This is a genomic window from Serratia sp. CY56464 (assembly GCF_052168435.1).
GTDB lineage: Bacteria > Pseudomonadota > Gammaproteobacteria > Enterobacterales > Enterobacteriaceae > Serratia > Serratia marcescens.
Map to the genome: position 1 here is coordinate 1 of NZ_JBJNMV010000006.1, position 56,126 is coordinate 56,126.

A 56,126-nucleotide genomic window follows, 5' to 3' on the forward strand; every position below is an offset into this window, starting at 1 on the left:
TGGGCATGACCACCTTCGGTGAGTCGGCGCCGGCGGAGCAGCTGTTCGCCGAGTTCGGCTTCACCGTGGACAACGTGGTGGCGAAGGCGCAGGCGCTGCTGAAGTAAGCGGCCTGGCGCAAGCCGATAAAAAAGCCGGTCATCATGACCGGCTTTTTTTATGGGCGGAAATCGCGCTTACGACGCGGCATTGGCGCTTTCGACGCCGCGCAACCGGTCGTAAGCCGCCGCCAGCAACAGCACCAGCAGCGTAGGCTGCAGCCAGACCAGCCCCTGTTCGGCCAGCGGCAGCTTATCGAACCAGGCGGGCAGCAGGCCGCTGAAGCTGGAAGCCTTCAGGCCGTCGGCCAGGCCAAACACCAGGCTGGTGGCGATCACCGGCGCGAAGACGCGCCTGGCGCTGCGCCAGCGGTTCTGGCTGAAGCTGAGCAACACCAGCGCGATGCAGGGCGGGTAGATCGCCGTCAGCACCGGCAGCGAGACGCGGATCAGATTGGCCAGCCCCATGTTGGAGACCAGCATGGCGAAGAGGGCGAGGATGACCACCAGCGTGCGGTAAGAGAGCGGCAGGTAGCGGGAGAAGAAGTCCGCGCAGGCGCAGGTCATGCCGACCGCCGTCACCAGGCAGGCGATGAACATCAGCACCGCCATAAAGACGCTGCCCAGATCGCCGAAGGTGTGCTGTACATAGGCGTGCAGGATTGCCGCGCCATCCTGAGCGCCGTTCTCGATCAGGCTACCGCTGCCGGCGCCGAGTTTGAACATGCAGATATAGACCAGCGTCAGGCCGACGCCGGCGATCAGGCTGGCCCACAGCGTATAACGCAGCAGCAACCCGCTGTCGCTGACGCCGCGTGAGCGGGCGGCGGTAACGATAATCGAACCGAACATCAGCGCCGACAGCGTGTCCATGGTTTGATAACCCTGTACGAAGCCGGTGGAAAACGCCGAGGCTTGATAGCTGCCGACGGCGGAGAGCGGCGCGCCTGCGGGCCAGACCAGGGCGGCGATGCCGAGCGCGGCCAGCGCCAGAATTTTCAGCGGCGCCAGAATATGGCCGACGTTATCGAGCAACCGTCCGGGATAAAGCGACACAATCATCGCCAGGGTAAAGAACAGCAGGCTGTAGATGAACTGCGGCAGGGCGCCGTCGCCGGTGAAAGGTGCAATGCCGAGGGCGAAAGAGACATTGGCGGTTCGCGGCGTGGCGAACAGCGGGCCGAGCGCCAGATAGCAGACGGTCGCCAGCAGCAAGCCGGCGGTGCGGCCGATGGGGCCGGTCAGCAGGCTGATGCTGCCGCCGACGCGCGCCAACGCGATCACGGCGATCACCGGCAGGGCGACGGCGGTCACCATAAACCCGATAGCGGCCGGCCACAGATGTTCGCCGGACTGCAGTCCCACCAGCGGCGGGAAGATGATGTTGCCGGCGCCGACAAACAGGGCAAAGGTCATAAAGCCCAGGGCGATAATGTCTTTCGGGGATAAACTCTTGGTCATAACGGTATGGCACTGCCTGTATTCATGAAATAAACGGCCTGCCTGCAGAGGGCTGGCGCGTGGGGCAGCGAGCGCCCGCAAAAATTTTCGTCCGGCAGGATATAATAATTCGGCGACAAAAACCTGATTAATCCAGCGCTGTTTATCCTTGCGTGAACCGGCCGCACAGATGAATCCTGGCGGCCGGCCCGGCAGCGCGTTAGCTCGCGCGCGCCACCATGTCTATCGACAGCGGGATTTCGATATGCGGTTTAAAAGAGTCATACGCGAAGGAGACGTGGCCGTCTTCGACCGGTTTTCGGGTGAAAAAGATCAGCATATCGCGGGTTGAATTCTTACGTTTGTCCTGCGCTTCCACCGGTGAGAGGCTGTGTTTGCGTTCATGGTCGACAATCAGCAGGGTATCGAGGAAATGCCGATGCTGTATTGCGCCCAAAATCCATTCCGGCCGGGCCCGATCGAATTTGATCCCGCTGGTTTCGCGCATATCGTGAATAAAGGTCTTGGCGCTGTCGTCGGTCATGTTGTCGCAGCCGAGGAAGGTCGTCATGGTGTGGTCGACGCCGTCGCTGTGCACGCCTTCCAGCGCCGGTTCGCCCAGCATCTGCGGCGTGGTGACGGTGCGCAGGTTGAACACCGTGCAGACGAACTTGTTGATCTCCTGATTAAGCCGGGGGCGCGGCGTCACGCTCACGCCATCGATCACGTAGGCTTTGAATTTCATCAGCGCCTGAAATGCCGTATTCAACTGCAGATCGTCGTTGATGCCGCGGAAATGGCGCACCTTTCCCGAATCGTAGCGGATGAAGTCTTCCTCGACCGAGAGCACGAAAGGCTGGAACTCCAGCCGCTCAATCCGGGCGCGATCGAAGTCGAAACAGAAACGGCCGTTTCTGGACTTGCGGAAAGGCAGCGTGGGATCGTCCGCCAGATTGGCGCTGACCTGCTGCAGCCTGGCGAAATCTTCCGGCCGCGCGCCCAGCGCCAGCAGGATTGCCTGCATGGTAGCGCCGGGGATAAAGGCTGAACGGTGTTCCTGGTATGCTTTCTTAACTTCATCAAGCAGAGATAACTGTCGCATTTCTCGGAGGCCTCACGAATGATGGGGCGGTTATAAAATCTTGCTGCCGATCTCCACGTCGAAATCGGGTTTCAGCAAGACGGTGCCTTGATCCCTGGTGACCGCGGCAAGAACCAGCACTTCGGATTTAAATCCGGCAACCCGCCTGGCGGGGAAATTAACGACGGAGATGACTTTTCTGCCAAGCAGATCATCTTCCTGATAGTTTTCGCATAATTGCGCCGAACTGTTTTTAATGCCAATTTCCTCGCCGAAATCAATGCGCAGCTTATAGGCGGGTTTTAACGCCTTGTCGTTATATTCCACGGAAATAATTTCGCCAATACGCATATCCAGTTTCATAAAATCAGTGATTTCGGCCATGAGTCAGTCCCGTTAATTAAATGGCTTCAGAAAGGCTAGCAAAGGGGAATTATCCCGACAATGTCGCCGATAGGGGAATATTTATACCTGATGTAGCAATTAATTTACATTATCGTAACGTAGCGCAATTAATTATAAGCTCGATGAATTATATGAAATTGAAACTTCATTATTCACCGGTAATTATGTGCACCACCTGAACTTGGGCGTTCGCTCGGCACTGTTAAGCCCGTGTTAAATTGGTTAGTATGCCCTCATTCATCAACCGCATTCTTTCAGGTAGTGATATGGAAATAACCCCGCGTGAAAAACGCGATCGGCGAAAGGCATTTATCGCGCCGTTTTTCCTGATATTAATTTGGTCGACGGGTTTTATTGCCGCGCGTGCGGTGGCGGATCATGCCGATCCCAACCTTTTCCTGACCTTTCGCTTTTTGATCGCCGCCGCGGTATTCGCTTTGCTGGCATTGCATTGCGCCTGGCCCAAGGGGCGGCAGTTCGTGATGCACCTGCTGACCGGCATGTTGATGAATGGCGTTTATCTCGCTGCAAGTTGGTGGGCGGTGGCGAACGGCCTGGCGGCCGGGGTGATGTCGCTGATCGGCGGATTGCAGCCGTTGTTCACCGCGCTGATTTTCGCGTTGGTGCTGCGCAAATCGATAGGGTTACGCTCCTGGGCCGGACTGGCGGTCGGTTTTATCGGCGTTGCGCTGGTGCTCTCCCCTCGACTGACCGGTATCGACGTCGGCAATATGGCGCTGTTGCCGATCCTGATGGGGTTTGGCAGCATCGTCGCGCTGACGATCGGCATCATGGTGCAGAAGTCTTCGCTGGCGGCGGCCGATCTGCGGGCGGCGGGCGCCATTCAGCACCTCGGCGCCGCGATCGTGACCGGCGCGTTGGCGGCCGTGATGGGCTCCGGCGCCTGGGACAATTCGCCGACGCTGTGGTTCTCGCTGCTGTGGTCGGCCGGCGTGTTGTCGCTGGGCGGCACCGCGCTGTTTATCTGGATGGTGCGCCACGGCGATTTGACTCGCATTACCGCGCTGATGCTGCTGGTGCCGCCGGCGGCGGCGCTGCAGGCTTACGCGCTGTTTGGCGAGGCGCTGTCGCTGGTGCAGTTGGCGGGGTTTGCCCTGACCCTGCTGGGGGTCGCCATCGTACAGCGAATTCGCCTGCTGCGGCGTTCTCGCCTGGCCGAATAGTTTGCGACAGGAAGCGCCGTAAAGCCCGCGCTGCCGGGCTTTTTTATTGGCTGAAAAACGTCCAACCTCACAAAACCGAAAGATAACAAAGCAACGCCGTTGCCTCGTCACAGTTATTAACTATATGTTAATTTTTAGTTTATTAAATGTGATCAGGGGATGGATGATGATGATGAAAAAAATCAGCGCGACCGTAGCGGCAATCACTTTGCTAGGCTCCGTTTCCGCCTATGCGGCCTTCCCGGCGGGCTACCCCGCCGACTACCAGAAACTGGTCGACGGCGCGAAGAAAGAAGGCAAGGTGGTGATTTACTCGACCACCGATACCAAGGCGGCGGCGCCGCTGATCCAGGGGTTCGAGGCGTTGTATCCGGGCATCAAGGTCGAATACAACGACATGAACAGCACCGAACTGTATAACCGCTTTATCAGCGAGCAGGCGGCCGGCGGCACCAGCGGCGACGTGGTGTGGAGTTCGTCGATGGACACCATTTTGAAACTGGCGGGCGATTACGCGCAGGAATACGCCTCTCCCGAGCAGGCTCAACTGCCGAAATGGGCGGTATGGCAAGATAAGGTGTATGGCACCACCTATGAGCCGGTGGTGTTTATCTATAACAAACGCCTGATCCCGCAAGGCGATGTGCCGGATTCGCATGCGGCGCTGGCCAAGCTGATCGCCGGCCAGACGGACAAATTCAAGAAGAAAGTCACCACCTACGACATCGAAAAATCCGGCGTCGGCTTCATGCTGTCGGTGCAGGACTTCAAGGCCGATCCTAACTACTTCAAAACGTTGGCCGACGTGGCCAAGGGTGGCCTGGCGGTGCAATCCTCCACCGGCACCATGATGGAACGCGTTTCCTCCGGTGAAAATCTGATCGGCTTCAATATCCTCGGTTCATACGCCGAGGCCCGCGCCAAGAGCGACCCGTCGCTCGGCATCGTCTATCCGAAAGACTATACCCTGGTGCTGTCGCGCGTGAGCTTCATCAGCAAAGAAGCCGGTCACCCTAACGCCGCCAAGCTGTGGTTCGACTACGTGCTGTCGGAGAAAGGGCAAAATATTCTCGCCAATCAGGCTGATATCCCTTCGATCCGCAACGATGTCGAAGGCAAGAACGACATCGACGGCATGACCAAGCTGCTGGGCAACGCGCTCAAACCGATCCCGGTCGATGACAGCCTGCTGGAATATCTGCAGCCGGCCAAGCGTCTCGACTATATCAAACAATGGCGCGCCGCCGCGGCGAAATAACAGGGACTGCATTCGGACGCGCGCCTGTCGCACGGGCGCGCGCCCTTTGGTCGTCGTTTACAACCATAGGGAGCATTTATGCAAGCATGGCGCAGAAAGTGGCAGAGTCTGCCGCGCGGCCTGGTGGTGTTGATAACCGCGCTGGTTATCTATGTCCCCCTGTCGTTTATCATCATTCAAAGCTTCCTCTCGGCACCGTTTTTCTCTCCTTCCAAGGTTTTCAGCCTTGAGGCCTTCGAGTTCATCTTTACCGATCCGGATTTCTACAAGGCGCTGAAAAGCGGCTTTATTTTGGCATTCGGCCTGGTGATTATCGCCATCCCGCTCGGCGGTGTTTTGGCCTTCCTGATGGTGCGCACCGATCTGCCGGGGCGGCGGATCATCGAACCGCTGATTCTGGTGCCGATCTTCGTGTCGCCGATGGTGCTGGGTTTCGGTTACGTGGTGGCGGCGGGACCGGTAGGTTTCTTCTCGCTGTGGGCGGAGGCGCTGCTGGGCTTCGTGCCGTGGAACATCTACTCAATGGCCAGCATCGTGGCGATAGCCGGATTGACGCACGTGCCTCACGCGTATCTGTACATCTCCTCGGCGCTGCGCAGCGTGGGCTCCGACGTTGAAGAAGCGGCGCGCACCGCCGGCGCCACGCCGCTGCAGGTGATGACCGCCGTCAGTCTGCCGATGGTGCGGCCGTCTATCTTGTACGCCGGGGTGCTGTTGTTCTTCCTCGGGCTGGAAGTGTTCGGCCTGATGCTGGTGTTGGGCGATCCGGAAGGCAACCTGGTGCTGGCGACCTACCTGTACCAGTTGACCAACAAGCTGGGCACGCCGTCTTACCATCTGATGGCGGCGGTGGCGGTGGTGCTGATTTGCATCACTATTCCGTTGGTGATGCTGCAGCGCCGGCTGATGCGCACCGCCAATCGCTTTGTCACCGTCAAGGGCAAAGCCTCGCAGGCCCGCGCGCTGCCGCTCGGCAAATGGCGCTGGGTGGCCGGCGCGGTGGTGGTGTTCTGGCTGACCGTGACCATCGGCGTGCCGCTGATCGGCGTGGTGCTGCGCGCCTTTATCTCTAACTGGGGCGTGGGCGTGTCTGTCTGGGACGAGCTTTCGATCAACACCTTCCGCACTATCTGGGCGCAGCCCAACCTGCTGCGCGCCATCGTCAACTCGATGGCGATCGGGGTGATCGGCGGGGCGCTGGCGGTGGCGTGCTACCTGTTTATCGGCATCGCCATGCACCGCAAGCCGGATGGCGCCACGCGCTTCCTCGACTACAGCGTACTGGTGCCGCGCGCGGTGCCGGGGCTGTTGGCCGGTCTGGCATTCCTGTGGGTGTTCCTGTTCTTGCCGATGTGGCTGGACAAATCGCTCAAGGAGGGCTGGCTGTCGGCGTTGCCGATGGCCGAGTGGCTGCGTGCTAACTGGATTGTCTGGCTGCGTTCGCTGCGCAGCACTATCTTCAGCGTCTGGCTGGCTTACACCGTGGTATGGATGGCCTACGGCCTGAGGCTGATCTCTTCCACGTTGCTGCAGGTGGGGCCGGAGCTGGAAGAGGCGGCGCGCAGCGCCGGCGCCAGCCGCGGCCAGATCACCCGCCACGTCACCATTCCGCTGTCGCGCTATGGCCTGATCGGCTCTTGGCTGCTGATGTTCCTGATTTTTGAACGCGAATATTCCACCGGGGTGTATCTGCTGTCTCCGGGCACGGAAACCATCGGCTCGATGCTGGTTTCTCTGTGGGCCGCGGGCGCTATCGATATCGTCGCCGCGCTGTCGTTCATCAATATCCTGCTGGTGGTGCTGGGGTTGGGGATCGCCTTGCGCTTTGGAGTGAAATTACATGATTGAACTTTCGGTAGAGAATCTGCATTTGACCTATGGCGACAACCCGGTGCTGAAAGGGGTGTCGATGGATCTGAAACGGGGCGAGGTGGTCTCGCTGCTGGGCCCGTCGGGCAGCGGCAAAACCACGCTGCTGCGGGCGGTGGCCGGGCTGGAGAAACCGAGCCAGGGGCGGATCGTCATCGGCAATAACCCCGTGTACAACGGCAGCGCGCGCAGCGAAATTCCCGCCGAAGAGCGCAACCTGGGGCTGGTGTTTCAGTCCTATGCCCTGTGGCCGCATAAAACGGTGTTTGAGAACGTCGCTTACCCGCTGAAGCTGCGTAAGACCGCCTCGGCGGAAATCGCCCAGCGGGTGCAGGCGGTGCTGGATCAGCTCGGGTTGGGGCATCTGGCCAAGCGGCACCCGCACCAGCTTTCCGGCGGCCAGCAGCAGCGCGTGGCGATCGGGCGTGCGCTGGTCTACAACCCGCCGGTGATCCTGCTGGATGAGCCGCTGTCCAATCTCGACGCCAAGCTGCGCGAAGAGGCGCGGGTATTCCTGCGCGAGCTGATCATCAAGCTCGGTCTGTCGGCGCTGATGGTGACCCACGATCAGAACGAGGCGATGGCCATTTCCGATCGCATCCTGCTGCTCAATAACGGCAAAATCGAACAACAGGGCACGCCGCAGGAGATGTACGGTTCACCCACCACGCTGTTCACCGCCGAGTTCATGGGCAGCAACAACCGCTTGCCGGGCAAGGTTGTCGCGCGGGAAGGCGACCGGGCGCGCATCGAAGGCAAGGATTGGGCGCTGTGGGGCAAAGCGGGCGCCGGCGTGCAGGTCGGGCAGGAGGGCACGGCGGTGATCCGCGTGGAGCGCGTACGGTTGGGCGAAGATCCGCAGGGCAACCAGCTTGAGCTGCCGTTGCTGACCAGCATGTATCTCGGCGATCGCTGGGAATACCTGTTCCGCACCGTGGCCGAAGATTTCGTGGTGCGCGCCTATGGCCACGAGGCGCGCGATCGGGCGCTGTGCCGGCTCTCCCTGCCGGCCGATCATCTGTGGATATTCCCGAAAGCCTAATCAGGACGCCCGCTGATGCGGGCGTTCCGTTTACAGAGTTAAACCGTTAGCGGCGATCTTTTCCGAACTGTATACGTTTCCCGGCTGGCAACGTCGGCGAAAGTGCGGGTGACGGTCGAATTTTTGCGCGACTATTTCCGCGAGCACTACGGCGAAACGGGGCCGGCGAGCGAAAATCCACCGCGGCCTTAAGGCCAAAAATGTGCGCCAGATCATCTTATGCTCGTAAAACTCCCCTCCGTTACCTGAGGAACTGTTGCACCTGTTTCTTTTGCCAAAACTTTGGTTTATGCTCAGCTGAAGCGTTTCAGTTGAAGCACTCTTCGACAGAAATGCCGATGTGACGGCGGCGAAAAGCCGCTGAAGCGCGGGAATAATGCAAACTCGGCGATTCACAGCGGGCGGTGCGATCCACTACTCTATGCGGGTTAGTGAGACAACCAGTCAGCGCCGGGCGGCGCCGGTGAGTCACCCGGCGTGGACGGCCCTTTTTCAGGAGCAGCATGACCATCCGCATAGCGATAAACGGCTTTGGCCGCATCGGCCGCAGCGTATTGCGCGCACTGTACGAATCGGGACGACGGGCGGAAATCTCCGTGGTGGCGATCAACGAGCTGGCGAACGCCGAAGGCATGGCCCATCTGCTGAAGTACGATTCCAGCCACGGTCGCTTCGCCTGGGATGTGCGGCAGGAGTGCGACACGCTGAGCGTCGGAGACGACGCGATTCGCCTGTTGCACCAGCCGGCGGTGGAGCAGTTGCCCTGGGGCGAGCTGGGCGTCGACGTGGTGTTGGACTGCAGCGGCGTGTACGGCAGCCGGGCGGATGGCGAAGCCCATCTGGCGGCGGGGGCGAAGAAAGTGTTGTTCGCCCATCCGGGCGGCAACGATCTGGACGCCACCATCGTGTTCGGCGTCAACCATCAGACGCTGCTGGCGGAACACCGCATCGTGTCCAACGCCTCGTGCACCACCAACTGCATTATTCCGGTGATCAAGCTGCTGGATGACGCCTACAGCATTGAATCCGGCACCGTGACCACCATTCACTCGGCGATGAACGATCAGCCGGTGATCGACGCGTATCACGCGGATTTGCGGCGCACCCGCGCGGCGAGCCAGTCGATCATTCCGGTCGATACCAAGCTGGCTGCGGGCATCACCCGTATCTTCCCGCAGTTTTGCGATCGCTTCGAGGCGATCTCGGTGCGCGTGCCGACCATCAACGTGACGGCTATCGATCTCAGCGTCAGCGTGAGCGCCGCGGTGAAGGTGGCGGAGGTCAACCAGCTGTTGCAAAAGGCCGCACGGGAATCATTTCGTGGTATAGTTGACTACACGGAATTACCATTGGTCTCGATCGATTTTAACCATGACCCGCACAGCGCTATCGTCGACGGTACGCAGACTCGGGTCAGCGGGCAGCACCTGATAAAGACCTTGGTCTGGTGCGACAATGAATGGGGCTTTGCCAATCGGATGTTGGATACAACACGGGCAATGGCCGCCAGCGGTTTCTAGTACGGCGGCGCCGGCGTGATTGGCGCGCTGCTCAGGCAATTTTATAGAGATTCAATAAAGAGGGTTCACCATGTCTGTAATTAAGATGACCGATCTGGATCTGGCGGGTAAACGCGTACTGATCCGCTCCGATCTGAACGTGCCGGTAAAAGACGGTAAAGTGACTTCCGACGCGCGTATCCGCGCTTCCCTGCCGACTATCGAAGCTGCGCTGAAGCAAGGCGCCCGCGTGATGGTAACCTCCCACCTGGGTCGTCCTACCGAAGGCGAGTACAACGAAGAATTCTCCCTGCTGCCTGTGGTCAACTACCTGAAAGAACACCTGAAATCCCCAGTGCGTCTGGCGAAGGATTATCTGGATGGCGTCGACGTCGCCGAAGGCGAACTGGTGGTGCTGGAAAACGTCCGCTTCAACAAGGGCGAGAAGAAAGACGACGAAACCCTGTCCAAGAAATACGCGGCGCTGTGCGACGTGTACGTGATGGATGCATTCGGCACCGCGCACCGCGCGCAGGCTTCCACCCACGGCGTGGGCAAGTTCGCGCCTGTCGCCTGTGCCGGTCCGCTGTTGTCCGCCGAACTGGAAGCGCTGGGCAAAGCGCTGGGCAACCCGGCCCGTCCGATGGTCGCCATCGTGGGCGGTTCTAAAGTGTCCACCAAACTGACCGTGCTGGATTCCCTGTCCAAAATCGCCGATCAGCTGATCGTCGGCGGCGGCATCGCCAACACCTTCGTGGCGGCGCAGGGCAACAACGTGGGCCAGTCCCTGTACGAACCTGACCTGATCCCGAACGCGCAGAAACTGCTGGAAACCTGCGACATTCCGGTGCCGACCGACGTGCGCGTAGCGACCGAGTTCTCCGAAACCGCAACCGCGACCGTGAAGCAGGCCAACGAGATCCAGGACAACGAGCAAATTCTGGATATGGGCGACGTCTCTGCCGAGCGTCTGGCCGTTATCCTGAAGAACGCCAAGACCATTCTGTGGAATGGCCCGGTTGGCGTATTCGAGTTCCCTAACTTCCGTAAGGGCACCGAAATTGTCGCCCGCGCGATCGCCGATAGCGACGCTTTCTCTATCGCTGGCGGCGGCGACACTCTGGCAGCCATCGATCTGTTCGGTATCGCTGACAAAATTTCCTACATCTCCACCGGCGGTGGCGCATTCCTGGAATTCGTTGAAGGGAAACCGCTGCCTGCAGTCGTGATGCTGGAAGAGCGCGCTAAGCAGTAATTCAGACAACGGGAGGCGAAAGCCGCCCGTTTGTTTTATACCGCGCGGCTAACGCTGCGCGGCGTGAAAACATCGATTTACATCCATCTACGGCCGACGAAACAGGACAAAGTAACATGTCTAAAATTTTTGATTTCGTAAAACCGGGTGTCATCACGGGTGATGACGTTCAGAAAGTCTTCGCAGTTGCTAAAGAGAACAACTTTGCGCTGCCAGCGGTAAACTGCGTGGGTACCGACTCCATCAACGCAGTGCTGGAAGCCGCGGCTAAAGTGCGCGCGCCGGTCATCGTTCAGTTCTCCAACGGCGGCGCCGCGTTCATCGCCGGCAAAGGCGTGAAGACCGATGTGCCTCAGGGCGCAGCGATTCTGGGCGCCATTTCTGGCGCACACCACGTTCACCAGATGGCTGAACACTACGGCGTGCCGGTGATCCTGCACACCGACCACTGCGCGAAGAAACTGCTGCCATGGCTGGACGGCCTGCTGGACGCCGGCGAGAAGCACTTCGCCGCTACCGGCAAACCGCTGTTCTCTTCCCACATGATCGATCTGTCTGAAGAGTCTCTGGAAGAAAACATCGAAATCTGCAGCGCCTACCTGAAGCGCATGGCCAAAATCGGCATGACGCTGGAAATCGAACTGGGCTGCACCGGCGGTGAAGAAGACGGCGTGGACAACAGCCATATGGACGCTTCCGCACTGTACACCCAGCCGGAAGACGTGGCTTACGCGTACGAAAAACTGAACGCCATCAGCCCGCGCTTCACCATCGCTGCATCGTTCGGTAACGTGCACGGCGTGTACAAGCCAGGCAACGTTAAGCTGACTCCTACCATCCTGCGCGATTCTCAGAAATACGTTTCCGAGAAATTCAACCTGCCGCATAACAGCCTGAACTTCGTGTTCCACGGCGGCTCCGGTTCCAGCGATGCGGAAATCAAAGAGTCCGTCAGCTACGGCGTGATCAAGATGAACATCGATACCGATACCCAATGGGCGACCTGGGACGGCATCCTGCAGTACTACAAAGCAAACGAAGCTTACCTGCAGGGCCAGCTGGGCAACCCGAAAGGCGCCGATCAGCCGAACAAGAAATACTACGATCCACGCGTATGGCTGCGCGCAGCGCAGACCAGCATGGTGACGCGTCTGGAGCAGGCTTTCAAAGATCTGAACGCGGTAGACGTTCTGTAATCTTCGGCACCTGTTGCACGATGCAAAAGGCTCCCTGCGGGGAGCCTTTTTTGTTTTCAGCCCAGCAGGCCGGCGCCGACGTTGATCGACAGGCCCAGGATCAGCATGTTGAACACGAACGAAATAACCGACTGCACGAGCGCGATTTTACGCACCTCCGCGGCGCCGACCGCCACGTCGGCGGTTTGCGACGCGACCGCGATGGTGAAGGAGAAGTAGGCGAAGTCCAGATAGGTCGGCTCGGTGAGATTGCCGGGGAACAGCAGCGGCAAAGGATCCCGCTGTGCGCCCTGACGATAAAACTGATGGGCATAGTGCATGGTGAAGGCGGTCGGCAGCAGCAGCCAGGAGACTGCCAGCGTTGCGCCGGTTAACGCCAGATGTAGCGTTTTCAGCGAGTCGCTGGCCTGTTTGGCGCTGCTCAATTCGAACAGGATCGCCAGAATGCTCACCAGACAACCGAAACTGACCAGCGCCAACACCGTGCTGGCGCTTTCATCCTGTCGCCGGGCGATCTGGCGAATGTGCTGCGGCGTGCTGACCAGCATCAGCCGCCAGAGAAACAGCAGATAGAGCCAGGCCAGCGTATTCCAGCCGATCATCAGGCGCTGCAGCAACGAGAGTTGGGCGGGCAGCAACAGAAAGCACAACAGCCCGGCGCCGACGGAAAACAGCAGCCTGGGCCGCACTTGCCAATAGTGTTTGAGCGAAGAGCGAATGTGCATGAAGAACGGATCTCTTGTCGTGAAATGGCCAACGCGCTGTTTTCAGCATAGAAGAAGCGGCGGGCGGTTTAGGCTATTTTTAACGCTGACGGTTGGCATGAGCCTTTAATGTTGGTTACCCTTAGGCGGTGGTTTCCTACTGGCTGCCGAAGCCAGTGTATTTTTGCGAGTTTCTCCCGTTAGGGACTGAGTTAGGACGACACGAATGAAAGATTTGAATGTAGTAGACGGCATCAACGGTGCCGGCGACTGGTTGGTGAAGAACCAGGATCTGTTGATCCAGTACGCGGTGAATATCGTCGCCGCCATCGTTATCCTGATCATCGGTTCGATCGTGGCCCGCGTGGTCGGCAATGCGCTGAACCGCGTGATGAAACTGCGCGGCATCGACGCCACGGTAGCTGACTTCCTGTCGGCGATCGTACGTTACGGCGTGCTGGCGTTCACCTTCATCGCGGTGCTGGGGCGCGTCGGCGTGCAGACCACCTCGGTGATCGCCGTGCTGGGTGCCGCCGGTTTGGCCGTCGGTCTGGCGCTGCAAGGCTCGCTGTCCAACTTCGCCGCCGGCGTGCTGCTGGTGATCTTCCGCCCGCTGCGCGTGGGTGAGTATGTCGATCTGGGCGGCGTGGCCGGCACCGTCGATCAGGTGCAGATTTTCTCCACCACCCTGCGCACCGCAGACAACAAAACCATCGTGGTGCCGAACGGTAAAATCATCGCCGGCAACATCATCAACTACTCCCGCGAACCGAACCGCCGCGTGGATATCGTGGTAGGCGTGGCCTACAACGCCGATATCGACGTGGTGAAAAAGGTGTTGGGCGACGTGATCGCCGCCGACAAACGCATCATGCACGCTAAAGGCGTGACCGTGCGTCTGAACGAGATGGCGCCATCTTCCCTGAACTTCGTGACCCGTTCCTGGACCACTAACGCGGAATACTGGAACGTGTACTTCGATCTGATGGAAAACTTCAAGCGCGCGCTGGATGCCCACAACATCGGCATTCCGTTCCCGCAGATGGACGTGCACCTGTATCGCACCGAAGACGCTTCCGCCAAGGCGGAATAACACAGAAGGGGGCCTTGGCCCCCTTTTTTATTGCGGGCCGAGACGCTACCGATGGCGTCTCGGCCTTTTATTTCCGCGAGTTCAGATGCCGGCCGCCGGTTCGGTCAACGGCGCGCGGTGGCGCAGGCTGAGGCGATAAAGCAGGAAGATGGCGGCTGCGCCCAGCAGCGCCGGCAACGCCAGCCAGAGGAAGAACACTTCTGGCGATCCGGCGGCGGTCATCATCCAGGCGCCGAGCATCGAGCCGACGATCGAGCCGAAGCGGCCATTGGCCATGGCCCAACTGACGCCGGTGACGCGGGCTGCGGTCGGGTAAAGGGTGGCGGAAACCAGGTTCAGGCCGTTCTGCGCGCCGGCCACGCCGAAGCCGATAAGGAATACAATGGCGGCCAGCGTGTAGACGTCGCCCATCAGATACCCGGTCGCGCCGATCACCAGCGCGGCGCCCAGGTAGGAGACGGCCAATACGCGGTAGGGTCCGACCCGATCCATCAGCAGCGCCATGAGGATGGCACCCAGGGTGCCGCCGAGCGGCACCATGGCTCCGATGCGCGAGGCGTGGGCGATATCGTAACCGGCATCTTTGAGTATCGTCGGCAACCAGCTGGTGAGCAGGTAGAACACGAACAGCGAACAGAAGAACGCCGCCCACAGCAGCAGGGTGCGCACGGCGCGCCCTTCGATAAACAGATGCGAGATCGGCGATTTGACCTGCGCCGGACGCTCGTCATCGACAATCGTCACACCGGCCCAACGCTGGCCGGTGATGCGCTCGACCACCCGGCGCAGCCGATCGGCATGTTTGGCGCTGGCGGCCATAAAGCGTACTGATTCGGGCATCTGCCAGGCCAACAGCGGCAGCAGCGCCAATGGCGCAATGCCGCCGACCACCAGCAGGCCGCGCCAGCCAAATGCAGGAATGATCTGCCCGGCCAGCAGGCCGCCCAAGGCCAGCCCGGCGGTAAAGCCGCTCCAGCTCAGGGTGACCATCAGCATGCGCCGGCGCGCCGGTGAGTACTCAGAGCTGAGGGTGATGCAGGTCGGTATCGCGCCCCCGAGGCCAATGCCGGTGATGAAGCGCAACAGGGTCAGGGATTCGATCGAATGCGCATAGGCCGAAGCCAGGGTGCAGCCGCCAAACACCAGCACCGCGACGAGCAGCACGCGTTTGCGGCCGATGGCGTCGGCGAGCGGCCCGAACAGCAGGCTGCCGATCAGCAGGCCGAACAATCCCGCACCGAAGGCGGGGGAGAGCTGCGCTGGCTGCAGGCCCCACTCTTCGCGCAGCGCCGGGGCGATATAGCCGATGATGGCGGTATCGAAGCCGTCCAGCAGGGCGATCAGGAAACACAGGGCGAGGATGAGAATTTGATAAGGCGAGATCTTGGCGCGATCGATAATTTCGCTGATGCGAGCGGTATCTGGGCTCATGAGGGTTCCACTGTTATTAAGCTGGTGTGGGCTGGCTGAGGGGCCGTTCAGGCCGCTTTGGCTGGCATCGCGTAGAAATCCGAGTATACACCAGAGCGGGGGCGTTGCGGGGAGGGGGAGTCGATGATAATCGCCCGCCGCAGGAGGCTACTGCGGCGGGCGCTGGCGCGGTTATTTGGCCAACAGTTCTCGGCGCACGATTTCGGCGCCTGCGCTTAAGGCATTCAGCTTGCCGCTGGCGACCTGACGGGGCAGGGGAGCCATGCCGCAGTTGGTCGACGGATAGAGCTTGTCGGCATCGACAAACTGCAGCGCTTTGCGCAGCGTAGCGGCTACTTCCTCCGGCGTCTCAACGGCATGATTCGCTACGTCGATGGCGCCGACCATCACTTTCTTACCGCGAATCAGTTCAAGCAGATCCATCGGCACGTGCGAGTTATGGCACTCCAACGAGATAATATCGATAGTCGACGTTTGCAGCTTGGGAAACGCCTCTTCATATTGCCGCCACTCAGAGCCCAGCGTCTTTTTCCAATCGGTATTGGCCTTAATGCCGTATCCATAGCAGATATGTACGGCCGTTTCACACTTAAGCCCTTCAACGGCTCTTTCCAGGGCGGCGATGCCCCAGTCATTCACCTCGTCAAAGAACACATTAAATGCGGGCTCATCAAACTGAATAATGTCGACGCCGGCGGCCTCAAGCTCTTTGGCTTCCTGATTGAGGATCTTGGCGAACTCCCAGGCCAATTTCTCGCGGCTTTTATAGTGGTTGTCATAAAGCGTGTCGATCATGGTCATCGGCCCCGGCAGGGCCCATTTAATCGGCTGCTTGGTCAGCTGGCGTAAAAATTTGGCGTCTTCAACGAAAACGGGTTTTTGGCGCGAGACCGCCCCCACAACGGTTGGCACGCTCGCTTCGTAGCGATTGCGGATTTTAACCACTTCGCGTTTCTCGAAATCGACGCCGCTGAGGTGCTCGATAAACGTCGTGACGAAGTGCTGACGCGTTTGCTCGCCATCGCTGACGATATCGATGCCGGCCTGTTGTTGCTCTGCCAGCGACAAACGCAAGGCGTCCTGTTTCCCTTCGATTAATTCTTCATTCTGCAATTTCCAGGGCGACCACAGGGTTTCCGGTTGGGCCAGCCAGACAGGTTTGGGCAAGCTGCCGGCGGTCGACGTAGGGAGCAATATTTTCATGATAGATGACCTGTATTTGAGTGAATCAAAGCGCGTAGTGAGCAGACCATTGCTCAAGAAGAGGTTTGTAGGGTTTGATAAATTGCTCTTCCGTAAATTTCCCCTGCTCAATCGCCAACTGGCTACGCTCTTCGCGATCGTAAACAATCTTGGTTAATGAATGATCCTGGTTATTCAGGCTGGGCTGATAGCATTGCCCCGCCGCCGAGTTGGCATTGTAAATTTCAGGCCGATAAATTTTCTGGAAGGTCTCCATCGTGCTGATGGTGCCGATCAGTTCCAGATCGGTGTAATCGCTCAGCAAATCCCCGGGGAAATAAAACGCCAGGGGCGCGACGCTATTTTTCGGCATGAAATAGCGCACCTGCAGGCCCATTTTTTTAAAATACCGGTCGGTCAGCGAAGCGCCGTCTTGCCGATACTCGTCGCCCAACACCGGGTGTTGATTGCCCGTCCGATGGTAGGTGTCTTTGCTGGACACGCTGAGGCAAATCACCGGCGGTTTGCTGAAATTTTCATGGTATTCGTTTGAATTGACGAAGTGCTTAAAGATATTGCCGTGCAAATCGCCGAAATCATCCGGAATGGTAAATTCCGCCGTGTTTTTATTGTGCGCCGGCAGCAAGACGCTAAAGTCGTAATCGCGCACGTAAGAGGAGAAATTGTTCCCAACGATGCCCTCGATACGCTTTTGCGTTTTTTTATCAAGGATGTTGGTTTTCAGGATTTCGATCACCGGGAAGCTGGCGCCCTGATCTTCAATGCGCATCTCAACCGAGATGATTTCAAGCTCGACCGAATAGCGATCGGCCTTGGGGTTATCCCAATGCGCCAACGTATTGAAGCGATTGTTAATCATCACCAGCGTATTGCGCAGGTTCTCCCGGCGATTTTCCCCTCTGGCCAAATTGGCGAAGTTGGTGGTGATGCGCGTACTTTCAGAAGGGTTATAATCTTCATCGAAAGAACTGCTCTTAATCGTAAAGGTAAAGTCTCTATTCATCGTCTTATAGCATCCTGTTATATGATATGAAGGCTGGATTTATCCATTATATTTCAATGGTTTGTTTTTCTCTTTTTTCATTCAGCCGATTTCATATTGTCTGTCGTTAATGAGGTCTATTTTTGCCAGAGTCCCGGTGGGAGTGAAAGAGACTTAATTTCATTACCACATGAGCGGTATTCATGATCTGGCGTTCAGGTCGGTTTACCGCCGTTGCCCTGCGGCGCAAACCGCCGGTGGGTTGGGCCGGCAACCTGGTGCAGCCTGAAAAATTACGGGTATAATCCCTCCATGATCCCACGGCTTCAGACACGAACATGACAAAACTCACCTTACAAGAGCAGATGCTCAAAGCGGGCTTGGTAACCAGCAAGAAAATGGCCAAAGTCCAGAGAACGGCTAAAAAATCACGCGTTCAGGCCCGCGAGGCCAGAGAGGCGGTGGAAGAGAATAAAAAGGCGCAGCTTGAGCGCGATAAGCAACTGAGCGAGCAGCAAAAGCAGGCCGCGTTGTCCAAAGAGTACAAGGCGCAGGTGAAGCAGCTGATCGAGATGAACCGCATCGTCCTGGCGAAAGGCGATATCGGTTTCAACTTCACCGACGGCAACCTGATCAAAAAAATCCTGGTGGATAAGGCGACGCAGACGCAGCTGATCAATGGCCGCCTCGCCATTGCCCGCTTGGTGGTCGAGAACCGGGAAGAGTGTGAATACGCGATTATCCCCGCGAGCGTCGCCGATAAAATCGCGCAGCGCGATGCGGCCAGCATAGTGCTGCACAGTGCGCTGAGTCAGGAAGAACAGGATGAAGACGATCCGTACGCCGACTTTAAAGTGCCCGACGATTTGATGTGGTAAGCCGCGTTCAGAACGGCGCTGCGTGACGAGCGGTTATCCGCTCTCCGCTGATGGGGTGCACAAAGTCCAGCTCGCTGGCGTGCAGCATCAGCCGCGGCGTCTGTTCGGTACCCGGCAGCAGGCGCCCGCCATACAGATCGCAACCTAAAATAGGATGGCCCAATTGCCGGCTGTGAATACGCAGCTGGTGGGTGCGTCCGGTCTCCGGGGTGAGCTGCACCCGCGTCAACGGCAGCGAGATCCCGCCTTCCATTTCACGATAAAAACGTTCGACGACCCGATAGTGGGAGCGGGCGGGCTTGCCGTGGAGGGCGCAAATCGACATCAGCGGGAACAACGCCGGATCTTTGGCGATCGCCGCATCTATTACCCCTTCGTTATCCGCCAGATGGCCGCAGAGCAGCGCGCTGTACACTTTGCCGACGGTGCGTTCGCTGAACTGCCGACAGAGCGCGGCGTTGACGGCCTTGTTGCGGGCCACCACCATCAAACCGGACGTGCCGAAATCCAGGCGGTGCGCCAGGGCGCAGCCGGGGAACCTCTGTACCAGCCGGTGGTGTACCGAATCGAGATTCTGCGGATTCTTGCCCGAGAGGCTGAGCAGCCCGGCCGGCTTATTGATCAGCGCCAGATGATCGTCCTGATAGAGGATCTCTATCTGGTCATGGCATGGCGGGGCGATAAAGGTATCGGTGATCGTAGACATCGGGCGGCCGGCTGGAGGGTGGGTGCGGATGATAGCGAATTTTTCGCCGATGGGCGAATGCGGTTTTCGCTACACTGCGCCTCATGCCCGTTGGCACCCGATGCGGCAAAGCATCGGGTGCCACGGTTAAAGCCCCGGCGCGCTACTGCCCGTAGTAGGCGTGTTGGCCGTGTTTGCGCAGGTAGTGTTTGTCCAACAGTTCGCGCTGCATGCTGTGAATGCCCGGCGTCAGCTGGCGCGAGAAAATGCCCATGTAGGCAATTTCTTCCAGCACCACCGCATTATGCACCGCATTGTGGGCGTCTTTGCCCCAGGCGAAGGGGCCGTGGGCGTTGACCAGTACCGCCGGGATCGCGTTGGGATTGATATCGCGCTGGCGGAAGGTTTCGATAATCACGTTGCCGGTTTCCAGTTCGTAATCGTGCTCAATTTCATCCTGGGTCATCAGGCGAGTGCAGGGGATCGCGCCATAAAAGTAGTCGGCGTGGGTGGTTCCCCAGGCGGGGATATCCAGCCCGGCCTGCGCCCAGATGGTGGCGTGGCGCGAATGGGTGTGCACGATACCGCCGATATCGGCGAATTCGCGGTACAGCGCCAGATGGGTGGCGGTGTCCGACGACGGTTTTTTTACCCCCTCGACGGTGCGGCCGCTGGCCAGATCGACCACCACCATATCCTCCGCCGTCATATGCTCGTATTCAACGCCGGAAGGTTTGATCACCACCAGGCCGTGTTCGCGATCCACCGCGCTGACGTTGCCCCAGGTAAAGGTCACCAGCTTATGGCGCGGCAGATCGAGATTGGCCTCCAGCACCTGTTGTTTTAACTGAGTCAGCATGTCATGCCCCCTTGTTGCATTTTCTGTTCGATCCAGCGGCGTGCCTGAACGATCTCGGCCACCGGCTCCTCGGCTTTTTCGGTCCACATCTCAATCAGGAATGCGCCGCGGTAATTGAGGCGCTGCAGCGTGCGAAACACCTCGACGAAGTCGACGCAGCCTTCGCCAAACGGCACGTCGCGGAATTGTCCCGGCGAAACGGCGGTGACCGGGTAGGTGTCTTTCAGGTGAATGGCGGCGATGCGATCGATGCCCAGCGCCAGCTCGCGCGGCACGTCATTGCCCCAGGCGCTGAGGTTGCCGACGTCCGGATACACCGTGAACCACGGCGAGGCCAGCAGGGCGTCCCAGGCTTTCCATTTACCGATCGAGTTCATAAAGGCGGTATCCATGATTTCCACCGCCAGCATCACCTGGGCGGCGGCGGCACGCTCTACCGCCCACTGCATGCCTTCGCTAAAGCGCGCCAGCGTCCCCTCGTCCTGCTCTTCGTAATACACGTCGTAGCCGGCCAGCTGGATGGTGCGGATACCGACGTCTTTGGCCAGCTGAATGGCCTGTTCCATCACGTCGAAGGCGCGCTGGCGGAGCGCCGGATCGTGGCTGCCAAACGGAAAGCGCCGGTGGCCGGAGAGGCACATCGACGGGATGCGGATGCCGGTTTCCAGCATGGCGTCCACCAGCGCCAAGCGCTGCGCCTTGCTCCAGCTCAGGCGCGCCAGGCGTTCATCGCTTTCGTCCACCGACATTTCGACGAAGTCGAAGCCGCAGGCCTTGGCCAGCGCCAGGCGCTCGGGCCAGCTCAGGTGTTTCGGCAGCGCTTTCTCGTAAATTCCCAACGGGTGCTGACGCATATCATGATCTCCAGATGTCATCGATGGCGGCGCGGAACTGCCTGGCGGCCGCCGGCGGATCGCCGGCCTCGGCCAGCGCGCGGCCGGCGATAAAGGCGGTGACGGCGATCTCTTTAAACAGCGGCAGGTCGGCGGGCGTGATGCCGCCGGTCACCGACAGCGCGATGCCCAGATCGGACAGCGCCTTCATCCGATCCAGATCCTGCCGGCCCCAGGTTTGCCCGCTGGCCTGCGCGTCGCGGCCGCGGTGATAGATCGCCTGGCGAATGCCAAGGCCGCGCCATTGCCGCGCATCCTCCAATGTCCAGCGGCCGAACAGTTCGATCTGGATTTCGCCGCCGTGACGCTCGGCGACCTCCCGCGCGCTGGCCATGGTGGCCAACGGCGCGGCGCAGATCACCGTCATCCAGTCCGCGCCTTGGCCGAAGGCCTGCTCGGCCAGCGTCGCACCGGCGTCGGCCACCTTGAGATCGGCCACCAGCGTGTGCTGCGGACAGCGCTCGCGCAGCGCGCTAACCGCCTGAATGCCGGCGCTGATGCACAAAATGGTGCCGGCCTCGATGATGTCCACATGGGGGCTGAGGGTCTCGGCGGTGCGCAGCGCCGTATCCAAACGGGTTTGATCGAGCGCCAGCTGCAGGCGCGGTTTCGTGCTCATGGGGCCTCCTTGTTGGCGGGCTGCAGATTTTGCAATGCAGCAATCAGCGCCTGATAACGTTGGTGTTTGTGGTTGTAAGCTTCGGCGGCGGCCGCATCAGGCAGCAGCCGCTCGATACGCGGCGCCAGCCGGCGCTGGGCGGCGGTAAAATCGCTGAAGACGCCGCTGCCGACCATGGCCGCCATCGCCGCGCCCAAACAGCCGGTTTCTTCCACCTGCGGCAGCTCAACCGGCAGGCCGCTGACGTCGGCGAACATTTGCATCCAGGGGAGGGATTTGGCGGGGCCGCCGGTCACGCGCAGCGCCTGCGCCTCAGGGAAACGCCGGCGCATGCGGTTAAGGTGCGTCATGTGGCAGAACACCACGCCTTCGTAGATCGCCTGCACCAGGTGCTCGCGTTGGTGGAAGGCCTGCAGGCCGTAGAAGCTGGCGCTCAGCCCCAGGCCGGCGTTGGAGCCATACAGGAAAGGGGCGAACAGCAGATCGCCGGCGGCTTTCGGCAGGGCGGCGACCCAGCGGTTAAGCTGGTCGTAGTCCTGCAGCCCCCATTGGTGACAGAACCATTCCAGGTTGGCGGCGGAAGTGGGGCTGGCTTCGTGCACGATGTATTGGCCGTTTTCGGCGTGGCGGCCATAGACAAAGGGATGATCGAAACCCTCGACGATGGCGTCGGTGATGCCGCTGGTGACCGACCAGGTCCCCATCACCGCGTTGAGCCGGGTTTCGTCCTGCAGGCCGGCGCACAGCGCGGTGGATACCACGTCGAACAACCCGCCGACTACCGGGGTGCCGATTTGCAGGCCGGTAATGGCCGCGGCGTTTGCCGAGACGCGTCCGGCGATGTCGGCCGAACCGACAATCGTCGGCAGGGCGGGCATGATGTCGCCGATGCCCAGCAGCTGCGCCAGCGCCGGGTCATAGCGTCCGCTGCGCATCTGATACAGGTTGGATTCGGAGATATTGGTTTCTTCGCAGGCCAGCTCGTCGGTCAGGCAATAGCGCAGGTAGTCGTGCGCCATCAGCACGCTGCCGATGCGGGCGTAACGTTCAGGCTGATGCCGCTTCAGCCAGCGCAGCAGTGAGACCGGGTGCCCGGTCCACAGCGTTTGGCGCGTTTGCGGATACAGCGCCTGCGGCACGCCCTGCCGTTGCCATTCCTGCACCAGCGCCAGCGCGCGCTGATCGGAAGAGAGCATGGCGTTGCCCAGCGGCTGCCCCTGCTTATCCAGCAGAAACGCGCCCTTGCCCTGCGCCGAGATGCCGATGGCCTGGATGGCGCCGGCGGCAACGCCGCTGGCGGATAGCACTTCACGGATCACGTCGGCGGCGGTGCGCCACAGCGATGCCATATCGCGCTCGGCCCAGCCGGGCTGCGGCGCGACGATCGCCAGATTGCGCCGCGCAACGCCGTGTTCATGGCCCCTGCGGTCGTATAAACCCGCCTTGATGAAGGTGCCGCCGCAGTCGAGCCCCAGCCAATATTCCATCATTCGCTCCTCGTACTGTGGTCGCATTTATTGGGCAGCATCAACGCCAGCACGGAGGCGATCGCCAGCGAGGCAGCCAGGCTGTAGACACCGACATCCTTGTTGAACAGGCTGATCAGGACGCCGACCATATACGGGCCGCAAAAGCCGCCGAGGTTGCCCAGCGCATTGATCACGCCGCGCGCGCCGCCGGCCACTTCGGCGTTGAACAATTTGGGCGGGATGGTCCAGAACACCCCGGCCGCCGCCTGAATAAATACGCCGCAGCCGACCAGCGCAGCGTAAGACCACCAGACGTGATCCTTCAGCAGCACCGACAGCGCCATGCAGGCGGCAAAGCAGGCCAGCGGCAGGGCGACGAAGATTTTGCGCTTGCCGGTGCGATCGGAGAGGGTGGAGATGATCAGCATGCCGAAGATGGCGCCGATATAGGGCAGGATAGCCAGCAGGCCCACTTGCTCCATATCACCGTGGGTCAGCCCTTTCAAAATGGTCGGCAGCCACAGGGTGTAGCCGTAGATACCGGTCTGGTAGAAAAAATTCACCAGGATCAGCTGCCACATGATCCGGTCGCCCAGCACCCGGCGCAACGAGGCGTTGCGCACCGTTTTTCCTTTGATCAGTAGCTGTTCGTCGTGCAGGGTCTTTACCAGATACTCTTTTTCCGCCTGCGAGATCCATTTGGCCTCCTGGGGACGGTTGCTGATGGTGAAGTACCACAGCGCCATGACTACCAGCGACAGAGCGCCCTCCACCAGAAACAGCATGCGCCAGTCCCAGGCGGTGATGATCCAACCCGACAGCGGGGCGGTGAGAATGCCGGCGATCGGCACGAACATGATGACGATGGCGTTGGCGCGGCCGCGCTCCTTATCCGGGAACCAGTTGCTGATCATGGTCAGCACCACCGGCAGCATGCCGCCTTCGGAAACGCCGAGGGCGAAGCGCAGGAACAGCAGCTGGTACTGGTTGGTGACCAGCCCGGTCAGCACCGAGATCACCGCCCAGGCCAACAGTGACCAGCCGATGAATTTCTTGCCGTTGCCGTATACCGCCAGCTTGCCGCCGGGCACCTGCAGAAACAGGTAACCGATGAAGAAGATGCCGCCGGCCAGTCCGGCCATCGAGGCGGTGATGCCGAGTTCGTCATCCATGCCGCCGGGCATGGCGAAGGCGATGTTGACCCGGTCCATGTAAGAAATGATGCAGGTGATGAGGATCGGCGGCACGATCCTCAGCCAGCGGAGCTTGGGGATCGCCTGGCTTTGGCTGACGGAAACGGAGGCTGTATTCATAAGGACCTCTTTCGATGTTCGCTTTTTTGTAGGGTCGGGCGTTATTGTTTTGCTTGATTTGGGCGCAGGGGCGCCCGCACAGGCCCATGGACCGGTGTTGTTATCGTTACGGGTGTGGCGGCTATCAGGCGCTAAACGACGCCAGCGGTATCTTCACCACCACCTTGCGTATCGCGCTAGGGCGTTGGTTAATGCAGGCCGGGCGATGCACGTCCTGTGGGAAAAATACCGCGAAGTTGCCGGGCCGCATCGTGAGCCAGGATTCGTCGGCCACGTCCTGATAAAACAGGATGTCGCGCTGTGCCAGCAGCTCCTGATGAACGACGTTGTCGCCGTTGTCCGCCGCTACGCCGATAAGTTCGGTGCCGCTGACCAGAAACTGCACGTCGACGTTTTGCCGGTGGACTTCCGGGCGCAGCGCATCCGGTGGTTGGGTATGCAGATCCAGCACTTGCACCACGTAGCCGGTGGCGGGATCTTCATAGCGCCCTGCGGGCAAGACGCTGAAATCGGTGCGCTGCAAATAGGCGACGGCGTTGGCGACCGGCGTCGGGTACTGCTCGGGCGCGGTGTTGGCGATGTGGCCGAATATCATGATGATCCTCCCGTTACAGCGCCTGAATGCGCGCCCAGACTCGTTCGTCGACCGGAATGCCGTCGCGCAGGTTCTCTGCCAGAATGCGCGGGAACTTGTGGCCCGGCAGGCGAATGGCGACGTCGGGGTTGTCCCGTTCGGCGCTGGTGACGTAATCCATGATGCGCTGCAGTTTTTGATCGCGGCTGTCGCCGTCGATCAACCGGTCTATCTCAATCGCGATGAACACCTGCGAGACGCCGTATTCGTCGCGGTGATCTTCCGTCACTTCCGCCACCGAGGCGCCGCCTGACAGCAGGGTGGCGATCATGTCCAGCACGATCGACAACGCCGATCCTTTCCAGTACCCCATCGGCAAAATGCGCCGATTCTCTTCGATGGTGGCCGGATCGCGGGTCAGATGGCCGTCGTTGTCGAAGCCGCCGTCCACCGGCAGGGTTTTGCCCGCAAGCCGGTTCAGCTCCAGCGCGCCGTAGGAAAACATCGACATCGACATGTCCACCATAGTGATCGGGTTGCCCGGCACGGCGACGATCAAAGGGTTGGTGCCGATACGGCACGTTTTGGCGCCCCACGGCGGCATCACGGCGATCGAGTTGGTCCAGCAAATGCCGATATAGCCTTTCTCCGCCGCCTGCCAGCCGTAACCGCCGCCGCGCATCCAGTGGTTGGCGTTGCGCAGCGCCACTAGGCCGATGCCATGATCATCGGCCAACTGCATGGCGCGATCCATCATGCGGCGGGCGGTAAGGTTGCCGATGCCCTGGTGCGCATCCCATTGCTCGATCGCCCCCAGAGACAACAGTTTGCTGGGTTCAGCGTCCGGCACGATATCGCCGGCGTCCAGCTGCTGAATAAAGCGCGGAAAGCGGTTAACGCCGTGGGAGTAAACGCCGCTGGCGGTGGTGTCGGCGAACATGCCGGCGCAGTCGTCGGCGAGATGTTCCGCCACGCCGCGCGCCAGCAGCACGCGTTTGAATTGCTGTTTTAATTCGCTGTAACTCACTCTCATGCCGGTTCTCCGCCTGTGCGAATCGTCTGTTTTTGGTTCGCTAAATTTCAATATGCGAAATTGCATTTCAAATAAATGCTATCCCGGCGATTCAGGGAAGTCAAAGCAAGGGGGAGTAAAATTATTCATGAAAAACATGACGTTAAAATTGAGTGGTGATTTTGTGATCGTTGCCACATTTTGGTGGAGATGGCGTGCTTCAGACGTGGCAAAGCAGGGCGGGTCGAAACCCACCCTGCGTCTTGCAAGACCCCGGCTAACCGCGGGTGTTCAACACCATGCGGTAGAGCGAGGTGGTGGCGGTGATATAGAGCTCATCGCCGTTCGGGCCGCCGAAGGTGCAATTGGAGACGCGTTCCGGCACGCTGATTTTGTCGATCTGTCGTCCCTCTGGATCAAAGACCAGCACGCCGTCGGCGCAGCTGCAAAACAGATTGCCGGCCCGGTCGACGCAGAACCCGTCCGGGAAACCGGGCTCCACCGTCGCGAAACGGCGGCCGGCTTCCAGCTCGCGGCCGTTGACCGCATAGACGCGCAGCTCGCGGCGGCCCAGCGTCGGGAAATCCACGATCGACATGTCCGCCACGTACAGCCATTTTTCATCCGGTGAAAACGCCAGACCGTTCGGGCGCTGCAGGTCGCAGGCGGCGATGGTCAGCGAACCGTCGCGCGGAGCGAAGCTGTAGAGGTAACAGCCGATCACTTGGCTTTCCGATTTGTAGCCCTCTTCGTCGCCGATGATGCCGTAGGGCGGATCGGTGAACCACAGGGTGCCGTCGGAACGCACCGCCACGTCGTTCGGCGAGTTAAAGCGCTTGCCGTCGACGCGGTCGATCAACAGGCGCACTTCGCCATCGCTTTCGGTGCGGCTGATGCCGCGCCGCCCGTGTTCGCAGCTGACCACGCGCCCCTCGCCGTCGCGCGCATTGCCGTTGGCGTAGTGCGACGGCGAACGGTATAGAGCCAGCTCACCCCGGCGTGACCAGCGGAACATGCGATTGCCTTTCACGTCGCTGAACACCACCGCATCCTCCTGCGGCAGCCAGACCGGCCCTTCGGCCCAAATCGCCGGTGAGCACAAGCGCTCGAGCTGAGCGTGCGTGCGCAATGAATGCCGAATGCCGCCCTTCACTTCACGCCCCAGATCGCTTTGTAATGGCCCTGATAATCATTTTGCGGGTCATACAGGTTATTGGCGCCGCCGTCGGCGGCGATATTGTCGCGTGTCACCAGGTGCGCCGGCGTGACGTAGCCGGAAGGCGGCTGCTTGGCGAAGGCGCGGTTGAATTCGTCCAGCAGTTGCCAACCGTGCAGCTTCAAGGGCTCCGGCACCGTCGCTGACTGGCTGTCGCCTGACCGGATACGCTGGTAAGCGGAGATCGAACCGTCGCCGGCCGACACGTTGTAAGGCGCGTTCTTGCCGCCTTTGCCGGCGGTCTTCAGCGCCGGGGCCATAAAGTCGAAGTACAGATCGTTGATCGCCAGCGCATATTGGAATTTGTCGCCGTACTTCTGCAGCAGGCTGAAGGTCATCGCCGGCATGCGGTTGGCGGTATCGGCCAGCGGCGTGTCGATGAATTCCAGCAGCGTGCAGCCGCTGCATTTGGCGATCTCTTCTTTCATGACGTTGGCCTTGTCCAACGCGATTTGGTACAGCGAGTCGGTGAAGATCAACACGCTCGCCTTGCCGCCGGACTGAACCACCGCGTATTGCGCGGCGATGCGCGCCACTTCGTTGGAATCCGACGTGACGTTATAGAACACGTTGTATTTGGCGATGGGGCCCGGTTCCGGCACCGCGTGCCAGGCGGTCAGCACGATGCCCTGCTGTACGGCCTTTTTCAGCGGGATCTTGGCGACGTTAGGGTTCCAGCCGCCGATCACGATGCCGTCCGGTTTCTGGGCGATGGCCTGATTGAGCGATGCCAGCTGATCTTTCACCGAGCCGCCGCCGTCGAGCGTTTCCAGCTTCCAGCCGGCGGCTTTCGCCGCTTCGCTCAACCCCTGTTGCACCCCTTGCACGCCGCCGTTCTTCATGTCGGAGGCGATAAAAATGATCTTCTTGTTGGCCTGCAGCTGCGGGCCGCTGGTGGGGCCGTCCCACTGGGTGGCGCTGGCGGTGGCCTTCGCGACGGCGGCGGTGGCCTGATCGAGATAGGCGTCGGCCCAGACCGGCGATGCGGCGAGCAGCAAGGTCGTGAACCCCGGTAACAGCCAAATGCGTTTCATGGTGTGCTCCTGGTTTAAGGGTGGGTCGCTGTCTGATTGTTGTTGTCAGCCGGCGTCGCCTGGCTGCGTTGTACCGCTTTCTGATTGAGCAGCCGACGGCGTTGGGCATAGCCGGCCAGGGTGATCGACAGCAACAGCGTCGCGCCGTTGAACAGCGGTTCGACCCAGAATTCGCCGCCGAACTGCTGAATGCCGGCGATGCCGATTGCCAGAATGGCGATGCCGACCACGGTGCCCCAGACGTTGACGCGCCCTGGGCGAATGGTGGTGCTGCCGAGGAAGGCGCCGACCAGCGCCGGCAGCAGATAGTCCATGCCGACGCTGGCCTGGCCGACGCCCTGTTCGGCGGCGATCAATACGCCGCTGAAACCGGTGAGCACGCTGGAGGCGATGAAGGCGCCGATGGTAAAGCGATTGACCGAGATGCCGTTCAGACGCGCCGCCGCCGGGTTGCCGCCCACCGCATACATGCAGCGGCCGAGCGGGGTATGTTCGGTGATGAGCCACAGCACCACCGCGACGATCAGCACGTAAAACGCCACGATCGGAATGCCGGCGATCTCGGTGTGGTGCAGCGCGATAAAGGCATCCGGCAAGTCGCCGACGATCTGCCGCCCGCCGGAGTGCCACAGGGCAATGGCGTACAGTACGGTGCCGGAGCCGAGGGTGGCGACGAAGCTGTCGATATCGGCCAGCGCCACCAGAATGCCGTTCAGCAACCCGTACAGCGCCGAAATCGCCAGCACCGTCAGCACCGCCATCTGCCAGGAGAAGCCGTATTCCACCTGCAGCGTGATCGCCAGGATGTGCCACAGCACAATGCCGAAGCCGACGTTAAGATCGATCTTGCCCACGATCATCGGGATGGTCGCCGCCAGCGCTAACAGGGCGATTTTGGCCTTGCTCGACAGGATCGCCTGCAGCGTCAGCATCGATGCGAAGGAGGGGGTGAGCAGTGAGAACAGCACGACCAGCGCGATGCACAGCAGCAGCAGGCCATAGCGGGTGAGAACCTGCATCAGCCACGGGCCGGCGCCGTCCTGCGCCAGGCTGACGCGCTGCTCCAGCGCGGTTGATTTAACGGATGTTTTAGACATGGCCTACCTCGGATTCTGACGTGATTGCGACGCTTTCCCCGGTGCTGGCAGAGGCCAGCTCCAATAAATTGGCGAATGACACCTGTTGATTTTTCAATTCGCCGACCACTTTCCCGCGGTTGAATACCAGCGCGCGGTTGCAAATATGGGCGATCTCCTCGAAATCGTTGGAGATCACCAGCACTGCCACGCCTTCCGCCAGGGATTTATTCAACAGGTGGTAGATTTCCGCGCGCGCGCCGACGTCCACGCCGGCGGTGGGATCTTCCAGGATCAGCAGCGGCGCCCCCAGGTGCATCCAGCGCGCCATCACCACCTTTTGCTGGTTGCCGCCGGACAGCGCGCTGATATCGATATTGACGTCCTTGGGGCGTACGTCGAACAGCTGCACCTTCCACCAACTGGCACCGATCTCCGCTCGCCGCCCGTAGCGGGAGAGCAGCCGGTGGCCGCTGGCGCAGGGGTTGATAAACAGGTTTTCACGCACGCTCATCGACATCACCAGGCTTTCACCGGTGCGATCGCCCGCCACCAGTGAAACGCCGCAGGCCATCGCCTGCTGCGGGGAACTCGCCAGATAGGGCCGATCGCGAAACCGAATCGCGCCGCCGTCGGCCTGACGCAACCCGAACAGCAGACGGCCAATCTCTTCTTGCCCGGCCCCGCGCAGGCCGGCCAACGCCAGCATCTCGCCCGGCTGCAACTCGAAGCTCACCGGACCGATGTCGCCCACCGTGACGCTATCGAGCTGCAGCACCGGCGGACGATGCTCCGGCAGCGGTTCGCGCTGATCGTCCGCCATCGCTTCGCCAACGATGGTTTGCACCAGATCGCGCAGCGAGTAGTCGGCGGTGCGGCCGCCGGCGACATAGCGCCCGTCGCGCATCACGCAGACTCGATCGGCGATTTCGATCACTTCGTCCAAACGGTGGGTGACGTAAATCATGCCGACCTTTTTGGCGCGCAGCCGGTTGATCACGGCGAACAGATGACGCACGTCGTTGGCGGGCAGGGAGGCTGTCGGTTCATCCAGCACCAGCAGCTCAGCGTTGACCGCCACCGCGCGGGCGATCGCCAGCAGCGATTTTTCGGTGCGCGACAGTTCGAAGACGCGCGCATCGGGATCGAGCGCGATGCCGACGTCTTGCAGCGCCTGCGCCGCCCGGCGGCGAATGGCGCGCCAGTCGATCAACCCAAAGCGGCGGGGAAACCCCATCACCAGCGCCATGTTTTCCGCCACCGTCATCCATTCGATCAGGCCGAGATCCTGATGAATAAAGGCGATCGGCTGGCGGCTGGCGCTTTTTATCGCGGCGGCGGAGGCGATGCTTGCGCCCTGAAAACGAATATCGCCGCCGTCGCGCGGGTAGACGCCCGCCAGCACTTTGATCAGCGTCGATTTGCCGGCGCCGTTTTCGCCCAGCAGCGCCAGAACTTCGCCCGGCATCACCTGCAGGCTGACGTCGTTGACCGCCACGTTGCCGCCAAATCGTTTGACGATGTGGCTGAGGGTAAGGATGGGTTGTGCCGCATTATCGATAGTCATGTGATGCGCCCCTGGTGTTGCGCCCGTGCGAAGATGCCGGGCAAATCAGCTAAACCGCTGGTGAGTATCTGGCCTTTAAATTTCAACATGCGAAATTCAATTTCAAAAATAATATGACGTTCGTTGCGCTAAATCAAAGGCGATGAGGTTTTAATTGCTGTTATTAAACAATGGGTTATTTTTTACTTTGCGGAAGTGTGACCGATGGCTCACTTCAATGTGGGGGAAATATTGCGGATTTTTGGCCCGCTGCGGACAATGAAACGGCGTTCCGTCTTCACCTGATGCGGGCCTTGGGGTAACATGCCCGGCAAAGAGCCTGCTGACTTCGCCGCAGCGCCGGTTGGCGGTTCGACACTGGAGAGATTTTCGCTATGAGCCTGAAAGCCGTCGACGAGAAAGATGACAAGAAAGACAAACCGCTGGGCAGCCAAAGCCTGTTCCGCGGTTTGCAGTTGATTGAGATCCTGAGCAATTTTCCCAACGGGTGCCCACTGGCGCATCTGTCTGAGCTGGCCGGCATGAACAAGAGCACGGTGCACCGTCTGCTGCAGGGGTTGCACACCAGCGGCTATGTGACCCAGGCGCCGTCGCCGGGCAGCTACCGCCTGACCACCAAGTTCATTTCCATCGGCCAGAAGGCGCTGTCGTCACTCAACATCATCCACGTGGCTGCGCCGCATTTGGAGCAGCTGAACCTGGAAGTGGGGGAGACGGTCAACTTCTCCAGCCGCGAAGACGATCACGTCATCCTGATCTACAAGCTGGAGCCGACCACCGGCATGATGCGCACTCGCGCTTATATCGGCCAGCATATGCCGCTGTACTGTTCGGCGATGGGTAAAATCTTCATGGCCTACGGCAACGACGATTATCCGGCTCACTACTGGCAGACTCACCAGCAGGAGATTCAGACGCTGACGCGCAATACCATTACCGAGCTGCCGAAGATGTATGAGGAACTGGCCGATATTCGCCAACGCGGCTTGGCGATGGATCGCGAGGAAAACGAGCTGGGGGTCTCCTGCGTGGCGGCACCGGTGTTCGATATTCAACAGCGCGTGCCTTATGCGGTGTCTGTTTCTCTGCCGACCGCCAAGCTGCAGCAGATCGGCGTCAAAAGCCTGATCAAACCGGTGCTGGCCACCGCGCAACGCATCTCGCAGGAGCTGGGGTTCGTCACGCCGATTTGAGTATTAGCTCTGCTGATGCTGGATTAGAAACATCAATTTCAACTAATGATCGCTTCCTCGTATGATGCGCGTGTTGACCGATACGCGCCCACGTCCGGCGCCTTTTATCATTCGAGGAATCTCCCATGTTAGCCGTCTTCCTGCAGGGTTTTGCCCTGAGCGCCGCCATGATCCTGCCGCTGGGCCCGCAGAACGTATTCGTGATGAATCAGGGCATTCGCCGTCAGTATCATCTGATGATCGCCTCATTGTGCGCACTGAGCGATATCGTGCTGATCTGCGCCGGTATTTTCGGCGGCAGCGCGTTGCTGACCCGCTCGCCGCTGCTGTTGGCGCTGGTCACCTGGGGCGGTGTGGCGTTTCTGCTGTGGTACGGCTGGGGCGCGTTCCGTTCCGCCTTCAGCCCGCAACCGGCGCAGGCCGCGGCGCAGGAGCTGGCGCAGAGCCGCTGGCGCATCGTGGTCACCATGCTGGCGGTCACCTGGCTGAATCCGCACGTCTATCTGGACACCTTCGTGGTGCTCGGCAGCCTGGGCGGACAGCTGACGGCGGATGTGCGCTCCTGGTTCGCGCTTGGCGCGGTCAGCGCGTCGGCGGTGTGGTTCTTCGGCCTGGCGCTGCTGGCCTCCTGGCTGGCGCCGTGGCTGAATAAGCAGCGGGCGCAGCGCATCATCAATGCGCTGGTCGGGCTGGTGATGTGGGGCATCGCGCTGCAGCTGGCTTGGCAGGGGGCAAATTTATAAGAATTTGTCACTAATCCGAATTCAAAACGCCGTGCGATATGCTACGTTTGATGCCAGGAATCCGGCGGTTCTCGCAGGGAAAAGCCGGCGATCAGAGACAGCCTGTCATTAAGGAGACACTGTGAAGCTAAAAGCATTGGCTATGGCCGCAATGGTCGGATTAGGGACGTTACCGATGGCGCTGCAGGCGGCTGAAGTGCCTGAAGGGCCGCACGTCGTCACCTCCGGCACCGCCAGCGTGGACGCCACGCCGGATATCGCCACCCTGGCGATCGAGGTGAGCGTTTCCTCCAAAGACGCCGCTCAGGCGAAGAAGCAGGTAGACGAGCGCGTGGCGCAGTACTTTGATTTCCTGCAGAAAAACAACATCGAGAAAAAAGACATCAGCGCCGCCAACCTGCGCACTCAGCCGGAATACGACTACCTGAAAACCGGCGAGTCGGTGCTGAAGGGTTACCGGGCGGTGCGCCAGGTGCAGGTCACCCTGCGCCAGTTGGACAAGCTGAACGAGTTGCTGGACGGCGCGCTGAAATCCGGCCTGAACGAGATCCGCGCGGTGGAGCTGGGCGTCGCCAAACCGGACGTATATCGCGAGCAGGCGCGGCAAAAAGCGATCGAGAACGCGACTCAGCAGGCCGAATCCCTGGCCAAAGGCTTCCACGCCAAGCTGGGGCCGGTGTACAGCATTCGCTACCGGGTCGCCAACTATCAGCCGATGCCGGTGGCGCGGATGTATAAGGCGGCCGGCGCGGCGGCGGAAAACGACGCGGCGCAAACCTATGAACAGCAAAGCATTCACTTCGACGATCAGGTGGATGTGGTGTTCGAGCTGCAGCGCAACGCCGCGCAGTAAGGGTGTTGTCATGAAGAAAAGGTTCGCTGCGGCGAACCTTTTTTCGTTTTAATCCTGGCGCAGCACCTGGTGACCGTGCTCCAGCAACGCGTCGGTCACTTTACGCATCATGCGGCTCTCCGGCGCGAAGCGGTGCCAGTACAGCATGCGGCGCTGGTACAGCCCCGGCGTCAAATCGATCAGTTCGCCGGATGCCAGCTCCTTTTCGATCTGCAGATGCGGGATCATGCAGCAGGTGGTGCCCTGACGCGCCAGCTGGACGAAGGCTTCCGATGAGTTCACGATGTGGCAGGGCACGCTGCCCGGCGACAGATCGAAGTTCTGCTGCAGGAATGCCTGGTGCATGTCGTCGAGATGGTCGAAGGCCACCGCCGGCGCTTTCAGCAGCGCGGAACGGGTGACGCCGTTCGGGAAATAGCGCTCGGCGAAGCCGCTGGAGGCCACGAACAGGTAGTCCAGCGCCCCCAGCCGATCCACCAGGCAGCTCGGCAGCGGCTGCGGCTGGATACTCACCGCGCCCACCACCTCACCGCGGCGCAGCCGCTCCTGGGTGCGGGTTTCATCTTCCACCTGCAGATTCAGACGAATGGGGGAGTCCGCCAGCACCGGCTTCAGCGCCGGCAGCAGCCAGGTCGCCAGACTGTCGGCGTTGACCGCCAGCGACAGCAGCAGCGGCGTATCGACGCCGGTGTCGTTGCCGAGCCACTCTTCTTCCAGCAGCTCCACCTGATGCAGCAGCGCCAGCAGCTTTTGCCCTTGTTCGGTCGGGCGCGGCGGCACGGTACGAACCAGCAGCGGTTGGCCGAACAGGTTTTCCAGCTGTTTGATGCGTTGGGATACCGCCGATTGCGTGATACAGAGTTTTTGCGCGGCGCGCTCGAAGCCGCGCTCACGGATCACCGCGTCCAGCGCTTGCAGCGTACGATAGTCTGGGCGTTTCATCGGAAAGATATCCCTTAAATTAGAATGATACCGGCACTATGCCACATTTTACGCATGGCGCAGGTGGAAAAATCACGCCCCCAGCTCGCCGCCAAGCGGGTAAAAATGCGGGCTGCGGTAAATAAGTGTGATCCTGCCGGCGTGAAAAACAGCGTTTTACCCTATAATACGCACACGTTTTCGTACAGAGGCAAGGGACATATTATGACGCAGGATGAACTGAAAAAAGCGGTGGGCTGGGCGGCGCTGGAATACGTGACGCCGGGCACCATCGTCGGGGTCGGCACCGGCTCTACCGCCGCCCACTTTATTGACGCGCTGGGCTCCATCAAGCACCAGATCGAAGGCGCGGTGTCCAGCTCCGATGCCTCCACCGCCAAGCTGAAAAGCCTCGGCATCCACGTGTTCGACAGCAACGAAGTGGACTCGCTCGATATCTACGTGGACGGCGCGGACGAAATCAACGGCCATATGCAGATGATCAAGGGCGGCGGCGCGGCGCTGACGCGCGAGAAGATCATTGCCGCCATCGCCAAGAAATTCATCTGCATCGTCGACGCCAGCAAGCAGGTGGACGTGCTGGGCAAGTTCCCGCTGCCGGTGGAAGTGATCCCGATGGCTCGCTCTTACGTGGCGCGCGAGCTGGTGAAACTCGGCGGTCTGCCGGAGTATCGCCAGAACGTGGTGACCGACAACGGCAACGTGATCCTCGATGTGCATAACCTGAGCATCACCGACGCCGTGGCGCTGGAGAACAAGATCAACGGCATCGCCGGCGTGGTGACCGTGGGGCTGTTCGCCAACCGCGGCGCGGACGTGGCGCTGGTCGGCACCCCGGAAGGCGTGAAAGTGGTCAAATAAACTTCTGCCGTCTGTGGCCCGGCAGTGCCGGGCCGCATAATTCTTCGGTTAAAATATCTTTTCTGAAAAACGGCAAATTTGGTGACTTATGTCACATTGTGAAAACTGACTCCCCAAAGCTTCTGCCGAAAACTTTCCCTATGGCATTTTCTGCCGTAAACCGCCATCAACGCTGCGCCTTGTCCTGCCGGGCAGGCAATCGTTTGTATTGCCGCCCGCGTTATTTTTGTTATGTTGGATGGGAGCTGTGTCGTCACAGCCGCTTCTGAAGTCTGAACATAGGGTCGGGTAAATGGCAAAAGTATCATTGGAGAAAGACAGGATTAAATTCCTGTTGGTGGAAGGGGTTCATCAGAGCACGGTCGATAATTTACGTGCCGCCGGTTATACCAACATCGAATACCACAAGGGTGCGTTAGACACCGAATCGCTGAAGGCATCCATCCGCGATGCACACTTCGTCGGCATCCGATCGCGCACGCATCTGACCGAAGAGGTGTTCGCCGCCGCAGAAAAACTGGTGGCGGTGGGCTGCTTCTGCATCGGCACCAACCAGGTTGAGCTGAAAGCGGCGACCAAACGCGGTATTCCGGTCTTCAACGCCCCCTTCTCCAATACCCGATCCGTGGCCGAAATGGTGCTGGGCGAGCTGCTGTTGATGCTGCGCGGCATTCCGGCCGCCAACGCCAAGGCGCACCGCGGCGTGTGGCACAAACTGGCCGTGGGCTCCTATGAGGCGCGCGGCAAAAAGCTGGGCATCATCGGCTACGGCCATATCGGCACCCAATTGGGCATTCTGGCCGAAGGGCTGGGCATGAAGGTGTTCTTCTACGACATCGAGAACAAGCTGCCGCTGGGCAATGCGCAGCAGGTGCGCCATCTGTCCGATTTGCTCAATATGAGCGACGTGGTGACGCTGCACGTGCCGGAAACGCCATCGACCAAAAATATGATGGGGGCGGAAGAGCTGGCGCTGATGAAACCGGGCGCCATTCTGATCAACGCCTCGCGCGGCACCGTGGTGGATATTCCCGCGCTGTGCGACGCGCTGGCCAGCAATCACCTGGCGGGCGCGGCGATCGACGTCTTCCCGGAAGAGCCTGCGACCAACAGCGATCCGTTCAACTCGCCGCTGTGTGAGTTCGACAACGTGCTGCTGACGCCGCACATCGGCGGTTCCACGCAGGAAGCGCAGGAGAACATCGGCGACGAAGTGGCCGGCAAGCTGGCGAAATACTCCGACAACGGATCGACTCTGTCCGCCGTCAACTTCCCGGAAGTGTCGCTGCCGGCGCATGGCCCGAACGCCAGCCGTCTGCTGCACATCCACGAAAACCGTCCGGGCGTGCTGACGCAGATTAACCAGATCTTCGCCGAAGAGGGGGTTAACATCGCCGCGCAGTATCTGCAAACCGGGCCGGAAATCGGCTATGTGGTGATCGACATCGAAGCGGAAACCGCGCGCGCCGACGCCGCGCTGCAGCGCATGAAGGCCATCGACGGCACCATCCGCGCCCGCCTGCTGTTCTGATTCGGCGGCATGCCGCAACGAAAAAGGCCGGAGCGATCCGGCCTTTTGCTATTTGGGCTCATGCCACGCCCAGCTGCAGAGCGGGGTGAGGATTTCCGGCAGCGGGATATCCCAATGTTCGGTCGGCAGGTGCTCCACCTGCTGGCAATCATGGGCCAGGCCGATGGGATAGGGGCCGCCGCTGCGCCAGTTTTGCAGGGTGCGATCGTAAAAGCCGCCGCCCATGCCCAGACGCTGCCCGGTATGATCGAACGCCACCAGCGGCGTCAGCACCACCTCCAGTTCACCCAGCGGCAACACCTGGCGCACATCGAGGCGCGGTTCGAGAATATTGAAGCGGTTGCGCACCAGCGGCGTTTCCGGCGCATAGCGCAGGAACAGCAGGTGGCCTGGGCTGAACGGATGCAGCACCGGCAGGTAAACCCGTTTGCCGAGCGTCCACAGCCGCTCGATCAGCGGCCCGGTATCGAGTTCGCCGTCAAACGACAAAAACACCGCGATGCTGTGCGCCGCCTGAATGCGTTCATGCGCGACGAGGCGTTCGGCTATCTTGTCTGCGGCAAAGCGTTGCTGGCCCGGCGTAAGCTCGCGCCGACGTTGGCGAATGAGTTGACGAATGGCTTGGCGCTGCTGCGCGAATTGGGGTTGAAAAGACATCGTATCAGGCTTGCTCAGTGTGGCGTTCAGCACACATAAACCGCTGAGAAGGGGAATCTCCGAGATGCCGTCGCAGGCTGTAACCCTTGAACCCATGGTTCAAGGTGAACGTGCCGTCGCAATCTTAAGGCTTCTCGGCGCACCGAGCGTGCTCACCGATCGCGGAGCAACACATTCTGTTTGTACTAAATATCGGCTCAGGGGACTGGCCCGCTGGCGAACATCTCAGAGAAATTTTGTACTCGTTGCCGAAACTTTGATTTCAACAACTTAAGTTATTCGAATTGTGCATCCTGACGTTCAGAGATGCGACCTTGTTCAAGCAGCGCTTGTTCAATGGTCTGCTGCAGCATCCGTATGCGTTGTTCCATATTGGACGCATAGTCACGGGTTTTCAACCGTTCTTGAGCAAGTTCGTGACAGACGTTCAATGCCGCGATGAAAACCAGTTGCTCAGTATTGGAGACTCTAGTGCGAACTTTAAGATCTTGCAACCGCTGGTTAAGATCGTCCGCCGCCATATTCAACGCATCTTGTTGTTCTGGCGGGCAATTGACTCTTAACGAGCGGCCAAAAATTTGAATATCTACCGGTTGTGCAGACATGCCACCTTCCTGCCTAAATTTCGCGCCAGCCTTGTCCGCCCTGGCCGGGCCGTCAAAGCGGGCGCCACTATATATACCTCGGTACCAAGATACAACCCCTTTTTCAGTACCTGGTTGTAATCTACTGTGGCGCACATTGCCAGTCAAAAAAGGGTTTCAAAATGCGTATTTACCGCACTTTCGCCACCCGCCGGCGCAGTGTGAAACCTGCCACATCGCGATTATAACTAGCCACTGAGGTGTCGCGCTTATCTGGTATAGCGACGGACCTTGGTGGTAGCATAACACGAACTTATCCTGCCAACGATGACGAATGCGCATGTCTATACAGAATACATTTCCAAGTTACCAATCTTTAACCGTGGCCCTCAACCAGCAGTCGGTGGCGTTGACCGCGGCAGAAATGCACGGCCTGATCAGCGGCCTGCTGTGCGGCGGCAGCCGTGACGCCGGCTGGCAGGCGCTGGTGCACGATCTGACCAACGAAGGCGTCGCCTTCCCGCAGGCGCTCAGCCAACCGCTGCAACAGCTGTATGAAGCGACGCGCGACACGCTGGAAGATGACGAATTCCTGTTCCAACTGATGCTGCCCGAAGGGGAGATCGTCAGCGTGTTCGATCGCGCCGACGCGCTGGCCGGTTGGGTCAACCACTTCCTGCTCGGGCTGGGCATGATGCAGCCGAAGCTGGCCCAGGTGAAAGACGAAGTCGGTGAAGCGATCGACGACCTGCGCAACATCGCGCAACTGGGCTACGACGAAGACGAAGATCAGGAAGAATTGGAACAGTCGCTGGAAGAAGTGGCGGAGTATGTGCGGGTCGCCGCCATCATGTGCCACGGCGAATTCGCCCGTCACAAGCCGACGGCACCGGAAAACATCAAACCGACGTTGCACTAAACGTTTTATCGCCCCTCCGCCGGCGGTGCGGATGGCATGATTTCAGGAGAAGGCAATGACTCAGCAGGAATTCAACAACCGCCGCCAGGCGCTGTTGGCGAAAATGGCGCCGGCCAGCGCGGCGGTTATTTTCTCTGCGCCGGAAACGACGCGCAGTGCAGATTCAGACTATCCCTACCGGCAGAACAGCGACTTTTGGTACCTGACCGGCTTCAATGAGCCCGAAGCGGTGCTGGTGCTGATTAAAAGCGATGAAACGCACAACCACAGCGTGTTGTTCAACCGGGTGCGCGATTTGACGGCGGAAATCTGGTTTGGCCGCCGCCTGGGGCAAGACGCCGCGCCGGCGAAGCTGGGCGTGGATCGCGCGCTGCCGTTCGATGAAATCAATGACCAACTGCACCTGCTGCTCAACGGCCTGGATGCGGTCTACCACGCGCAGGGCGAATACGCCTATGCCGATCAGATCCTGTTCGGCGCGTTGGACAAGCTGCGCAAGGGGTTCCGCCAGAATCTGCAGGCGCCGGCCACCGTTACCGACTGGCGGCCGTGGCTGCACGACATGCGCCTGTTCAAATCGCCGGAAGAGCTGGCGGTGATGCGCCGCGCCGGTGAGATCAGCGCGTTGGCGCATACCCGCGCGATGGAAAAATGCCGCCCGGGCATGTTCGAATACCAGCTGGAAGCGGAAATTCATCATGAATTCACCCGCCTCGGCGCCCGTTATCCGTCTTACAACACCATCGTCGGCAGCGGCGAAAACGGCTGCATCCTGCACTACACCGAGAACGAGAGCCAGATGCGCGACGGCGATCTGGTGCTGATCGACGCCGGTTGCGAGTACCAGGGGTACGCCGGCGACATCACCCGCACCTTCCCGGTCAACGGCAAGTTCAGCCGGCCGCAGCGCGCGGTGTACGACATTGTGCTGGCGTCGCTGCAGCGCGCTTTGGAACTGTTCAAACCCGGCACCAGCATCCGCGAAGTCAATGACGAAGTGGTGCGCATCATGGTGGTCGGGCTGGTGGAGCTGGGCGTATTGAAAGGTGAAGTCGATCAATTGATCGCCGAGCAGGCCCACCGTCAGTTCTTTATGCACGGGTTGAGCCACTGGTTGGGGCTCGATGTGCATGACGTCGGCCACTACGGCACGCCGAGCCGCGATCGGCTGCTGGAGCCGGGCATGGTGCTGACCGTGGAACCGGGGCTGTACATCGCACCGGATGCGGACGTGCCGGAGGAATACCGCGGCATTGGCATCCGCATCGAGGACGACATCGTGATCACCGCCGACGGCAATGAAAACCTGACCGCCACCGTAGTGAAAGATGCCGATGCCATCGAAGCGTTGATGGCGGCGGCAAGGTCATAGCATGAGCGTAATTATCGTTGGCGGCGGTATGGCGGGCGCGACGCTGGCGCTGGCTATCTCGTCACTTACTCAGGGAAGAATGGCGGTGGATCTGGTCGAGGCGACCCGGCCGGACGACCGCAGCCATCCTGGTTTTGACGCCCGCGCCATTGCTTTGGCGCAGGGCACCTGCCAACAGCTGGCGCGCATCGGCGTTTGGCCGGCGCTGCGCGACTGCGCCACGCCGATCACTCAGGTGCACGTCAGCGATCGCGGTCACGCCGGTTTCGTTAATCTGCAGGCGCAGGATTATCAGGTCGATGCGCTCGGGCAGGTGATCGAACTGCACGACGCCGGGCAGCGGCTGTTTGCGCTGCTGGCGAAGGCGCCGGGCGTCACGCTGCACTGCCCCGCGCGGGTGGTGGACGTGATCCGCACCGCGGAGCGGGCGGAAGTGCTGCTGGACAACGGCCAGCGTCTGCGCGGGCAGCTGCTGGTGGCGGCCGACGGTTCGCGTTCGGCGCTGGCGCAGGCCTGCAACGTGCAGTGGCGGCAGGAGGACTATCCGCAGTTCGCCACCATCGCCAACGTCACCACGGCGGAAGATCCGCAGGGGCGAGCTTTCGAGCGCTTTACCCGTTATGGGCCGCTGGCGCTGTTGCCGATGTCGCAGGGGCGCAGTTCGCTGGTGTGGTGCCATGCGCGCGAAGATCGCGCCCGGGTGGATGCCTGGGACGACGCGCGTTTTATCGCCGAGCTGCAACAGGCTTTCGGCTGGCGGCTGGGGCGCATCCTCAAGGCCGGTAAGCGGCACAGTTATCCACTTGGCCTGCTGACCGCCGATCGCCATGTCAGCCACCGGCTGGCGCTGGTGGGCAACGCGGCGCAGACGCTGCATCCGATTGCCGGGCAGGGGTTCAATCTTGGTCTGCGCGACGTGATGTCGCTGGCGGAAACGCTGGCGGAAGCGGCAGACAGCGGCGAAGATGCCGGCGGTTACGCATTGCTGAGCCGTTATCAGCAGCGGCGGCAAAACGATCAGCAGGCGACGATCGGCGTGACCGATGGGTTGATCCACCTGTTCGCCAATCGTTATAGCCCGCTGGTGGTCGGCCGCAATCTGGGGCTGATGGCGATGGCGCGTTTGCCGGCGGTGCGCGACGCCTTCGCCAAGCGTACGCTGGGCTGGGTGGAACGTTAGACACAGAATCGGGCGCCCTGTGGCGCGCCCAAAAACGCGGCGCGGCAAGGCGTCGCGCGTTATTTAAGGAAATCGAGCAGCATGCAATCATTTGACGTGATTATCGCCGGTGGCGGTATGGTGGGGCTGGCGTTGGCCTGCGGCTTGCAGGGCAGCGGGCTGCGCGTGGCTGTGCTGGAGCAGCGCCAGCCGGAGATGACGCCGCCGTCGGAGCAGCCTGCGCTGCGCGTCTCCGCCATCAATGCCGCCAGCGAGCGGTTGCTGCAGCACATCGGCGTGTGGGACGACATCCTCCAGCAGCGCGCCAGCGCTTACAACGCGATGGAAGTGTGGGATCGCGACAGCTTCGGCAAAATCGCCTTCCGCGGCGATGAGTGCGGCTTCAGCCATCTCGGCCACATCATCGAAAATTCGGTGATCCAGCAGGCGCTGTGGAAACGCGCCGAAAGCCTGTCGGACATCACGCTGATTACCCCGGCCGCGCTCAAGCAGGTGGCGTGGGGCGAGAATGACGCCTTCATCACGCTGGAGGACGGCCGTATGCTGACCGCCCGGTTGGTGATTGGCGCCGACGGCGCCCAGTCGTGGCTGCGCCAGCATGCCGATATCCCGCTTACCTTCTGGGACTATCGCCACCACGCGCTGGTGGCCACCATCCGCACCGAAGAGCCGCATCAGGCCACGGCGCGGCAAATTTTCCACGGCGACGGCATTCTGGCGTTCCTGCCGTTCAGCGATCCGCATTTGAGCTCCATCGTCTGGTCGGTCGCGCCGGAAGAGGCCGAGCGTCTCAAGCAGCTGGAGCCGGAACAATTCAACCGCGAACTGGCGATGGCCTTCGATATGCGTCTGGGCGCCTGCAGCCTGGAAAGCGAACGGCTGGCGTTCCCGCTGACCGGCCGCTATGCGCGCAGCTTCGCGGCGCACCGCCTGGCGCTGGTGGGCGATGCGGCGCATACCGTGCATCCGCTGGCCGGACAGGGCGTGAACCTGGGCTTTATGGACGCCGCCGAGCTGATTTCCGAACTGCGTCGCCTGCAACGGCAGGGCAAGGATATTGGCCAACACCTCTATCTGCGCCGCTATGAGCGCCGCCGCAAACACGGCGCGGCGGTGATGCTGGCCAGCATGCAGGGTTTCCGCGAACTGTTCGACGGCAACCACCCGGCCAAAAAGCTGTTGCGCGACGTGGGGCTGCGGCTGGCGGACAGCCTGCCGGGCGTCAAACCGAAGCTGGTGCGTCAGGCGATGGGCCTGAACGATCTGCCCGAGTGGCTTGCCTGACACCTGCCTTCTGCGAGCCCGCAGCGGGCTCGCGCTTCTCGCCTTATGCCATCGCGTTTCCTTATATAACCCCTCATTTGAAATAATCTAATTTCAGCCGCTTTTTATCATTACTTTTTCTAATTCCATGTTCGGTTATCAAAAGTCCGGATCCCATGTGCGGCCATAGGTTTGTTATATAAGTTCGGTGTTTTGCCGCTTTAATTGTTAATTTTGTGCCTTAAGGCGCATTTTTCCAGTGAAAAACTCTGCACACTAGCCCGGCGTTTTACCGCCCGGGAACGGCGATGAGCCTATTTTAACTTATGGTTAATGTGGTCGTTCGGTGATAAGTTCGAGGGAAAGGTATCGTTTGCGTCACGGCGGTTGCACGCAGTTTCCGCCCGTCCCGGCGCAGCATTTGTGTTGAGCAGTCAGTGCGCCATGGCGATCGGGCCGCGAGCCAGTCTCCGCCGCATTGCGTGGCAGCACCCTAACTTCTAGCGACGAGTGGAAAGAGGGAAAAGATGGCAAAGCAAACCCCACTGTACGACCAGCACGTGGCGTGCGGTGCGCGCATGGTAGACTTTCACGGCTGGATGATGCCGCTGCACTACGGCTCGCAGCTCGATGAGCACCACGCGGTGCGTCAGGATGCCGGCATGTTCGACGTGTCTCACATGACCATTGTGGATCTGCACGGCGCCCGCACCCGCGAGTTCCTGCGCTACCTGCTGGCGAACGACGTCGCCAAACTGACCCAACCCGGCAAAGCGCTGTACACCGGCATGCTGAATGCCTCCGGCGGCGTGATCGACGACCTGATCGTTTATTTCCTCACTGAAGACTATTTCCGCCTGGTGGTGAACTCCGCCACCCGCGACAAAGACCTGGCCTGGATCGAAGAGCACGCCGCGCCGTATGGCGTCGCGCTGACGGTGCGCGACGATCTGGCGCTGATCGCGGTGCAGGGCCCGCAGGCCAAAGAGCGCGCTGGCACCCTGTTCACCCCGGAGCAAAAAAGCGCGGTCGAAGGCATGAAGCCATTCTTCGGCGTGCAGGCCGGCGAGCTGTTCATCGCCACCACCGGTTACACCGGCGAGGCCGGCTATGAGATCGCGCTGCCGAAAGAGCAGGCGGCGGATTTCTGGCAAAAATTGCTGGCCGCGGGCGTCAAGCCGGCCGGTCTGGGCGCGCGCGACACCCTGCGCCTGGAAGCGGGCATGAACCTCTACGGGCAAGAGATGGATGAAGGCGTTTCGCCGCTGGCCGCCAACATGGGCTGGACCATCGCCTGGCAGCCGGAAGATCGCCGTTTCATCGGCCGCGAAGCGCTGGAACAACAGCGCGAGCAGGGCACCGAGCAACTGGTCGGCTTGATCATGACGGAAAAAGGCGTATTACGTAATGAGCTGCCGGTGCGTTTCACCGACGCGGCGGGGCAAACCCACGAAGGCGTGATCACCAGCGGTTCGTTCTCCCCGACGCTGGGCTTCAGCATCGCGCTGGCGCGTGTGCCGGCGGGCATCGGCGAGCAGGCTATCGTGCAGATCCGCAACCGCGAGATGCCGGTTAAAGTGACCAAGCCCGGTTTCGTTCGCGCCGGCAAGCCGCTGGCAAATTAATTTCTATTGATTGATTTTTTATTTCTTCGAAGGAGTAACCGGCGATGAGCAATGTGCCAACAGAATTGAAATACGCATCCTCCCACGAGTGGGTTCGTTCAGAAGGTAACGGCGTTTACACCGTAGGCATCACCGAACACGCGCAGGAACTGCTGGGCGATATGGTATTTGTCGATCTGCCTGAAGTGGGCCGCACAGTCGCCGCCGGTGAAGATTGCGCCGTGGCGGAATCCGTCAAGGCGGCGTCGGACATTTACGCACCAATCAGCGGTGAAATCGTGGCGGTGAACGGCGAGCTGGAAAGCTCCCCGGAGCTGGTGAACAGCGAACCTTACGGTGACGGCTTCCTGTTCCAGATTAAAGCCTCCGACGAAGGCGAGCTGGCGAACCTGCTGGACGCCGCGGCTTATCAGGCCTCGATCGACGAGTAATTGTGCCCACGCCCCAGGCCTTTCGCCCGGGGCGTTTTAGTTACCGTTCAAGCTATATCCCGTATCACGCAAGCATTCAGGAATTTGTAGCAATGACTCAGACACTCAGCCAACTCGAACACAGCGAAGCGTTCATCGAACGCCACATCGGCTCTTCTGCGGAACAACGCCAGGAGTTGCTGGCAGCGGTGGGCGCTCGCTCGCTCAGCGCGCTGATCCAACAGATCGTGCCGGCGGACATTCAGCTGCCGGGGCCGCCGCCGGTTGGCGACGCGGCGACCGAACACCAGGCGCTGGCTGAGCTGAAGGCGATCGCCTCGCAGAATCAGCGCTACAAATCCTATATCGGCATGGGCTACAGCGCTGTGCTGACGCCGCCGGTGATCCTGCGCAACATGCTGGAAAACCCGGGCTGGTACACCGCTTACACCCCTTATCAGCCGGAAGTGTCGCAGGGCCGTCTGGAAGCGCTGCTGAACTTCCAGACCGTGACCCTCGATCTGACCGGCCTGGATCTGGCCTCCGCATCGCTGCTGGATGAAGCCACCGCCGCCGCCGAGGCGATGGCGTTGGCCAAACGCGCCAGCAAGCTGAAAGACGCCAACCGCTTCTTCGTGGCTGACGACGTGCATCCGCAGACGCTGGACGTGGTGCGCACCCGCGCCGAAACCTTCGGCTTCGACGTCATCGTCGATAAAGCGGAAAAAGTGCTGGAGCTGGACGGCGTGTTCGGCGTGTTGCTGCAGCAGGTGGGCACCACCGGTGAACTGCACGACTACAGCGCGCTGCTGGCCGAACTGAAATCGCGCAAAATCATCACCAGCGTGGCCGCCGACATCATGGCCCTGGTGCTGCTGACCGCGCCGGGCAAGCAGGGCGCCGACGTGGTGTTCGGCTCCGCGCAGCGCTTCGGCGTGCCGATGGGCTACGGCGGCCCGCACGCCGCCTTCTTCGCCTGCCGCGACGAGTTCAAGCGTTCGATGCCGGGCCGCATCATCGGCGTTTCCCGCGATGCCGCCGGCAACACCGCGCTGCGCATGGCGATGCAGACCCGCGAGCAGCATATCCGCCGCGAGAAGGCCAACTCGAATATCTGTACTTCGCAGGTGCTGCTGGCCAATATCGCCAGCCTGTATGCGGTGTATCACGGCCCGCAAGGGCTGCAGCGCATCGCCGGGCGCATCCATCGCCTGACCGACATTCTGGCCGCCGGGCTGCAGAAGGCCGGCCTGACGCTGCGCCACAACACCTGGTTCGACACCCTGACCGTTGAAGTGAAAGACAAGGCCGCCGTGCTGGAACGTGCGCTGAGCTTCGGCATCAACCTGCGTACCGACATCCACGGCGCCGTGGGCATCACGCTGGATGAAGCCACCTCGCGTGAAGACGTGCAAACGCTGTTCGCACTGCTGGCCGGCGACAATCACGGTCTGGACATCGACGCGTTGGACGCGGCGGTGAGCAAAAACAGTCAATCGATCCCGGCCGCCATGCTGCGCCAGGATCCGATCCTGACCCACCCGGTATTCAACCGTTATCACAGCGAAACCGAGATGATGCGTTACATGCATCGCTTGGAGCGTAAGGATCTGGCGCTGAACCAGGCGATGATCCCGCTGGGTTCCTGCACCATGAAATTGAACGCCGCGGCGGAAATGATCCCGATCACCTGGCCTGAATTCTCCGAACTGCACCCGTTCTGCCCGCCGGAGCAGGCTGCCGGTTACCAACAGATGATCGGCCAACTGTCTCAGTGGCTGGTGCAGCTGACCGGCTATGACGCGGTGTGCATGCAGCCGAACTCCGGCGCGCAGGGCGAATACGCCGGCCTGCTGGCGATCCGCCGCTACCACGAAAGCCGCAACGAAGCGGGCCGTCACGTCTGCCTGATCCCGAGCTCGGCGCACGGCACCAACCCGGCCTCCGCCCAGATGGCGGGCATGAGCGTGGTCGTGGTCGCCTGCGACAAGAACGGCAACATCGATCTGCACGATCTGCGCGTCAAGGCGGAGCAGGCAGGCGAAGAACTCTCTTGCATCATGGTGACCTACCCGTCGACCCACGGCGTGTATGAAGAAACCATCCGTGAAGTGTGCCAGATCGTGCATCAGTTCGGCGGTCAGGTGTATCTGGACGGCGCCAACATGAACGCCCAGGTGGGCATCACCACGCCGGGCTACATCGGCGCGGATGTGTCGCACCTCAACCTGCATAAAACCTTCTGCATCCCGCACGGCGGCGGCGGCCCGGGCATGGGCCCTATCGGCGTGAAAGCGCACCTGGCGCCGTTCGTACCGGGCCACAGCGTCGTGCAGATCGACGGCGTAACCACCCAGCAGGGCGCGGTCTCCGCGGCGCCGTTCGGCAGCGCCTCCATCCTGCCGATCAGCTGGATGTACATCCGCATGATGGGCGCGGAAGGCCTGAAGCAGGCCAGCCAGATGGCGATCCTGAACGCCAACTACATCGCCACCCGTCTGAAAGACGCGTATCCGATTCTGTATACCGGCCGCGATCACCGCGTGGCGCACGAATGCATCCTCGACATTCGTCCGCTGAAGGAAGAGACCGGCATCAGCGAAATGGACATCGCCAAGCGCCTGATTGACTTCGGCTTCCACGCGCCGACCATGTCGTTCCCGGTGGCGGGCACGCTGATGGTCGAGCCGACCGAGTCGGAAAGCAAAGTGGAGCTGGATCGCTTTATCGATGCGATGCTGGCGATCCGCAGCGAGATCGACCGCGTCGCCAAAGGCGAATGGCCGCTGGAAGACAACCCGCTGGTGAATGCGCCGCACGTGCAGGCGGAGCTGGTCAACGACTGGCAGCACCCGTACAGCCGCGAGCTGGCGGTGTTCCCGGTGGCCGGCGTACGCGAGAACAAGTACTGGCCGAGCGTTAAGCGTCTGGACGACGTGTACGGCGACCGTAACCTGTTCTGCTCTTGCGTGCCGATGAGCGATTACGAATAACACGTTCGGCAAAGTTTGTGTTCGGGGGACACCGCATCATGCGGTGTCCCTTTTTATTTTATAGCGGCCTATTCTTTCCTGTACGTTCCCACGATTTGAGGAGTCACCATGCAAGCGGCAATCGTAACAGCGCTGGGGCAAGCCCCGGTTTTCGGCACCTTTGAGGAGCCCCAGGCGCAGGCGAATGAAGTGCCGATCGACGTTCTGGCGGCCGGCATCAAACAGCTGGATCGCGCCACCGTCGCCGGCACCCACTATTCCAGCCCGAAGCAATTGCCGATAGTGCCCGGCACCGACGGCGTGGGCCGTACGGCGGACGGAAAACGGGTGTACTTTGCCTCCTTCCGCCGTCCTTACGGTGCGATGGCTGAGCGCAGCGTCGCGTCATGGACGGTGCCGGTGCCGGAGGCGGTGGACGACGCCACGGCGGCAGCGCTGATCAATCCGGCCTTCGCCGCTTGGCTGCCGCTGCGTTGGCGGGCGGATCTGCAGCCCGGTGAAACGGTGCTGATCATCGGCGCCACCGGCACCTCAGGTAAGCTGGCGGTTGCCGCGGCGCGTCAGGCAGGGGCAGGGCGTATCGTTGCCGCCGGCCGTCGGCTGAGCGTGCTGGAAGCGTTGGGCGTGGATGCCACGGTGGATCTAAGCCTGCAGGGCGAGGCGCTGACGCAGGCCTTCGCGGCGGCGGCGGGGCCGGGCGGTTATCAGGTGATCGTCGATTACATCTGGGGGCCGGCGACCGAAGCGCTGCTGGCGACGCTCAATAATCACGATCTCTCGTCTTACGCCGGCGGACGCGGCATTCGCTTGGTCAACGTCGGTTCGATGGCCGCGCCGGACATCCGGCTGCCGGCGGCGGTGTTGCGCAGCAATCAGCTGCAGATCCTCGGCAGCGGCACCGGCAACTTCCCGCCGATCCCGGAAATGCAGCGCTACGCGACCGAGATTCTGACGCTGGCGGCGACCGGAGCGCTCACTATCGAGACGCAGGAACACGCGTTGGCGGAGATCGCCGAGGTGTGGGATCTGAATAAGAAAAGTGACGTGCGTTCGGTGATACGCATCGCCCGTTAAGCCCCGGCCGTTAGCGGCAAGGGCAGACCAGATGAATATCCTCCGGCTCACGGGCGAACAATTCCGTATCCGGCTGTTCGATGAGTCGGCAGCCTTGCGCCAGATAGAAGTCTACGGTGCTTTTATTGGGGATGGAGGAGACATACAGCCCGGCGGCGCCGTCTTGCGCCGCCTGACGCAGGCAGAGCTGGAACAGCTGCCTGCCTAACCCCTGGCCGCGTTTGTGCGCGCTGACGTAAAAGAACAGCAGCTGGCGCAGATCCCGCTGTGGGCCGCGCGGTTCGGTGTCCAGCGCCGCCGCCGCCGCGATCTCCTCGCCTTCGAACAGCGCGAAGAACGCCCCGCCGCGATCGAAGCACGCTTCGTGGATCGGCGTATAGGTTTCCCGATCGTGCGGATCCCAGCCGCGTACATCGTAGTAGTCCGGGTAGGGGTGCAACTTGCCGTCCTGCAGGCGATACAGAGTGTCGATAATTTCGCTGCGGTCGATATCCCATAGCCGGTCGAGTTGCTGCCGTTGCAGCAGAACAGGGGCAATCATGGTCGTGGTTCGCTCTCAGTCTGTGGCCGGTAACTTTCCGGCAAATCGATGATGAAGCCGATGCCGCGATCGTCGAGGCCTTCGGTGACGCGCAGCTGCGCGCCGATTTTGTCGGCCAGGTTGCGGGCGATGGCCAATCCGAGCCCGCTGCCGGTTTGCTGCGTGCCGGGCACGCGGTAAAAGCGCTCAAACAGGCGGGAACGGTGTTCTTCGCTTACTCCTGGGCCGTTGTCGCGCAACGTAATATAGCAGCCGAGCGGCGCCAGCGAGCGGATATTGGCTTCGATACGGCTGCCGGGGGGCGCGTACTTGAGCGCATTGTCCAGCAGATTGGTGAAGATGGCGATCAGCGCACGGCGATCGGTGCTCACCACCACATCCTCGCTGCCGTCGAGCGACAGTTCCACATCCTTTTCCAATGCATAGGGAACGTGCTGCGCGATGCATTTGCCAATTTCGGCGTAGATGTCCACCGCCTCAATCTTCAGCGGAAAATCTTCCGCCTCCAGCTTGGCCAGGTTGATCAGCTGGCGTGACAGCGACGCCGCGCGATCCAGCCCTTGTTGCATGTCGCCGATGATCTCCCGGCGTTCCTGCTGCTCGGTGACCTGGGTCAGCAAATGCAGCTGCGCCAGCACGGCGGCGATCGGCGTGCGCAGTTCGTGCGCGGCGTCGGCCATAAACCGTTTCTCGCGCTGATTGGCGGCGTCGATGCGGGCCATCAGTTTGTTGACCTCCATCACCACCGGCCGGATTTCCTGATACTGCTCGCTGACGTTGATCGGCGACAGGTTGCCAGGCTGGCGATCGGAGATGGTGCGGGCGATCTGGCGCAGCGGCCGCAGGCTGAAATAGGCGGTAAACAGCAAGGTGACGATGATGGCCGCCAGAATACCCAGCAGCGGTACGGCGGTGCTCTCCGCCGGATTGCCGAACAGCGTGGTGCGATCGTTGAACGATTCGCCGACGATCACCCGGTACTGGCGCTTTTCGCTCCAGCTGCCGGCGAGATGCCAGTTGGCGCCGGCGTAATTGACGGAACCGGACAGCACCGAAGGCGGCAGGCGCAGCGGCTCTCCCTGCGTTTGCGAACTGTAAAGCACCCGGTTGTCTCGATCGTAAACCACAAACAGCGGGTGATAGTCGATTTCATCCTGCATGCCGTTATTGATGGAATCAATGTACATGCCTTCAATAGTCTTGATGATGCCGCGGTAATCGATATTGTCAGTGCCTGTTTCGTCGAGAATATTGGCGATGCCTGCAGCGACGATGCGTTGCTGGTTATCGAAATATTTCTCCATGTCGGGGTAATACCAATATTTCACCCAGGCGACGAGGAGCCCCCACAATAATAAAATGGCCAGCACCTGGAAAATAATGGTGCGCATAAAGAAGGATTTGAAACCGATCATTCCGCTACTCTTTCTTCAGCAAATAGCCAATGCCGCGTACGGTAATCACTCTTTCTTTACCGATCTTGCGCCGTAAATTATGCATGTGCACTTCCAGCGAGTTGCTTTCCACGCTGTCGCCGTGGCCGAACAGCCGCTGTTCCAACACCGCTTTGCGCACCACGGTGCCGGCGCAACGCATCAGTTCGTGCAGCAGGTGATACTCTTTTTTCGACAGCATCAGCAATTCGTTATCCAGCATGACCTGATGGTTGACCGGATCGAGATACAGCGCGCCGAGGCTCCATGTTTGTGACGCGAAGCCCGCCATGCGCCGGTTGACCGCCTTGACGCGCGAGATGAGTTCGGGCAGCGCAAAGGGTTTGGCCAGAAAGTCGTCCGCGCCGGAGTCCAGGCTGTTCACCAGGCTTTCAATGCGGTCGCGGGCGGTCAGGATGATGATCGGGATATTTTGCCCGGCGGCGCGCCAGGCGATCAGCTTCTGCAAACCGTCGCCGTCCGGCAGCGTGAGATCCAGCAGCATCAGATCGAATCCGCCGGATGAAAGTTTATTTTCCGCGTCGGCGATCAGGCGCACCCAGCACAAATTAAAGCCGGCCAGCTCCAATGCGCGGCACAGCGCCTTGCCTAATTGCAGGTCGTCTTCCACCAACAGTATGTTCACGTTATTTCCGCTGAGATCCTTGAGTCGCGCTTATCTAACTATAACGCTGACGGGAAGACAACGGGGAAACCTGCTCGGCCTGCGCGTTCTTAAGCAAACCTTAATCTGGCTTTAATCTCGCGTTAAGGGAGCACGGAAGAATTTCAGTTATTTTGCTGCCATTCGAAATCATGGCTGGGGGAGCGAAACATGCAGACTGAAGGTTTCCCGAACGCGGGCGCCTCGCGGCGGCTGATGTATTCAAGCGTGGCGATGCTGCTCGTTCTGTTGCTGTTGTCTTTTCGCGGTGATGCGCAGAGCCATAGCCACGGCGGCCATCATGCTTCCGCTTTGCAGCGGGTGCATCAGGCGGCGGCGACGGATGCTTACGGCTGCGCCAAGTCGCGCATTAAAAAGCAGCTGCGCCGCCTGGCTCAGCTTTGAAGCGGTTTTTAGGACGCCGCTCTATACTCTGACGGGCATACGGGGCGCCTGCGGGCAGGCCGCTGTGTTGATATCGTTAACCAGAGAAAAAACAGTATGACGAAAGTGGCATTGGTAACCGGCGCAAGCCGGGGGATTGGCCGCGCGACCGCTCTGCTGCTGGCCCGGCAGGGCTATGCGGTGGGCGTGAATTACCTGCGTGACGAAAATGCGGCGCGCCAGGTGGTGGCGGAGATCGAGGCGCAGGGCGGCAAGGCGTTGGCGCTGCAGGCCGACGTGGCCGATGAAGCGCAGGTGATGGCGATGTTCAGGGCGCTGGATGCCGGGCTGGGCACGCTCAGCGCGCTGGTCAACAACGCCGGCATTCTGTTCCGGCAGGCGAACATTGAACAGTTGACCGCCGAGCGTATCAATCAGGTGCTCGGCACTAACGTCACCGGTTACTTCCTGTGTTGCCGCGAGGCGGTGAAACGCATGGCGCAGCGTCATGGCGGGCAGGGCGGCGCTATCGTCAATGTGTCTTCCGCCGCTTCTCGTTTAGGCGCGCCGGGGGAGTACGTGGATTATGCCGCCTCGAAAGGCGCCGTCGATTCGTTGACCATCGGGCTATCGCTGGAGGTGGCGGCGCAGGGCATCCGCGTCAACGGCGTGCGGCCTGGGCTTATCTATACCGAGATACACGCCAGCGGTGGCGAACCCGGCCGGGTGGATCGCGTGAAGAGCAGTTTGCCGATGCAGCGCGGCGGCCAGCCGCAGGAAGTGGCGGAGGCGATCGCCTGGCTGCTGTCTGACGCCGCGTCTTACGTGACCGGCACCTTTATCGAGGCCGCAGGCGGGCGTTGAACGCATCCGGAGAATTTTGACATCCCTTCGGAGGTGAGGTATTTTGATTAAATAACAACCAAAATGTAGTTACAAAAATGTATGTTTATTTTGAATGGAATCAGGATAAAAATCACAGTAACCAGCGCAAACACCGTGTCAGTTTTGAGATAGCGCAACGGGTTTTTCTGGATCCCAACCATTTGGCTGTGCTGGAAAGGATCGAGGATGGAGAAGAACGTTGGCAAACGATCGGTATGGTCGGATCCTGTTTGCTGTTGCTGGTGGCACATACGACGATCGAAACGGATGTCGAAGGCGATACAGTAGAGATCGTGCGTATCATTTCAGCACGCAAGGCCGATGGCAAAGAGAGGGGAAGACATGAAGCGCAAAAATTCCGCCAAAAATCTGGCCCATAGCGTACTCCCGCCGTTGACGGAGGAGCAGAAAGCGCAAATTGCTTCACTGAGTGCGTTGCCGGACGAGGGCATCGATTATGCCGATGCGCCGGCGCTGGGGGAAGAAACGTGGCAGACTGCGGTTCAGGGGCGTTTTTATAAGCCGATGAAAGTATCGAAGACCATCCGAATCGATGCGGATGTGTTGGCCTGGCTTCAGCGGCCAGGCAAAGGCTATCAGAAACGCCTGAACGCCGTGTTGCGTGAGGCGATGTTGAAAGAGCATGAGCACGAGGAATAATGTGTGTCAGGCGGCTAACGATCCGGTGAGATTCTCACCGGATTTTTTTGCTGTTTTTCAGGTAAAGCCTACCAGCATTAGCTGCCGCTCGGCAGCGTTCGGTCAAAACCACACAAACGGTCATTAACGGTCATGCTGCGGAACGTGGAATTGTGACCGTTTACCGTTTCTCGCCAGTCTGCCTCAGGCGGTCGCGCATCATAACTGTCTGTTACTCCACACTTTCGTAATTATTCATTTCATTTCCTTCCCGATTTTTTTGACAACTATCACAGCGCGATCGTTGCCCGATCGCGGGGCGATGCGCTTTGCGTCTGCGCGCAAAACGCGGCGCGGCAAATCGATATCGTAATCATCGTCGTGGAGGAGAAAAGAAACATGCTGCCTGTAGAACGTCATCGCTTTATCACCGAAGTCTTGAGCCAGCGCGGCCGCGTGATGGTGCAGGAGGTGGCGCAGCTGTGCCACATCTCTATCGAGACGGCGCGGCGTGATCTGGCCCTGCTTGAACGGCGCGGCCTGCTGCTGCGCAGCCACGGCGGCGCGGTGTTCGTCGAGCCGCCGGCGGCGGAGAAAACCTATGTGCCCGCCGAGATAGACCAGGGGGAATCTTTCCGCCAGCGCAGCAACGAGGCGCCGGAGCAGAAGACGCGCATCGCCAAACGCGCGCTGGAGTTTATCGCGCCGGGGGATTGCCTGCTGTTGGACAGCAGCTCTACCAGCTGGTTTTTGGCGCGCCAGCTGCCGGATATCTCGCTGGTGGTGCTGACCAACTCGCTGCACATCATCCAGACGCTGGCCTGCAAGGCCAACGTGCGCACCATCGGCCTGGGGGGCGAGTATTCCGCCAAGTACGAGGATTTTATCGGCGTGCTGGCGGAGCAGATGCTGAAAGAGTTCGTGATCAACAAGCTGTTCTTCTCCTGCCACGGCATTTGCCAGGACGGCGGCATCCGCGAGAGCAACGAGCACCATGCGCGGTTGAAGCAACAGATGCTGCTGGCCTCGGAGCGCAAGTTCCTGCTGGTGGACAGCAACAAGTTCGGCCGCCGCTCGTTCGCGCGTATCTGCCACTACCGGGAGATAGATACCTTAATCACCGACAGGCTCAGCGACGACGAATTTCGTCAGGAACTGGCCTGGAACAACGTCGACGTGATTGAAGTTTCACCCGCCGCGAAAAGGGCGGCGCGATAACAACAACGAAAACCCTTTATTACAGCCAACACTTGTGGAGAGAGAACAATGAAAAAATCCGTACTGGTCGGTCTGTTTGCCTCGCTGCTGCTGTCGGTCTCCGCGCAGGCGGCGGATAAGCTGAAAATGGGCGTGGTGGTGAAGATCGGCGGCATTCCCTGGTTCAACGCCATGGAGGCCGGCATCAAAAGCGAGAGCGCCAAACGCGGCATCGACGCCTGGATGGTCGGACCGACGGCGGCGGATCCGGCGCTGCAGGTGCGCGCCATCGAGGATCTGATTGCGCAGAAGGTGGACATCATCGGCGTGGTGCCGAACGACGCCCGGGTGCTGGAGCCGGTGCTCAAGCGCGCGCAGGAAGCGGGCATCAAGGTGATCGTGCACGAATCCCCAGGCCAGAAGTACGCCGACTGGGATTTTGAGCTGGTGGACGCCTCGCAGCACGGGGTCAACCACATGAAAGCGCTGGCCGCCTGCATGAAAGAGCAGGGCAAGTACGCGGTATACGTCGGCAGCCTGACGGTGCCGCTGCACATCACCTGGTCGGACTCGGCCATCAATTACCAGAAGCAGCACTACCCGAACATGCAGCTGGTGGGCGACAAGTTCGGCGTGGGGGAATCGCTGGATGACAGCGTACGCACCACCAACGATCTGATGGCCAAGTATCCCGATCTGAAAGGCGTGCTGGCGTTCGGTTCGCAGGGGCCGATCGGCGCCGGGCGCGCGGTGCTCAACCGCGGAAAAATCAACGATATCTGCGTCATCGGGCCGTTCAGCCCGGGGCAGGGCGCTTCGCTGGTCAATCGCGGCGCCATCAAGGGCGGTTATATCTGGAATCCGATGGTGGCGGGCGAAGTGTTCGTGCGCATCGCCGACATGATGCACAAGGGCGAAAAAATCACCGATGGCATGACCATCGAAGGCATGGGCAAGGTGCAGGTGGATGCGCAGCAGCACACCATTCTCGGCAACGCCACCGAAAGCCTGGATAAGCAAAACTTGCCGAAGCTGGTGAAGATGGGGCTGTAATCATGGCGATTTCCGGCAATACGGCAATGCAGGGCGCGCCGCTTATCGAACTGCAACAGCTGTCGATGACCTTTGGCGGGCAGCGCGCGCTGAACGATATTTCATTGGCGCTGATGCCGGGGGAGGTGCACTGCCTGGCCGGCACCAATGGCTGCGGCAAGAGCACGCTGATCAAGGCGATCGCCGGCGTGTATCAACCGGATGATGGCAGCCGCATTACTCTTGATGGGCAAACCTTCGGCCGGCTGTCGCCTG

At 60.5% G+C, this 56,126-nt stretch carries 54 protein-coding genes, 1 other RNA gene and 2 pseudogenes (1 of these 57 running past the window's edge); 31 read left to right on the forward strand and 26 right to left on the reverse strand.

The genetic code is table 11. From position 1 onward, the window contains the following. Positions 1–107, forward strand: a pseudogene (locus ACJ8KE_RS20660) (transketolase-like TK C-terminal-containing protein); the annotation flags it as partial. Between the two features lie 69 nt (positions 108–176). Here the strand turns inward: ACJ8KE_RS20660 and brnQ are convergent. The 3 genes from brnQ to ACJ8KE_RS20675 all read right to left on the reverse strand — a co-directional run bounded on the left by brnQ (position 177) and on the right by ACJ8KE_RS20675 (position 2,943). Continuing rightward, a complete protein-coding gene (brnQ, locus tag ACJ8KE_RS20665; RefSeq protein ID WP_016930038.1) occupies positions 177–1,499 on the reverse strand; it encodes a branched-chain amino acid transport system II carrier protein in 1,323 nt (440 codons plus the stop codon). Between the two features lie 199 nt (positions 1,500–1,698). After that, positions 1,699–2,580: a 2OG-Fe dioxygenase family protein gene (locus ACJ8KE_RS20670; protein WP_028127702.1), complete on the reverse strand. Its 882-nt coding sequence runs from the start codon at positions 2,578–2,580 to the stop codon at positions 1,699–1,701. Between the two features lie 30 nt (positions 2,581–2,610). Next, positions 2,611–2,943, reverse strand: coding sequence for a tRNA-binding protein (locus tag ACJ8KE_RS20675; protein ID WP_004931561.1), 333 nt, complete (start codon positions 2,941–2,943; stop codon positions 2,611–2,613). 287 nt (positions 2,944–3,230) lie between these two features. Between ACJ8KE_RS20675 and ACJ8KE_RS20680 the strand changes: the two genes are divergently transcribed. The 8 genes and pseudogenes from ACJ8KE_RS20680 to fbaA all read left to right on the forward strand — a co-directional run bounded on the left by ACJ8KE_RS20680 (position 3,231) and on the right by fbaA (position 12,267). Next, positions 3,231–4,148: a DMT family transporter gene (locus tag ACJ8KE_RS20680; RefSeq protein WP_016930036.1), complete on the forward strand. Its 918-nt coding sequence runs from the start codon at positions 3,231–3,233 to the stop codon at positions 4,146–4,148. 169 nt (positions 4,149–4,317) lie between these two features. After that, on the forward strand, positions 4,318–5,406 hold the full coding sequence (locus ACJ8KE_RS20685; protein WP_122016998.1) for an ABC transporter substrate-binding protein: 1,089 nt from the start codon (positions 4,318–4,320) through the stop codon (positions 5,404–5,406). Positions 5,407–5,484: 78 nt separating this feature from the next. Next, positions 5,485–7,254 (forward strand): ABC transporter permease, encoded by a 1,770-nt coding sequence (locus ACJ8KE_RS20690; protein WP_016930034.1) that lies wholly within the window; start codon positions 5,485–5,487, stop codon positions 7,252–7,254. Further along, positions 7,247–8,317 carry an ABC transporter ATP-binding protein gene (locus ACJ8KE_RS20695; RefSeq protein WP_079450569.1) on the forward strand — a complete coding sequence of 357 codons (1,071 nt, stop codon included), beginning with the start codon at positions 7,247–7,249 and terminating at the stop codon, positions 8,315–8,317. Before ACJ8KE_RS20690 ends, ACJ8KE_RS20695 begins: the two co-directional genes overlap by 8 nt. Positions 8,318–8,386: 69 nt before the next feature. After that, a pseudogene (locus ACJ8KE_RS20700) lies at positions 8,387–8,509 on the forward strand (LysR family transcriptional regulator); the annotation flags it as partial. A 311-nt stretch (positions 8,510–8,820) separates the two neighbouring features. Next, positions 8,821–9,837 (forward strand): erythrose-4-phosphate dehydrogenase, encoded by a 1,017-nt coding sequence (gene epd / locus ACJ8KE_RS20705; RefSeq protein WP_004931582.1) that lies wholly within the window; start codon positions 8,821–8,823, stop codon positions 9,835–9,837. Positions 9,838–9,907: 70 nt separating this feature from the next. Then, positions 9,908–11,071: a phosphoglycerate kinase gene (gene pgk, locus ACJ8KE_RS20710; protein ID WP_028127700.1), complete on the forward strand. Its 1,164-nt coding sequence runs from the start codon at positions 9,908–9,910 to the stop codon at positions 11,069–11,071. A gap of 116 nt (positions 11,072–11,187) precedes the next feature. Continuing rightward, complete coding sequence (fbaA, locus tag ACJ8KE_RS20715) at positions 11,188–12,267, forward strand: class II fructose-bisphosphate aldolase (protein ID WP_004931586.1); 1,080 nt, start codon at positions 11,188–11,190, stop codon at positions 12,265–12,267. Positions 12,268–12,323: 56 nt separating this feature from the next. Here the strand turns inward: fbaA and ACJ8KE_RS20720 are convergent, their stop codons facing one another. Continuing rightward, the gene (locus tag ACJ8KE_RS20720; RefSeq protein ID WP_016930030.1) at positions 12,324–12,992 is read right to left on the reverse strand and encodes a DUF1345 domain-containing protein; all 669 of its coding nucleotides are present in this window, start codon (positions 12,990–12,992) and stop codon (positions 12,324–12,326) included. A 205-nt stretch (positions 12,993–13,197) separates the two neighbouring features. On the opposite strand from ACJ8KE_RS20720, the gene mscS reads away from it, so the two are divergent. Next, positions 13,198–14,064 (forward strand): small-conductance mechanosensitive channel MscS, encoded by an 867-nt coding sequence (mscS, locus tag ACJ8KE_RS20725; RefSeq protein ID WP_015378992.1) that lies wholly within the window; start codon positions 13,198–13,200, stop codon positions 14,062–14,064. Positions 14,065–14,145: 81 nt separating this feature from the next. Here the strand turns inward: mscS and ACJ8KE_RS20730 are convergent, their stop codons facing one another. The 3 genes from ACJ8KE_RS20730 to ACJ8KE_RS20740 form a co-directional block, all read right to left on the reverse strand. Then, positions 14,146–15,495: an MFS transporter gene (locus tag ACJ8KE_RS20730; RefSeq protein WP_306376944.1), complete on the reverse strand. Its 1,350-nt coding sequence runs from the start codon at positions 15,493–15,495 to the stop codon at positions 14,146–14,148. Positions 15,496–15,666: 171 nt separating this feature from the next. Next, entirely contained in the window at positions 15,667–16,698 is a 1,032-nt protein-coding gene (locus ACJ8KE_RS20735; RefSeq protein ID WP_028127699.1) for a methionine synthase, read from the reverse strand. A gap of 25 nt (positions 16,699–16,723) precedes the next feature. Then, positions 16,724–17,701: a DUF1852 domain-containing protein gene (locus ACJ8KE_RS20740; protein WP_016930027.1), complete on the reverse strand. Its 978-nt coding sequence runs from the start codon at positions 17,699–17,701 to the stop codon at positions 16,724–16,726. Positions 17,702–18,018: 317 nt separating this feature from the next. Here ACJ8KE_RS20740 and ACJ8KE_RS20745 point away from each other — a divergent pair, with 317 nt between their 5' ends. Beyond that, positions 18,019–18,558, forward strand: a complete 540-nt coding sequence (locus ACJ8KE_RS20745; RefSeq protein WP_025160208.1) for a DUF2058 domain-containing protein — start codon at positions 18,019–18,021, stop codon at positions 18,556–18,558. Positions 18,559–18,565: 7 nt separating this feature from the next. Here the strand turns inward: ACJ8KE_RS20745 and ACJ8KE_RS20750 are convergent, their stop codons facing one another. The 12 genes from ACJ8KE_RS20750 to ACJ8KE_RS20805 all read right to left on the reverse strand — a co-directional run bounded on the left by ACJ8KE_RS20750 (position 18,566) and on the right by ACJ8KE_RS20805 (position 30,875). Next, the gene (locus ACJ8KE_RS20750) at positions 18,566–19,264 is read right to left on the reverse strand and encodes an RluA family pseudouridine synthase (RefSeq protein ID WP_261420316.1); all 699 of its coding nucleotides are present in this window, start codon (positions 19,262–19,264) and stop codon (positions 18,566–18,568) included. Between the two features lie 142 nt (positions 19,265–19,406). Beyond that, positions 19,407–20,102: an L-ribulose-5-phosphate 4-epimerase gene (araD, locus tag ACJ8KE_RS20755; RefSeq protein ID WP_261420317.1), complete on the reverse strand. Its 696-nt coding sequence runs from the start codon at positions 20,100–20,102 to the stop codon at positions 19,407–19,409. After that, positions 20,096–20,956, reverse strand: coding sequence for an L-ribulose-5-phosphate 3-epimerase (locus ACJ8KE_RS20760; RefSeq protein ID WP_261420318.1), 861 nt, complete (start codon positions 20,954–20,956; stop codon positions 20,096–20,098). Before ACJ8KE_RS20760 ends, araD begins: the two co-directional genes overlap by 7 nt. Before the next feature lies 1 nt (position 20,957). Then, positions 20,958–21,614, reverse strand: a complete 657-nt coding sequence (gene ulaD / locus ACJ8KE_RS20765; protein WP_016930021.1) for a 3-keto-L-gulonate-6-phosphate decarboxylase UlaD — start codon at positions 21,612–21,614, stop codon at positions 20,958–20,960. Continuing rightward, complete coding sequence (locus ACJ8KE_RS20770) at positions 21,611–23,101, reverse strand: FGGY-family carbohydrate kinase (RefSeq protein WP_116404149.1); 1,491 nt, start codon at positions 23,099–23,101, stop codon at positions 21,611–21,613. Before ACJ8KE_RS20770 ends, ulaD begins: the two co-directional genes overlap by 4 nt. Beyond that, entirely contained in the window at positions 23,101–24,396 is a 1,296-nt protein-coding gene (locus tag ACJ8KE_RS20775) for an MFS transporter (RefSeq protein WP_016930019.1), read from the reverse strand. Before ACJ8KE_RS20775 ends, ACJ8KE_RS20770 begins: the two co-directional genes overlap by 1 nt. A 124-nt stretch (positions 24,397–24,520) precedes the next feature. Continuing rightward, a complete protein-coding gene (locus tag ACJ8KE_RS20780; RefSeq protein ID WP_016930018.1) occupies positions 24,521–24,991 on the reverse strand; it encodes a YhcH/YjgK/YiaL family protein in 471 nt (156 codons plus the stop codon). 13 nt (positions 24,992–25,004) lie between these two features. Then, positions 25,005–26,003 (reverse strand): 3-dehydro-L-gulonate 2-dehydrogenase, encoded by a 999-nt coding sequence (gene yiaK / locus ACJ8KE_RS20785; RefSeq protein WP_016930017.1) that lies wholly within the window; start codon positions 26,001–26,003, stop codon positions 25,005–25,007. A 256-nt stretch (positions 26,004–26,259) separates the two neighbouring features. Beyond that, on the reverse strand, positions 26,260–27,135 hold the full coding sequence (locus tag ACJ8KE_RS20790) for an SMP-30/gluconolactonase/LRE family protein (protein ID WP_306376943.1): 876 nt from the start codon (positions 27,133–27,135) through the stop codon (positions 26,260–26,262). Then, a complete protein-coding gene (locus tag ACJ8KE_RS20795; RefSeq protein WP_016930015.1) occupies positions 27,132–28,232 on the reverse strand; it encodes an ABC transporter substrate-binding protein in 1,101 nt (366 codons plus the stop codon). The genes ACJ8KE_RS20790 and ACJ8KE_RS20795 overlap by 4 nt, the downstream gene beginning before the upstream one ends. A 14-nt stretch (positions 28,233–28,246) precedes the next feature. Continuing rightward, a complete protein-coding gene (locus ACJ8KE_RS20800) occupies positions 28,247–29,329 on the reverse strand; it encodes an ABC transporter permease (protein ID WP_016930014.1) in 1,083 nt (360 codons plus the stop codon). Continuing rightward, positions 29,322–30,875, reverse strand: coding sequence for a sugar ABC transporter ATP-binding protein (locus ACJ8KE_RS20805; RefSeq protein WP_016930013.1), 1,554 nt, complete (start codon positions 30,873–30,875; stop codon positions 29,322–29,324). Before ACJ8KE_RS20805 ends, ACJ8KE_RS20800 begins: the two co-directional genes overlap by 8 nt. Before the next feature lie 374 nt (positions 30,876–31,249). Between ACJ8KE_RS20805 and ACJ8KE_RS20810 the strand changes: the two genes are divergently transcribed. The 3 genes from ACJ8KE_RS20810 to ACJ8KE_RS20820 all read left to right on the forward strand — a co-directional run bounded on the left by ACJ8KE_RS20810 (position 31,250) and on the right by ACJ8KE_RS20820 (position 33,664). Next, positions 31,250–32,068: an IclR family transcriptional regulator gene (locus ACJ8KE_RS20810; protein ID WP_033632146.1), complete on the forward strand. Its 819-nt coding sequence runs from the start codon at positions 31,250–31,252 to the stop codon at positions 32,066–32,068. A 125-nt stretch (positions 32,069–32,193) separates the two neighbouring features. Beyond that, positions 32,194–32,811 (forward strand): arginine exporter ArgO, encoded by a 618-nt coding sequence (argO, locus tag ACJ8KE_RS20815; protein ID WP_306376942.1) that lies wholly within the window; start codon positions 32,194–32,196, stop codon positions 32,809–32,811. Between the two features lie 121 nt (positions 32,812–32,932). Then, on the forward strand, positions 32,933–33,664 hold the full coding sequence (locus tag ACJ8KE_RS20820) for an oxidative stress defense protein (protein WP_004931607.1): 732 nt from the start codon (positions 32,933–32,935) through the stop codon (positions 33,662–33,664). 48 nt (positions 33,665–33,712) lie between these two features. Here ACJ8KE_RS20820 and ACJ8KE_RS20825 read toward each other — a convergent pair whose 3' ends face one another. Next, complete coding sequence (locus tag ACJ8KE_RS20825) at positions 33,713–34,606, reverse strand: LysR family transcriptional regulator ArgP (protein ID WP_004931613.1); 894 nt, start codon at positions 34,604–34,606, stop codon at positions 33,713–33,715. 204 nt (positions 34,607–34,810) lie between these two features. Here ACJ8KE_RS20825 and rpiA point away from each other — a divergent pair, with 204 nt between their 5' ends. After that, complete coding sequence (gene rpiA, locus ACJ8KE_RS20830) at positions 34,811–35,467, forward strand: ribose-5-phosphate isomerase RpiA (protein ID WP_004931614.1); 657 nt, start codon at positions 34,811–34,813, stop codon at positions 35,465–35,467. A 292-nt stretch (positions 35,468–35,759) separates the two neighbouring features. Then, positions 35,760–36,998 carry a phosphoglycerate dehydrogenase gene (gene serA, locus ACJ8KE_RS20835; protein ID WP_028127697.1) on the forward strand — a complete coding sequence of 413 codons (1,239 nt, stop codon included), beginning with the start codon at positions 35,760–35,762 and terminating at the stop codon, positions 36,996–36,998. Positions 36,999–37,046: 48 nt separating this feature from the next. Here serA and ACJ8KE_RS20840 read toward each other — a convergent pair whose 3' ends face one another. The 3 genes from ACJ8KE_RS20840 to zapA all read right to left on the reverse strand — a co-directional run bounded on the left by ACJ8KE_RS20840 (position 37,047) and on the right by zapA (position 38,260). After that, positions 37,047–37,655, reverse strand: a complete 609-nt coding sequence (locus ACJ8KE_RS20840) for a 5-formyltetrahydrofolate cyclo-ligase (RefSeq protein WP_049300360.1) — start codon at positions 37,653–37,655, stop codon at positions 37,047–37,049. A 52-nt stretch (positions 37,656–37,707) separates the two neighbouring features. Continuing rightward, positions 37,708–37,890: non-coding RNA, 6S RNA (gene ssrS / locus ACJ8KE_RS20845), on the reverse strand. Between the two features lie 40 nt (positions 37,891–37,930). Then, positions 37,931–38,260, reverse strand: coding sequence for a cell division protein ZapA (gene zapA, locus ACJ8KE_RS20850; RefSeq protein WP_004931621.1), 330 nt, complete (start codon positions 38,258–38,260; stop codon positions 37,931–37,933). A gap of 319 nt (positions 38,261–38,579) precedes the next feature. Between zapA and ACJ8KE_RS20855 the strand changes: the two genes are divergently transcribed. The 8 genes from ACJ8KE_RS20855 (at position 38,580) to ACJ8KE_RS20890 (ending at position 49,075) form a co-directional block, all read left to right on the forward strand. Further along, positions 38,580–39,158, forward strand: a complete 579-nt coding sequence (locus ACJ8KE_RS20855) for a YecA/YgfB family protein (protein ID WP_028127696.1) — start codon at positions 38,580–38,582, stop codon at positions 39,156–39,158. 55 nt (positions 39,159–39,213) lie between these two features. Beyond that, complete coding sequence (pepP, locus tag ACJ8KE_RS20860) at positions 39,214–40,530, forward strand: Xaa-Pro aminopeptidase (RefSeq protein ID WP_016930007.1); 1,317 nt, start codon at positions 39,214–39,216, stop codon at positions 40,528–40,530. 1 nt (position 40,531) lies between these two features. Beyond that, the gene (gene ubiH, locus ACJ8KE_RS20865; RefSeq protein WP_028128314.1) at positions 40,532–41,710 is read left to right on the forward strand and encodes a 2-octaprenyl-6-methoxyphenyl hydroxylase; all 1,179 of its coding nucleotides are present in this window, start codon (positions 40,532–40,534) and stop codon (positions 41,708–41,710) included. Between the two features lie 81 nt (positions 41,711–41,791). Beyond that, positions 41,792–42,994, forward strand: a complete 1,203-nt coding sequence (ubiI, locus tag ACJ8KE_RS20870; protein WP_016930005.1) for an FAD-dependent 2-octaprenylphenol hydroxylase — start codon at positions 41,792–41,794, stop codon at positions 42,992–42,994. Between the two features lie 506 nt (positions 42,995–43,500). Continuing rightward, positions 43,501–44,598, forward strand: coding sequence for a glycine cleavage system aminomethyltransferase GcvT (gcvT, locus tag ACJ8KE_RS20875; protein ID WP_016930004.1), 1,098 nt, complete (start codon positions 43,501–43,503; stop codon positions 44,596–44,598). A gap of 44 nt (positions 44,599–44,642) precedes the next feature. Next, the gene (gene gcvH, locus ACJ8KE_RS20880; protein WP_016930003.1) at positions 44,643–45,029 is read left to right on the forward strand and encodes a glycine cleavage system protein GcvH; all 387 of its coding nucleotides are present in this window, start codon (positions 44,643–44,645) and stop codon (positions 45,027–45,029) included. A gap of 92 nt (positions 45,030–45,121) precedes the next feature. After that, entirely contained in the window at positions 45,122–48,001 is a 2,880-nt protein-coding gene (gcvP, locus tag ACJ8KE_RS20885) for an aminomethyl-transferring glycine dehydrogenase (RefSeq protein WP_004931634.1), read from the forward strand. 108 nt (positions 48,002–48,109) lie between these two features. Continuing rightward, on the forward strand, positions 48,110–49,075 hold the full coding sequence (locus tag ACJ8KE_RS20890) for a quinone oxidoreductase family protein (protein WP_048797028.1): 966 nt from the start codon (positions 48,110–48,112) through the stop codon (positions 49,073–49,075). 10 nt (positions 49,076–49,085) lie between these two features. Here the strand turns inward: ACJ8KE_RS20890 and ACJ8KE_RS20895 are convergent, their stop codons facing one another. The 3 genes from ACJ8KE_RS20895 to ACJ8KE_RS20905 are packed head-to-tail and all read right to left on the reverse strand — an operon-like array spanning position 49,086 to position 51,695. Continuing rightward, positions 49,086–49,613: a GNAT family N-acetyltransferase gene (locus ACJ8KE_RS20895; RefSeq protein WP_028127694.1), complete on the reverse strand. Its 528-nt coding sequence runs from the start codon at positions 49,611–49,613 to the stop codon at positions 49,086–49,088. Next, positions 49,613–51,031, reverse strand: a complete 1,419-nt coding sequence (locus tag ACJ8KE_RS20900; RefSeq protein ID WP_033639452.1) for an ATP-binding protein — start codon at positions 51,029–51,031, stop codon at positions 49,613–49,615. Before ACJ8KE_RS20900 ends, ACJ8KE_RS20895 begins: the two co-directional genes overlap by 1 nt. Positions 51,032–51,035: 4 nt before the next feature. Further along, a complete protein-coding gene (locus ACJ8KE_RS20905) occupies positions 51,036–51,695 on the reverse strand; it encodes a response regulator (RefSeq protein WP_016929999.1) in 660 nt (219 codons plus the stop codon). 189 nt (positions 51,696–51,884) lie between these two features. Here ACJ8KE_RS20905 and ACJ8KE_RS20910 point away from each other — a divergent pair, with 189 nt between their 5' ends. From ACJ8KE_RS20910 to ACJ8KE_RS20940, 7 genes are all read left to right on the forward strand, one after another. Next, complete coding sequence (locus tag ACJ8KE_RS20910; protein WP_016929998.1) at positions 51,885–52,118, forward strand: hypothetical protein; 234 nt, start codon at positions 51,885–51,887, stop codon at positions 52,116–52,118. Positions 52,119–52,214: 96 nt separating this feature from the next. Next, complete coding sequence (locus ACJ8KE_RS20915) at positions 52,215–52,961, forward strand: SDR family oxidoreductase (protein WP_049300363.1); 747 nt, start codon at positions 52,215–52,217, stop codon at positions 52,959–52,961. Between the two features lie 77 nt (positions 52,962–53,038). Then, positions 53,039–53,362, forward strand: a complete 324-nt coding sequence (locus tag ACJ8KE_RS20920) for a BrnT family toxin (RefSeq protein WP_097101423.1) — start codon at positions 53,039–53,041, stop codon at positions 53,360–53,362. Continuing rightward, complete coding sequence (locus tag ACJ8KE_RS20925; RefSeq protein WP_016929995.1) at positions 53,325–53,642, forward strand: BrnA antitoxin family protein; 318 nt, start codon at positions 53,325–53,327, stop codon at positions 53,640–53,642. Before ACJ8KE_RS20920 ends, ACJ8KE_RS20925 begins: the two co-directional genes overlap by 38 nt. Before the next feature lie 378 nt (positions 53,643–54,020). Continuing rightward, on the forward strand, positions 54,021–54,839 hold the full coding sequence (locus ACJ8KE_RS20930; protein WP_097101425.1) for a DeoR/GlpR family DNA-binding transcription regulator: 819 nt from the start codon (positions 54,021–54,023) through the stop codon (positions 54,837–54,839). 48 nt (positions 54,840–54,887) lie between these two features. Next, the gene (locus ACJ8KE_RS20935) at positions 54,888–55,871 is read left to right on the forward strand and encodes a substrate-binding domain-containing protein (RefSeq protein WP_079452408.1); all 984 of its coding nucleotides are present in this window, start codon (positions 54,888–54,890) and stop codon (positions 55,869–55,871) included. A 2-nt stretch (positions 55,872–55,873) separates the two neighbouring features. Next, positions 55,874–56,126, forward strand: the start of a protein-coding gene (locus ACJ8KE_RS20940; protein WP_097101427.1) for a sugar ABC transporter ATP-binding protein. It continues 1,265 nt past the right edge of the window; 253 of the gene's 1,518 nt are visible here — the first part of the coding sequence; the start codon lies at positions 55,874–55,876; its stop codon lies beyond the right edge, outside the window.

Bases quoted from the DNA above. Each gene is read 5' to 3' on its own strand.
- brnQ (WP_016930038.1), bottom strand. From the start codon at position 1,499: ATGACCAAGAGTTTATCCCCGAAAGACATTATCGCCCTGGGCTTTATG.
- ACJ8KE_RS20670 (WP_028127702.1), bottom strand. From the start codon at position 2,580: ATGCGACAGTTATCTCTGCTTGATGAAGTTAAGAAAGCATACCAGGAA.
- ACJ8KE_RS20675 (WP_004931561.1), bottom strand. From the start codon at position 2,943: ATGGCCGAAATCACTGATTTTATGAAACTGGATATGCGTATTGGCGAA.
- ACJ8KE_RS20680 (WP_016930036.1), top strand. From the start codon at position 3,231: ATGGAAATAACCCCGCGTGAAAAACGCGATCGGCGAAAGGCATTTATC.
- ACJ8KE_RS20685 (WP_122016998.1), top strand. From the start codon at position 4,318: ATGATGAAAAAAATCAGCGCGACCGTAGCGGCAATCACTTTGCTAGGC.
- ACJ8KE_RS20690 (WP_016930034.1), top strand. From the start codon at position 5,485: ATGCAAGCATGGCGCAGAAAGTGGCAGAGTCTGCCGCGCGGCCTGGTG.
- ACJ8KE_RS20695 (WP_079450569.1), top strand. From the start codon at position 7,247: ATGATTGAACTTTCGGTAGAGAATCTGCATTTGACCTATGGCGACAAC.
- epd (WP_004931582.1), top strand. From the start codon at position 8,821: ATGACCATCCGCATAGCGATAAACGGCTTTGGCCGCATCGGCCGCAGC.
- pgk (WP_028127700.1), top strand. From the start codon at position 9,908: ATGTCTGTAATTAAGATGACCGATCTGGATCTGGCGGGTAAACGCGTA.
- fbaA (WP_004931586.1), top strand. From the start codon at position 11,188: ATGTCTAAAATTTTTGATTTCGTAAAACCGGGTGTCATCACGGGTGAT.
- ACJ8KE_RS20720 (WP_016930030.1), bottom strand. From the start codon at position 12,992: ATGCACATTCGCTCTTCGCTCAAACACTATTGGCAAGTGCGGCCCAGG.
- mscS (WP_015378992.1), top strand. From the start codon at position 13,198: ATGAAAGATTTGAATGTAGTAGACGGCATCAACGGTGCCGGCGACTGG.
- ACJ8KE_RS20730 (WP_306376944.1), bottom strand. From the start codon at position 15,495: ATGAGCCCAGATACCGCTCGCATCAGCGAAATTATCGATCGCGCCAAG.
- ACJ8KE_RS20735 (WP_028127699.1), bottom strand. From the start codon at position 16,698: ATGAAAATATTGCTCCCTACGTCGACCGCCGGCAGCTTGCCCAAACCT.
- ACJ8KE_RS20740 (WP_016930027.1), bottom strand. From the start codon at position 17,701: ATGAATAGAGACTTTACCTTTACGATTAAGAGCAGTTCTTTCGATGAA.
- ACJ8KE_RS20745 (WP_025160208.1), top strand. From the start codon at position 18,019: ATGACAAAACTCACCTTACAAGAGCAGATGCTCAAAGCGGGCTTGGTA.
- ACJ8KE_RS20750 (WP_261420316.1), bottom strand. From the start codon at position 19,264: ATGTCTACGATCACCGATACCTTTATCGCCCCGCCATGCCATGACCAG.
- araD (WP_261420317.1), bottom strand. From the start codon at position 20,102: ATGCTGACTCAGTTAAAACAACAGGTGCTGGAGGCCAATCTCGATCTG.
- ACJ8KE_RS20760 (WP_261420318.1), bottom strand. From the start codon at position 20,956: ATGCGTCAGCACCCGTTGGGAATTTACGAGAAAGCGCTGCCGAAACAC.
- ulaD (WP_016930021.1), bottom strand. From the start codon at position 21,614: ATGAGCACGAAACCGCGCCTGCAGCTGGCGCTCGATCAAACCCGTTTG.
- ACJ8KE_RS20770 (WP_116404149.1), bottom strand. From the start codon at position 23,101: ATGGAATATTGGCTGGGGCTCGACTGCGGCGGCACCTTCATCAAGGCG.
- ACJ8KE_RS20775 (WP_016930019.1), bottom strand. From the start codon at position 24,396: ATGAATACAGCCTCCGTTTCCGTCAGCCAAAGCCAGGCGATCCCCAAG.
- ACJ8KE_RS20780 (WP_016930018.1), bottom strand. From the start codon at position 24,991: ATGATATTCGGCCACATCGCCAACACCGCGCCCGAGCAGTACCCGACG.
- yiaK (WP_016930017.1), bottom strand. From the start codon at position 26,003: ATGAGAGTGAGTTACAGCGAATTAAAACAGCAATTCAAACGCGTGCTG.
- ACJ8KE_RS20795 (WP_016930015.1), bottom strand. From the start codon at position 28,232: ATGAAACGCATTTGGCTGTTACCGGGGTTCACGACCTTGCTGCTCGCC.
- ACJ8KE_RS20800 (WP_016930014.1), bottom strand. From the start codon at position 29,329: ATGTCTAAAACATCCGTTAAATCAACCGCGCTGGAGCAGCGCGTCAGC.
- ACJ8KE_RS20805 (WP_016930013.1), bottom strand. From the start codon at position 30,875: ATGACTATCGATAATGCGGCACAACCCATCCTTACCCTCAGCCACATC.
- ACJ8KE_RS20810 (WP_033632146.1), top strand. From the start codon at position 31,250: ATGAGCCTGAAAGCCGTCGACGAGAAAGATGACAAGAAAGACAAACCG.
- argO (WP_306376942.1), top strand. From the start codon at position 32,194: ATGTTAGCCGTCTTCCTGCAGGGTTTTGCCCTGAGCGCCGCCATGATC.
- ACJ8KE_RS20825 (WP_004931613.1), bottom strand. From the start codon at position 34,606: ATGAAACGCCCAGACTATCGTACGCTGCAAGCGCTGGACGCGGTGATC.
- rpiA (WP_004931614.1), top strand. From the start codon at position 34,811: ATGACGCAGGATGAACTGAAAAAAGCGGTGGGCTGGGCGGCGCTGGAA.
- serA (WP_028127697.1), top strand. From the start codon at position 35,760: ATGGCAAAAGTATCATTGGAGAAAGACAGGATTAAATTCCTGTTGGTG.
- ACJ8KE_RS20840 (WP_049300360.1), bottom strand. From the start codon at position 37,655: ATGTCTTTTCAACCCCAATTCGCGCAGCAGCGCCAAGCCATTCGTCAA.
- zapA (WP_004931621.1), bottom strand. From the start codon at position 38,260: ATGTCTGCACAACCGGTAGATATTCAAATTTTTGGCCGCTCGTTAAGA.
- ACJ8KE_RS20855 (WP_028127696.1), top strand. From the start codon at position 38,580: ATGTCTATACAGAATACATTTCCAAGTTACCAATCTTTAACCGTGGCC.
- pepP (WP_016930007.1), top strand. From the start codon at position 39,214: ATGACTCAGCAGGAATTCAACAACCGCCGCCAGGCGCTGTTGGCGAAA.
- ubiH (WP_028128314.1), top strand. From the start codon at position 40,532: ATGAGCGTAATTATCGTTGGCGGCGGTATGGCGGGCGCGACGCTGGCG.
- ubiI (WP_016930005.1), top strand. From the start codon at position 41,792: ATGCAATCATTTGACGTGATTATCGCCGGTGGCGGTATGGTGGGGCTG.
- gcvT (WP_016930004.1), top strand. From the start codon at position 43,501: ATGGCAAAGCAAACCCCACTGTACGACCAGCACGTGGCGTGCGGTGCG.
- gcvH (WP_016930003.1), top strand. From the start codon at position 44,643: ATGAGCAATGTGCCAACAGAATTGAAATACGCATCCTCCCACGAGTGG.
- gcvP (WP_004931634.1), top strand. From the start codon at position 45,122: ATGACTCAGACACTCAGCCAACTCGAACACAGCGAAGCGTTCATCGAA.
- ACJ8KE_RS20890 (WP_048797028.1), top strand. From the start codon at position 48,110: ATGCAAGCGGCAATCGTAACAGCGCTGGGGCAAGCCCCGGTTTTCGGC.
- ACJ8KE_RS20900 (WP_033639452.1), bottom strand. From the start codon at position 51,031: ATGATCGGTTTCAAATCCTTCTTTATGCGCACCATTATTTTCCAGGTG.
- ACJ8KE_RS20910 (WP_016929998.1), top strand. From the start codon at position 51,885: ATGCAGACTGAAGGTTTCCCGAACGCGGGCGCCTCGCGGCGGCTGATG.
- ACJ8KE_RS20915 (WP_049300363.1), top strand. From the start codon at position 52,215: ATGACGAAAGTGGCATTGGTAACCGGCGCAAGCCGGGGGATTGGCCGC.
- ACJ8KE_RS20920 (WP_097101423.1), top strand. From the start codon at position 53,039: ATGTATGTTTATTTTGAATGGAATCAGGATAAAAATCACAGTAACCAG.
- ACJ8KE_RS20925 (WP_016929995.1), top strand. From the start codon at position 53,325: ATGAAGCGCAAAAATTCCGCCAAAAATCTGGCCCATAGCGTACTCCCG.
- ACJ8KE_RS20930 (WP_097101425.1), top strand. From the start codon at position 54,021: ATGCTGCCTGTAGAACGTCATCGCTTTATCACCGAAGTCTTGAGCCAG.
- ACJ8KE_RS20935 (WP_079452408.1), top strand. From the start codon at position 54,888: ATGAAAAAATCCGTACTGGTCGGTCTGTTTGCCTCGCTGCTGCTGTCG.